Origin of the sequence: Streptomyces sp. NPDC051776 (assembly GCF_040681345.1) — a bacterium.
In the GTDB taxonomy this organism is placed as follows: Bacteria; Actinomycetota; Actinomycetes; order Streptomycetales; family Streptomycetaceae; genus Streptomyces.
In genome coordinates, this window is sequence record NZ_JBFAYQ010000039.1 from 1 (window position 1) to 57,671 (window position 57,671).

The window sequence follows — 57,671 nt, forward strand, 5'->3', positions numbered from 1 at the left end:
GACCTCAGAAGTCACGTGCTTCAGGCGATGAAAGTGCTCACCTGCTGGCGGCTACGGCACCGAGTTTCTACGACCCGGCAAGTCCCATTAGGCGGCTTGGATGAGTTCGGCTCGTCCGAACAGGAGGGCGTATCCGCTGGGGAGTTTTGTGAGGATGCGGGTGAGGAGTTCGTGGCCGGCGAGTTCGGCGACGAGGTTGAGGACGGTACCGGCGTCCCAGCGGCTGGTCGCTGGAGTGCCGCCGGTCCGGTCGGCGAGGTCTTTCACGAATTTCCAGCCGGCCAGGCGTTCGGTGGCCGGGACCTGCCGGGTGAAACACAGTGCGGCCTCGGTGGGGAGGCGGGCGGTCCAGGTCGACGCGCTCATCGCCCGCGAGCTGGCGCCCGAGGGCGGCCAGTACGGTGCTGACGGCCGTTTCGGCCTGCTCCCGGGTGGAGTACGCGCCGTCGTAGCGCACGCGCTCCAGCATCTGCTCGTAAGTCATGCCGGGGGCCGGACGGTCGAAATGGGGCTGGGCGCACATGGCACAAGGCCGCCTTTCTTCTCTCGCGTAGGAGTGGTTTCGCAGGCGTAGGACGCTTGGGCTCGATCAGGTGGCAGAGCGCCCGGCCGGGGCGTGCCGACGGTGCACGCACGACGATCGGTCGGTCGGCGTCAGGCGCCCAGGCGCCTGGGCCGGCTGTGCCTGGGCAGCTGTGCGCCTGGGCCGTCTGTGCGCCCGGGCCGGGTCTGCGCCTGGGCCGGCTGTGCGTCGGGGGCAGGGGTGAAGGGGAGGGACCCCCGCCCCCGGGCACATCCCGGCCGAGTGCTCTGCGCGGTGACCGAGCGGATCAGGTGGTGATCTGCTTCTGGTCGCTGTCCGCCGCGGTGACGGTGATCCTGCGGGGCTTGGCCCGCTCGGCGATCGGGATGCGCAGGGTCAGGACTCCTGCGTCGTAGTGGGCCCGGATGTTCTCGGTGTCCAGGCTGTCGCCCAGCATGACCTGGCGGGCGAACACGCCCAGAGGGCGCTCGGAGACATTGACCTGGGCGTCCTCGGCGTGCGCGAGGGGCCGGCGCTCGGCCTTGACGGTCAGGGTGTTCCGCTCGACGTCGATCTCGATCGCGTCGGCGGACACACCGGGCAGGTCCATGGCGATCACGTAGGTGTCGCCCTCGCGGTAGGCGTCCATCGGCATCGAGGACGGCCGTGACCAGGTCCCTGTCGTTCCCATGAACTGCTGGGCCAGACGGTCCAGTTCACGGAAGGGGTCAGTGCGCATCAACATCGGGGTCACACCTCCATCGGCTCGCTGAAAACTCAGCCAATGCGCTTCACTTGAAACGGTTGTATCATGTCATCGAAACGATGACAACTGTAAAGTCGCCTGTACGTTGACGATCCGGGAGGCCGCCGTGGACCAAGCCGAGCAAATTCCAGAGCGGGGCCGGGTCCAGGCTCTTCTCGCCACCCACCAGGCACTGATCGACATCGCCACAGCGGTACGCATCGCACATGCCGCCGAAGCGGGCGCGCCGAGCGAGGAGGACAGGGGCTCGGACGCGGAGCAGGCGCTCGCCTCCCTTGCACTGCTCCGTGACGTGCGCGAACGCCTGGCCGCCTGGGAGACAGGCCTGATCGAGGCGGCCCGCACTGCAGGGGCCAGCTGGGCCCAGCTGGCCCAGCCGCTCGGAGTCGCCAGCCGCCAGGCCGCCGAACGCCGCTATCTGCGTCTGCGCCCCGGCGCCGCAGGCAGCACCGGCGAACAGCGCATCCAGGCCACACGCGACCGCCGCGCCGCCGATCGCAGCGTCGATGTCTGGGCCCGCCGCAACGCAGCGGACCTGCGCCGCCTCGCCGGGCAGATCACCGCCCTCACCGACCTCCCCACCTCGGCACGTGCACCCATCGGGGACCTGGACCATGCACTGGCCGCCGACGACGCCGCAGGTCTGGTCGGTCCGCTCGCCGATACGCACTCGCACCTGCAGGACAGCCACCCCGACCTCGCGGCCCGCATCGAGGGCATCAACCGGCACACCGACCAGCTCCGCCGGGACAGCAACCACCAACGGCGCCTCACCTGACGCCACGCCCTTTGAGCAGCCGGCACCGCGACCACTTCCATCAACCCCTCGCCATGGTGTTGCTGCCAACCCCGGAAGGCGTAGCGGGGCGTGCCCGAATTTCGGCGCGAGCCCGTCAACAGCGCATGACCGGGAGCTTGCCCGCCTGTGTGCCGCAGAAGACCTGACGGAAGTGCCGGCCAGGTCGGCTCTCCGAGAGCGGGCGGCGATCAGCGTGGCCCGCGGAACGGCTTGCCGAACAACAGGTCGTAACCAGCTGGGAGTTGAAGGAGCAGCTGGTTGAGCAGATCGTCGCTGATGGTGTCGGCCACGACGCTCAGGACGGCGCTGACGTCCCAGGCCGCGGTTCCTTCGGTGGCACCTTCGATCCACGCCGCGGTGGCCCGTACGAACCGTTGCGGGGAGAGGGGTTCGTGTGCTTGCAGGGGGTTGAGCAGGATGAGCGCCAGGGTCTCGGGGAGCCGGGCGGCGAGCCGGGCCCGTACGTCTCCTACCAAGTGTGCTCCCAGCAGCGCCAGGACGACGCGGGCTGCGCGCTCGGCCTCGGCTCGGGTGGGGTACTGGCCCCGGTCATGGACCGCTGTCAGGAACGTCTCCCATGGGGTACGCATCGTCTCCCTCCGGTAGTCCGCACCCGCGCGAGGGGTGACCCGGTCAGGACGGCAGGGGCCGACGGCTGCTGTCGTGAGCCCCTGCCTGCCGTTGACGCGGGAGTCAGCCGCTCCTGATCTGCTTGCGTGACTCGGCGCCGCTTACGGCGATCTTGCGGGGCTTTGCCTGCTCGGCGACGGGGATGCGCAACCGCAGGACGCCGGCCTCGTAGGAGGCGTCGACGCGCTCGGTGTCCAGGGTCTCGCCCAGAAAGAGCTGACGGCTGAACATTCCCGCAGGGCGCTCGGTGACCACGAACTCGGCGTCCTCGGCGGCACTCGGGCGGCGCTCGGCCCTGACGGTCAGCACGTTTCGCTCGATGTCCAGGTCGATGCTCTCCGGGGCCACCCCGGGCAGATCCAGTTCGACAATGAAGGTGTCACCGTCCCGGAACGCATCCATCGGCATGGCCGCGGGCCGCGCAGCGGTCCCCAGCACATGCTCGGTCAGCCGGTCCAGCTCACGGAAGGGATCCGTTCGCATGAGCATCACAACCACACCTCTCTGCAGACTCAGATGCCCATATAGCGATAATTGGTTATATAACTCGCGGAATCGAATCTGACAAGCCAGGGGTTGGCACCCGGAGTTCTCGGACTGCTACTCGGCGTAGACAGCCCAGGACGTGTTCGTTGCGGTTCAGGAAGACTCAGGTGGCAGGAAGCCACAGTTTCGCTCCACCGGCCGTGTCCACACGGGAAAGCCCAGTCAGGGCCCAGCCATGGCCCGGGCTGGGCATTGCGGGAGTGGCCTGAAACTATCCGGGGGAGGAGGAGAGGGTCGGCGTTGATCAGGCCTGGCACAGCCACCTGGTCACACGGCGGGCAGAAGGCCCTCGTAGGCCGCCACGGTTGCGTTTGCCAGCCCGCGGGGCGGCGCCCGTGATTCCGGTCTTCTCGTTCTTGCCGAAGTGGTCGACCACCTCGGCAAGAGTGCGGAGCCGGAGGCCGGGCGCGATGGTGCAGCCCTGCTGTGCCAGGGGCGGCCGCACTTCACTGATCGCAGGCTTGATGGGTGGAGCGGTTGACGTCGAACCAGCAGGCCAGCACCTCATGGGTGGCGCCGTGGCGGAGATGGACCAGCGTGGTCAGGAGCCGACCGACAACGACGAGCTTGTGTCAGGCACCAGCACCGACAGTTCGCCGACGTGGTCGTGAGGCGAGTGCTGCCTGGTGCCGTTCGCGGCACAACGAGCCGATATCTGCTACGAGTTCGACGATCACCGCAGAGTCCAGCCCGGTGATCTCTGAACTGCAGATGATCGCTGCATGCGTCCGGTTCCGCATCACCCACCATGATCGACGATCAAGGTCTCGACGTGCCGCCGCCGACCATGCACGAGCTCGTTGGGGCAGCTGGACAAGGCCCTGTGCTGCGCGTCACCCGACACCGCTCCCGGCTGCTCTGCGCGCGGAGACGGTGATGAACAATCCCGTGCCGATGAGCCACAGAAGGCTGGGCCATGCAGACACTCGCTCGAAAACCCCTTGAACCCCGGGGTCCGGTCTGAGCGCCGTGAGCGTGGCGGCGATGATCGACATAACAGCGCAGGCGATGCCGATCGCGCCCCAGTAAGGCCGGTTCGCCCCCCGGAAGAGGCTCCCCAGAAACAGGACGCCCACCGCCCCGCTGAAGAAGCAGACCCCGGCGGACAGCAGATGCTCGGTAGGTCGTAGGTTGTATGGATTCATGCCAGTGGATACGAGGCCAAGTCCGCTCACGATCAGTGCACCGAACGCCAGATTCCTGACACGGCTTGGTGTAAAGATCGCCGCATTGTGTACAGCTCCCAGGCAGAGGGAGAGCCCCCCAACGATCCATGCGACGTCGGCGGCTTCATGCCAGGGCGAACAAAAGCGAAACCCTTCAATACGGCCACAATGTGTAACTCCGAGCGCCGAAATGATGTGGTCTTCCAGGTTCTGACTCGAAGCATGGGAAAGGACAATCGCATTTACCGCGAAGATCTGAATCAGCGACGTCCAGAGTAGGCCTCCGATCGTGAGTCTCCTCGAAGCAGTGACGTTTAGTTCGTGCATGTTCGATCTAATCAATTAGGTCTCAATTTCGTCGATAGCAGGGTGCTGGATGCGAGGCGATCACTGAAGCAGAGTGAGCCGCGATGCAACCGTATATGAATCAACAACAAAAACCCCTCTGAACGCACGCTTATCGCACCTTGGGCCCAACGCTCGACATCTTGGGCCTGTGCGTTCGTCGAGCTGAGGAGACCGGCGCTGGAAGCGCACGCACCTTCTGCCGGGTCGTGAATCTCCGCAGTGGCCTCAATATTTGCCCCACGCAGACCGAACCGTATATAGCTGACTACGCTCAACGTCGGTACCCCATTTCGCAGAGGCCCAAGCGGCGTCATCGTCTTCGAGCCCGGCGTCGCGCTTTGCAGCACTCGCGTCCGGATGTGGTGTAGCAGACAACCCCCGCCACGGCGGCAAGAGCAGCGCCCTCGCACGTGCGGTCGCTCCAGCCGGGGCCGCGTGTCGCCGAACAATTGCCCCGCGCGGTGCCTACCGTAGGCGAAGGTAGTGCCCCCGTCGGGGCAACGAATCCTGTCTGATCACGGTCTTCCCCAGGCCCACGCGCTGACTGCTCCCAGAGGAGGCTGACCACCGCTGGTGCCCCGGCTGAACCGGGAAGGGCGACCCACCGTAGGGGTGGGATCCTGCGACCCGACCCGGGCGCTTCGGTCAGTAATGCCTGACGTCCCGGCAATGCGCTGAAGTCGGCACCGGTGCCTAATCCAGCCTGAGTCATCAATTCCTGTTCCGATGGAGTAGCGACGCCTTGGTCTGTCCAGGTCGGGAGTCAGATGCGGAGCCTTGAGGAGAGAGGCTCAGTGCTATCTGAAGGCCCTCGACCCGAACCATTGCGATCCCGCTCGGTGGAGACCGAGAAGCGTCGTGGGGTATGAGATCGACGTCGGCGTCGCCTGCTGGGCAATGAACTGCGAGTGTGCCTCCGGGCTTTCGAACACTCATAGCCCCTAGCCTGGGGCTCGTTGGCCGCAAGGGATCTCCGGAAGGTTTGCGTTGAGGCGACTGCGCGTCAGGGAGGAGCACCACCGATGGTGGGTTATGGGCGCCATGATCGTGGCCAGAGCGATCATCGGGATCGATGCTCTGGCCGTTCTCGTCGCACTTCCTGCGATGCAACGGGAGTTCGACGCCTCGCCTACTGATCTGCAGTGGTTCGTCAACGCCTTTCTCCTCACCTACGCTGGATTGGTCGCCTTGGGCGGGCGGGCCGGAGACGCTGTCGGTCACTTGCTCGTCCTGCGTGTCGGTATGTTGCTTTTCGTTGCGGCCTCGGCTGCCGGCGGCCTGGCCCAGTCGACCGGTTGGCTGATCGCCTCGCGCGCTGCCCAAGGCGCGGGCGCGGCATTGATTCGGCCAAATTCCGAGACGATTCTCGCTTCCCAGTTCGGCCAGCAGGAGCGAGGTCGTGCAGTGGGGATCTCCGGCAGCGCGTCCACACTCTTCATGGGTATGGCGCCGTTGATCGGTGGACTACTGATCACGACGTTTTCCTGGCGAGCGATCTTTTACATCAACCTACCCCTCGGGCTGGCTTGCTTGGCTCTCGCTCGCATGCTTCTACCTGCCGGCAAGATGAGACACCGTCCTGTGCCTTGGGGAAGTGCACCATTGATCATGCTCGGTTTGGGGGGCCTGGTATTTGCTGTGATGACGTCCAGGGAGTGGGGATGGCTCTCGCCGACCTTCATCTCTCTATTGGCGGCCAGTGCACTCATCCTCGTGACCGTGATCAAACGGGAATCGCGTCTGGCTGATCCGTTGATCCAGGTCCGGTTGTTCGCCCTGCGCAACTTCAGTGCCGACGCCGGACTGCTCACAGCAATTCAGTTTTCAGTCTTGGGGTTCCAAGTCTTCTTTGTCATCTGGATGCAGGACGTTCTCGGTTTCTCAGCCATCAAGTCCGGCCTGTTTGCGCTGCCCATCATTTTGCCCGTGCTCCTCTGTGCTCCCTTGGGCGGTGCACTTTACGACCGCGTGGGTTCCCGTATGCCCGTGGGAGCAGGAGGAATGCTGCTGGCCGGCGGGCTCCTGTGTGCCGCGGTCACTCTTCACTATGAGTCATACTCGTGGCTGGTGGGATCCTCCCTTGCGGTTGGGACCGGGATCGGCATACTCATTGCCCCGCTATTTACTGACGCTTTCAACGTGACACCACCAGAACTGCGCGGCCAGGCACAAGGCGTTCTCGAAACGACTCGTGGGATGGGTGCCGCGCTTGGACTTGCAGTCATGGGCGCGGTCGTTACACACGTGCAGGGCTCAAGCCTCTCGGCCGTCCTCCAGCGCGACGGCCGTATCCCGATCAGCCATCTTCACGAAGTGGAGCGCTCGATCGGCAAGGCGGTAACGATACAGAACCAGGCAAAATTGCCCGCCGGTATCCCGGCGGACCTGCTTCCTGAACTGAAGGAGTCTGTGACCCTAGCCGTCTCTGCTTCCCTCTATCTCGGTTTCGGTGTCGTGTTCCTGGCAACGTTGGTGGCAACCTTGCTCCTGCCACGCAAGGTCCCGGGGGGAGAATTCGGAACCCGGTAGGGCTGAACCGCGATGAGGGGATGTCCACGGCGAATTGAGCTGACCGTCCCACCCGAACATGTCCCGATGCCTTGGCGAATCGTCCGCAAGCGCTCCCCCGCATACCTGTTGCCGGGGCGCCAACACCTGGAGCCTGGACCGCAGTTCGCGGCTGCCAAAGTGGTTGCGGTCGGCGTCCACGCACGCACTTCGTAAGTGACTCTGCATCAGCGCCAGGCTGGCTCTGTGGATGCCCGTCGCGTCCCGTGAGCCAGGAATTGTGGCGGCACGCCGAGACTGAAGACCGTAGCCACGCTGGACCGGCTTACCCGCCGCGTCGGCGAAGACGCAGCCTACGCCGCGGAGGCATAGAGCCTCCGGGGCTACGGCCGGCGGTGATTCATGGACGCACCGCCGCCCTGCCCGAGTGGGCCGAACGGACCCCTTGCGGTCCTCATGAGGAGGCTCCGGCGCGTCACTCGCACCGGAACGTCACCAACTGCTGCCAGTTCGGCCTGGCAGGACACTACGAGGCGTGTGTGAGACCCACACGTCCAGCATCGGCTCCGTTTTGCCGTCGCCCGCGATCTCTTCGCTGTGACCGCGCGGCACCGGCCGGTCCGCGCCATCCCTCTCCACCCACTGCGCAAGCGCCTCCACGCCCCGCTGGAACGGCTGCTGCGCCTTACTCGAGCCTTCGGCGCACGTGGCTGCCGGGGCGGGAGACGGCGCTTCGGCCGGCTGCACGCCCAGCGCGGACAGCCGCTCCTGCTGCTCGGCCGACGGGTGCGCCCAGGTGCCCGGAACCTTCTGCAGCTCCAGCCACTTGCCCAGGTCGTCGCCCTCGAACAGTACCCCGGGTTCGATGGCCGGCAGGGCACCGTCGGCGTCGACCAAATCCGCGAGGACGCGGTGGTCGCCGCCGCTCCCCGGGGCAGCCCCGCCGCACTGCTCCGTGGCCTGCCCCCCCGCAGGGCGAACGGCCCTGCGGCGATCCCTCGCCCGGCAGGTTCGGCTGTCGGCGGCCAGGGGTCCGGGCTGCTCGAGGGGCTACCCCTGGTGCGGGGCGTGCGGAGGCTACCGTCCGGTGTAGGTGAACTCGTCGTCCGGGCTGGTGGGAGAGGTGGCCTTGCCGACCGTCACGGTGATGTTCACCGTCTGTTGGACGTCGAGCTGACCGGGTGCTGTTGCGGTGATCTGGCCGGTGGAGACGAACTCGACCGAGTCGGATGCCTTGTCCTTGAAGTGCACGGTGGCGCCATTGGCGAAGCCCGAGCCGTTGATGGTGACCGGGGTGCCGACCTTTGCGCTGGTCGGACTGACCGAACTGACCACCACAGGTGCAGGACCGCCATAGGCGAACTGCCCCATGGCGACGGCCGGGGAGGTGCCGAGGGTGTTGGTGACGCGAACGTGGACGACGCCTGTTCCGTTGGGGACCTTGGTGGTGATCTTGAGGCCGGAGGGGTCGATGACGGTGTCATCGTCGGCGCAGGCGAAGTGGCCGAAGTCGACCTTGCTGTCCGGACTGAAATCATTGCCGTTGATGGTCACCGTGTCGCCTGCGGCGCCGAAGGTGGGGCTTACGTCGGTCACCACCGGCGGTGAAGGGACGGCAGGCGCCCCCACCAGGTCCAGGTAGGTGGAGTTGGCGTGCTGGAAGGCGACCTGGCCGAGGAAGTCCTGGGTGGTCTTGTTGACCAGGTTCTTGGCAAGGCTGGTGTACCTGGTGTTCATCGGGTAGAGCGTGCCGGGCTGGACGTAGACGTTGCCCTTGGTGCGCTTGGAGATCGTCCCGATGAGCAGCTTCACTTCGTTGGTCGCCTGCGGTCCCGGGTTCGGGTACCAGCCGGCGGTGGTGTCGAGATCGGCCCACGCGTGCGGTACCAGGTCGTAGGCATTGTTCTGGCGCTCGTTGATGATCCACGGCACTGAGTTGAAGTAGTCGACGAAGCTCTGCGTGCCGGCGGTGGGAGCGGCATAGGTGATCACCGCGAACCTCGGCTGTTTCGGGAGGGTCTGTGCCTGTAGGTACGGCGCGAGCATGGTGGCGATGCAACCACCCAGGCTGTGACCGGTCAGATAGACGGTCGGCTGCGGCGAGGAGGGCGCCGCCTTGAGGGCGACAGCGAGAGCCTGAGCGAGCGTGGCGTTCGGGGTGGGTGAGGCGATCGAGCGGGCTTTGGTAACCCGTTGGAACGCATCCATCGCCCCCTTGGAAACGGTGATGGACTTCGGCGATCCGCTTTCGGGGAACGGGACGACCGTGCCGACGTCGAGGTCCTCGAGGATGTCGGTCAGATCGGCGTCCGTTCCGCGAGCGACCACGGCGAACTCGTTCGAGCCGTTGGTGCTTCGTGCGAGGTAGGCCATATTGGCGTTGGCCTCGCTCAAGGCGAGCCACACCAGCTCCCACGCGCCCTGCGTCGCAAGGCTGCGATCGCTCAGTTGCGCGTTGATGCCGGTGATGATGCGTTTGGTTTGCTGCTCCAGGGTTTCCCCGGACGGACGCGGGGTGGCCCCGGTGGCTGCGAAGGCAGCCAGGCTCATGGTCACATGGGCGATAGTCGGATCGGGCGCCATCGTTGTTCCTGCTCCTCGGATGTTTTGCCGGTGCGGAGGCGGGACGGGTTTTCGGCAGCATCAGGACAGGGATCTGCCGAACTGGCCGTCAGATTGGGTCGCGCACAATCAGACCTGCCCTCTGTGATGTGGGGTGCCTTTCCGGGCTTCAGGCTGACGAGGTTCACCTTGTTGGCCCTTCGCCATGCATGTGGGCGGTTCGCCGAGCCACATGATGCTGAGGCTTTCCACGCCGCCTATCCGCGCGGGCTCTTGAGAAATTGGGCCAGCGCTGAGAAGCGGTCGGACGACCGGACGGTCCTCAACGGGTTCGTGTGGAAGTTCCGTACGGGCCACGCTGCACTCCCGCTTCGCCGACGGGCCAATGGCGGCACGTTCGAGCGGCTGTTCCAGGCGGCGCAGGCGAAGGCGGATGCGGCCGGAGACATCGACTGACTGTTGTCGGTCGACTCCACGGTCGTGCGGGCCCACCACCACGCCGCCGGAGCCCGAAACGGGGCGCCGGGCGCTTGGACGGTCGCGAGGCGGCCTGGCCAGCAAGATTCATCCGGCCTGCGATGCCTTCGGCCGCCCGTTCGCCCTGGTGGTCATCGGCGGCAACACCAACGACTGCACCCGGTTCACAACGATGATGTAAGCGATCCGAGTGCCCCGCACCGGCCCTGGTCGGCCCCGGACCAGGCCATCTCATGTCATCGGGGACAGACACGGACGGATCACATCGGCGCTTACCGGCGCGAGCATGCCGCAATGAACTGCGGGTCTGTTCTTCCGTTCGCCGCGGATGCTGAGCCGGGCGATGAGCTATTCGAACCACACGGTGAGCTGATCGTCGGCCGAGTCCAGGCACCGCCAATTTCCCGACACGATCCGCTGTTGGGGTCGTGCGGCCGTTCGGGGTTTGGGCGAGCGCCTCTCCCGGGCGATCTTGACTGGTCTCCCTGCGCGATCGACTCGGTGAACATGCGGGCGCTGAAAAGGAGGAGCTGACCGGTCCGAATCCTGTCGGCCGGGGCAAGTACGGCTCGAAGGTCCACAGTTGCTGACGTATGCGCTGGAGGTCATGCTCACTTCTGGATGGCCTCCCCGGCTTCATGACGAGAGTCATCTCCGGGCTGCCGAGGATCGGACGAGTGAAAGGTTGTCGATTATTGAGAGCAATCCGCCACTTGGCGGATGTTGGGGGTGCACCACAACTACAACGATGAGGCCCAAGAGGAGCCGATTCATTGACTCTCTCCATCTCACACAAAGACCGGCGCCTTCACTAGAAACTCGTGAAGGTGCGTCATTTCGTAGAGCCTCCACTTCGACCGTCCCATATTAAAGACCATGGGATTCCCATGGGCCGTCAGGAGAAGTAGAACTTGCCAGTCTTTGACACCCTGTCAACTAAAAATCGACGAAGATTCAGTCGCTCAATCGCACTACGAGCCCTACTCGGTGCTGTTGTCCTGGTCTTCGCTTTCCCTTCATCCGCGTTCGCCGCTGAGCCACCTCAAGCACTTCCGTCGGTATGGGAGTTCGACGAAGGCCAGTTCCAGCCAGCCACAGACTCCGATGGAGACGGATGCTACCCCACACCGGCTATCGGGCCTGACGGGCGAGTTGCTGAAGGGCTGAACAACTCCGGCGCGCTGAACGGCAACTGCCGGGACATATGGGATCTGGATAGTACCAACTCGTACTCTCGCAAGAAGTGCAACAACGGCTGGTGTGCCTTCATGTACGCCTACTACTTCGAGAAAGACCAAGTCGTCGCTGGCCTCGATGCCTTCGGTCACCGACACGATTGGGAACACATCCTCATTTGGGTAAAGGATGGCATTCCCCGGTATGTGTCCACTTCTGCGCACGGCGGCTACTCAACCCATCCTCGCAGTGAGGTCGCTTGGGAGGAAAGCCATGCGAAGGTCGTCTATCACAAGGATGGCGGAGGAACGCATGCGTTCCGTCGCGCAGCCTTCGATGAAACCCCGGAGAATCACTACGGGAAATGGCAATACCCGGCATTGGTGGGTTGGGACTACTACCCCGATGGCGTCCGGGATATCCTGACGCAGGCTGACTTCGGCGAAGCAAACTTCGGGCTCAAGGACAGCGCTTTCTCATCTGAGCTCATGAAGGCCAAGCCTGGTGGAATTCCATTCGATCCGTTCTCCTGAGGCCGTGGCGAGACCATCGGAAGGGTGGGTGAGCGCAACACTGACACCGGGGTTCTCTCAGTATTCATGATCGCCAAGTTTTGTTGAGGACAACGCTGGTTGCGTTTGGCCGGTCGGTGGTTCGTCAAGCCGGTGATGACGAAATAACGGGACCTCTGGTAGAGCACTGTGGTGTCGAGCCATGTGATCAAGTACCAGGGGTCCCGTTGCAGGAGTAGTCCGTCATCATGCGGTCGATCACGACAGCGGCGCGCCTCGGCCTGCCCGCCCCGATGCGCCCGGCTGCGTCGGTCTTCGGCCAGGACGCGACGCAGGGTCCGGACGGCCCGCTGCGCCGGCTGTTCGAAACCCTCCGGAGACACCCTGGAGTTCCCCCCTGTCTATGGCTGCTTGACGAGGTCGAGCGTGGCACCCGGCGCATCCTCGCCACCGCGTTCGTCACCCGAGACCTCGGGTGAAGGCGCCTACGCGCTGACAAGGGCTACGACTATCCCACCTGCGCCGATGGCTCCGCGAAGGGGGTATCACGCCTCGCATCGCACACCACGGCGTCGAGAACTCTTCGCGCTTGGCCGGCATCGCTGGGTCATCGAACGCATCATGTCCTGCCTGACCGGGTACCGCCGACTCAACCACCGATAGAACGCCATCCCCGCAACTACCTGGCCTTTCTCGGCCTCGCCGCCGCCCTCTGCTGCTACAAACGCTTCCGCAACCTCACCATGTAGGACACGGTCCAAGACCGCACACGCATCGGCTCGCCGTGGCACATCAGCCAATCAGGCAACGGTCGGTCCGAAGCCGAATGCGGTCAGGATAAGCACGCCCATGCCCACCGTCCCGGCCCAGACTCCCATTGAGGCTGCCCGGTACCGATCACGATAATTTCTGCCGGTGGGCTTGCTCGGTTCAGGTGGGGAAAGGCCCCTGTCTGCCACGAGTACCGCTTGGCTTTGCTGCCGACAGGCCTGGGGCTACGAGCCAGCTGTCACCCTGGCATCGCTTGTTATGCCCGGGGGAATCGTCACAGCCTCCAGGCAGCGTGCATCAGACACGACGACGCAGGCCCGTATTCGACAAGGATCTGCGATCTAAGATGATGTAGGCAAACGGGCCATATAGGCCTGGATTGGCGGGAGGCGATGGATGGGAGCAGCAGCGGAGCAGCAGCGTGACGCCTTGCCGCTTTCCCGTGCCGACAGCGCGCTGAGAACTCTGCACAGGACCATGCATTCTTGCCCGCATAGTCCTGGCAGACTCCTGACGGAGGGGGAGGGGTGGGTGACCTTTTGAGGATCGAAGATCTGAGCGTCTCCTTCGGAGGGCTGTCTGCACTCGAAGGCGTGTCGTTGTCGGTGGGAACCGATGACGTGCTCGGAATCATTGGGCCGAACGGAGCAGGTAAGACCACCGTGTTCAATGCCGTCTGTGGATTTGTCCGGCCGACCGGTGGCGCGCTGTTTTGGAAGGACCGCCGCCTTCCGTGGCCCCGGCCCCATCAGCTGGCCGGACTGGGCATCGCCCGGACCCTACAGGGTCTCGGGTTGTTCCCCGGTCTGACCGCACTGGAGAACGTGATGGCCGGCGCGACGACAGGCGCGCGGAGCGGCTTCCTTTCCGCCCTGCTTGGTCTTCCACGCTCCGACCGCGACGAACGCCATCTGGCAGACAGAGCGCGTACCACTCTGCACGACCTGGGCGTGGCCGACACAGAAGACCGGATGCCCACTGAACTGCCCCACGGAGTGCAGAAGCGGGTAGCACTGGCTCGCGCGCTGGTGAGTGAGCCCGAACTGCTGCTGCTGGATGAGCCCGCTGCCGCCCTGTCGCACACCGAAATGCGCGATCTCCAAGCGCTCATCACGGGGCTACATGAGCGGATGGCGATCGTCGTCGTGGAGCACCACATGGATCTCGTCATGAGCGTCTGCGAGAAGGTGCTTGTTCTGGACTCCGGAAGGGCTATCGCGCGCGGAACACCTGGTGAAGTACGGAGCAATCCCGAGGTCGTGGCGGCCTACCTCGGTGCCCCGGTTGGCACACCCCCACCGCCGGGGCACGAAATTCCATGATCGAAATTCGTGATCTCGTTGTCACTTATGGCAGGGCCACCGCGCTGGATGAGGTGTCCTTGACGGTGGGCAAGAAGTGCATCACTGCTGTGCTGGGTGCCAACGGCGCCGGCAAGACCACCCTGCTGCGCTGCATCCACGGCCTGGTGTCTCCCCGTGCTGGCCGGGTGGTACTGGAGGGGGTCGACATCACCGGGCTGCCGCCGGAGCACATCGTGCGACTCGGGCTCGCGCATGTTCCCGAACGGCGCGGGGTCATTGCCCAACTCAGCGTGCAGGACAACCTCTTGCTCGGCGGCCTGTGGAGGGGCTTCCGGGAACGAAGAGCCCACACAGCGGCCGGGTTTGATCAGGTGTTCGACCTCTTTCCCCCTCTGGCGCAGCGGCGGCGGCATCTCGCTGAAACCCTCTCGGGGGGAGAGCGGCAGATGCTTGCCATCGGCCGCGCACTGATGGCCCGCCCTCGGGTGCTGCTCCTCGATGAGCCGTCACTGGGACTCGCCCCACAGGTTGTCGCACAAATCTTCGCTGTCTTGAGAGAGCTGTCGCAACTGCAGGGCATCACGGTGCTCCTGGTGGAACAGAACGCGCACAGTGCCTTGTCCATTGCCGACCGCGGGGTGGTGTTGAACCTCGGACGGGTCGTTGTGACAGGCGCAGCCTCACGACTGGCCACCGCAGCCGAACTACGCCACGTCTACCTGGGGTTCTGATGTATTTCCTCAACCTGACCCTGAGCGGCGTGACCAGTGGATTCATCTACGCAGCCATGGCATTCGCTTTGGTGTTCATCTGGAGAGCAACCCGGATCCTGAACTTCGCTCAGGCCGGCATGCTGCTGATCAGTACCTCCATCGCACTGGAAGTGATCAATGAAACCGGATCGTACTGGGCCGGTTTCACCACCGCGGTGATCTCCGGCTTCCTCATCGGAGCGGTAGTCGAAATCGTGCTAATGCGGCGTGTGGAGCACACCGCTGCGCTGAACGCCCTCATCGTCACCCTCGGCCTGTTGCTGTTTCTCCAGGCTGTCACCGGCATGGTGTGGGGTGGAACACCCAGATCCTTCCCCTCAGCTCTCAGCGTCAGGGGACTCGCCATCGGACAGGCTCGCCTGCTGCTCTCACCGTCCGACTTGTTCACGATCACCACCGTCCTCGCCATCGTGGCACTCCTGGTCGTGCTCTTCCATGCCACGGCCGTGGGGCTTCGTATGCGCGCCACCGCTTTCGCGCCGGAGGTGGCCCGCATGTTCGGCGTCCGAATCGCAGGTGTCTCAACGCTCAGCTGGGCTCTTGCCGGAGCCCTCGGGGCAGTCGCCGGAGTCCTGGTAGCACCCTCGACCTTCGTCGGCCCCAACCAGTTCGACGCCGTGCTCGTGTTCGGGTTCGTCTCCGCCATCGTCGGAGGACTCGACAGCCTCTCCGGTGCCGTCGTGGGCGGACTGCTGGTCGGACTCACTCTCTCCTATGTATCGGGCTATCTGGGGTCGGAGACGGCCCTACTGGGAGCGCTGGTCCTGCTCATCGTGGTTCTGGCAGTCCGCCCCAGCGGCCTGTTCGGACGAACTTCCGCGCGACGGGTGTGACGCGGTGCCCACTTCCCCTCTTTCCTCCGCCACGACGATGACCCGCAACAGCGCCGCGCAGGTGCGGCGGGTTGTGGCAAGCCGGACCCTTGCCCGGCATCTTCTGCTGGGAGCGCTGGCAGCGCTCGCAACATGCTCCTGCGCGCTGGCGTTTGCTCCCTATCAGAACCTCCAGCTCGCCACAGGCGCCGGCTATCTGTGCGGCGTTGCAGGACTGACCGTCCTGACCGGTACCAGCGGACAGATCTCCCTGGGACACGGCGCACTGATGGCCGTCGGGGCCTATGCAACCGCCCTGTTGCTCACCGACCTGCACTGGCCCATGCCGACGGCGCTCGCCGGCGGCACTGCAGCGGCTGCACTGACCGGAGCGCTGGTGGGCACCGCGACGGCTCGCCTCCAGGGCCCTTACCTGGCCGGCGCCACCTTGACTCTCGCAGTGGGGCTGCCCGCACTGGCGAACTACCACCCCTTCCGGGACACCCTCGGCGGCGAAAATGGTCTGGTCGTCGCCCCACCCGTACCCCCAGCAGGCCTTGCATCCCAGATCCCGCTCGAACGCTGGCACGCATGGATCGCCGTAGCATGCGCCACCGCAGTGCTGATCCTGCTCGCCAACCTCAAACACAGCCGCACCGGACGCTCCTGGCGTGCCGCACGGGACGACGAGGTTTCTGCCTCCCTCTGCGGAATCCGTGTTGCCCGATTGAGAGTGCTCGCCTTCATCGTCAGCGCCGGATGCGCCGGCCTGGGAGGCAGCCTGCTCGCCATCATCACATCCGTCGCAGCCCCCGGTGCCTTCGCACTGGCCTTGTCGCTCTCCCTCCTCGCCGGCGCAGTGATCGGCGGTCTGGGAAGCCTGACCGGTGCCGTCTGCGGGGCAGCCGTTCTGGTTCTGCTGCCCCAATGGGCGAGCAACGTTGCCGAAGCCCTCCACCTCTCCCAGGGCTTCTACGACAACCTTCCGCTCGCACTCTACGGCCTGGCGCTCATGCTCTCGATCATCGTATTCCCGCAAGGGATCCACGGGGCAGTTGCACGCCTCACTCGAACCCTTCGCAGGCGCCCGTGAACGAGTGTCATACCGCAGCCGGCGCAAACCACCCAAGTCACCACCAGATTTTTGAGGAAGGCGACATGAAGAGAACTGGACGAAGCAGAGTGAAGCTGCGGGTCATCGCATCGCTCACCGGTTTGGTGTGCCTGCTCGGCGCCTGCGGTGACGGATCTGACAGTGGCGCCACGCAAGGTGTCACGGACGACACGATCGTCATCGGTAGCCACCAGCCGCTGACCGGCCCGGCGGCACCGGGGTACAGCAACATCTCCAAAGGCGCCAAGGCCTACTTCGACCACGTCAACGCCGAAGGAGGCATCAACGGCCGCAAGATCGAATATCGCTATCGTGACGATGCCTACAACCCCACACAGACGGTCACAGCCAGCAAAGAACTCGTCCTCGAAGACCGCATCTTCGCCATGATGGGAGGGCTGGGCACGCCCACACACACAAAGGTCATCGACTTCCTCAACGCACAGAAAGTCCCGGACCTGTTCGTCGGCTCAGGATGCGCCTGCTGGGACAACCCCCGCAAGTACTCGCGGACCTTCGGCTGGCAACCCGACTACATCATCGAAGGAAAAATCCTCGGCAACCACATCAAGCATCAGTACCCGGGCAAGAAGGTCGCGTACTTCTACCAAGATGACGACTTCGGCAATGAAGGGGTCGAGGGCCTCGACAAAGCTCTCCCCGCGGACTCGGTCGTCAGCCGCCAAAGCTATCAGCCCAAGGGCACGGACATCGCGCCACAGGTATCAGCCATCGCTGCAAGCAAGGCCGACGTTGTGGTGATCTTCGCTCTTCCCGCCTACACCGCACTCTTCAAACTGGTGTCGCTCAAGCTCAACTACAAGCCGACCACCGTAGTCAGCAGCGTCAGCGCGGACCCAACCAACTTGAACACACTTCTGAAAACGTACGCCAAACAGGTAGGCGGCAATGCAGGGTCAGGAGATCTCGCGGACGGCATCATCACTGCCTCGTATCTCCCGCCCAACACGGAAACCTCCAACAGCTGGATCAAGCTCTTCCGACGCATCCACAACCAGTACACCCCCAAGGCACCCTTCGATCTGAACATCGTCTACGGCATGTCCCAGGCCTACACCTTCGCTCAGGCTCTACAAGCTGCAGGCAAAGACCTCACTAGAGACTCCCTCGTCAAAGCCCTTGAAAAGGGAGGCTTCACAGGACCGGGCCTCGTACCCCTCGAATACAGCTCCACCTCGCACTCCGGTTACAAAGGTGAGCAGATCGGGACCATCAAGGGATCGAAGTTGGCACTTCAGGGGACACCACAGGTCACCGACAACGGCGATGGCCCCATCACCTCCTACACCACGGCGCAGCCGCAAGCACCAGCCAACGGAATTCCCTCCAAAGAATAAAGAGAACGCGGGCAGACTTCCCCGAGCAGCGCGAACTTGAACTCATCAGACCAGCAAGCTCACCAAGGCCGTTCCATATCCAGTCGGGCCGAAGACCACGAACCAGGCGTAATGGATCTTGGCCAGTGACACAAAAGCACTGGCTCACGCCATAGCCCGGGGCCTGGACCGAGACTGCGACGCCGTCATCGCCGCGCTCACGCTTCCGCACAGCAACGGCCCCACCGAGGGCGCCAACACCAAAATTCAAGCGGACCGCGCGCCGGATGCACGGACGAGCAGGCTTCACCCTTTTGCCGTCCCCTTCAGCGTATCCCAGGCTGCGGGGACTTGGATGTGGCGTGGATTCTGGGGGACTCAGGTGTTTGCAGGGTGTCTTTCAGGGCGCGTCGGCCGGTGACACCGAGTTTGCGGTAAATGCTCTGCAGATGGTTGTCGACTGTGCGTTTCGATATCATCAGGCGCTCGGCGACCTTGGCGCTGGGCAGCCCTTCAGCGACCAGGAGGGCGATTTCCTTTTCGCGGCGGGTCAAAGGGGTGACTGTAAATGCGTCGACCAGGCCAGGTGTCCGGGCTCCTTCGCACTGTGCGGCAAGGTCTGCTGCGCGGCTGCGGGCCGCGGCCGCTTCGCGGGGGAAGCCTCTGCGTTGCCAGGCCAGGGCTGTGGCTGTGGCAGCTTCTGCGGCCAGGAGGTTTGTTCCGTAGCTGCTGAACCTTCGGGTGCAGTCCTGTAGTTGTTCGGGATTGTCGTTCACGCATGCGGTCGCGTACTGGGCGCGTGCGTCGGTGAGCTTCCCGTCCCCTATGCCGGCGATCTCTGCGAGGCGGTCCGCGACAGCCGGGGCATCGCCGAGCCGTACCTGATCCATCAGTACACACGCCTCGCTGGTGAGAGAGGATTCGCGTGCCACGGTGGCGCCCTGGGCGAGGATGGACAGGGCGAGCGGGATGTCACCCTGGGCTGCCGCCAGCCATGCCTCCGCCCGCTCTTCTTCGGCCGCGAATGAGCTCCAAGGACGCAGCCCTTTTGCCTCATCGAGGGCGCGTTGGGCTGCTTCGACGTCGCCGAGGAGAGCCACTGCTTCGGCGAGCCGGGCCAGCGCCAGAAACAGGGGCCCGTTGAAGGAATATTGACGGGCCAATGCCGCACCTTGGGCGGCCCAGCGCCGGGCAGTGGCCGGCCGCCCTTGCATCAGTGCGACGCGAGACAGTGCGGTTGCGTTCCAGGTCTGTCCGACGAGTATGCGGTCGGCGGAGGCGTCCTCCCAGCTCTGCTGGCCGAGCGCGAACGCTTCCTCGAGGCGGCCTGCTTCCTGCAGGCCGAAGGTGATGGCAGTTATGTACTGCGATGGATGGGGCAGTGCTGCCGATTCGCTCAGCCGCAGACGCTGGGCGTAGCCGGTCTGCGCACTCTGCAGGCCTTCTTCGACCCGGCCGTTGGCGATGAGCGCGTACGCATGCGCGAACTGCGAAGGGCCTCGCAGGTTCGGGTGGTCGGCTGCGCCCTCCAGGCCTTCCAATACATCCAGTGCTTCCCGGACCTTGCCGGAGGTGCAGAGGATGTTTCCCCGTTCTGCGGCGAGCACGGCACGGCCCTCCGCGGACGTCACCTTCTCGGCTGCCTCTGTGGTGATCTCCAGGGCCTCTTCGGGGCGTTCCAGCCCCCACAGCATGTTGCGAATGCGTTGCATCGCGACGAGGATGTGCTCTTCCTCGCCTCTGGCCCGGTCTGCAGCCTGCTGGAGTACCTTCTCGGCTTCTTCAAGTTCCCCCAGTTCATAAAGGGCTTCGCCCAAAAGGAGGCGGGGCCAGCAGCCCTCGTCCACCCAGCACGCGGCGCTGGCAAGCTCCCGGACCTGGGGAAAGTCATGGGCGTAGCGGGCCAGTTTCGCCCCCCGCAGCAGAAACTGTGGCTCTGCTTGTCCAGTGGCAGTCAGCTCCCAGCTGGCTATGCGCAGGACATCCTCGCGTCGCCGCGCCCCGTGGGCGCGCGTTCGCTGGGCCTGTTCCAGGAGCAGGTTTCGCCGCCGCCATCCGGAGATCCCGGACTGGACGATCTCCCCGTACATCGGGTGAGTCAGGGTGAGTTGTTGCCGACGTTCCTGCAGCGTCATATCAACCAGTCCGGCTGCTGCGAGTTCGTCCACCGCCGCTTCCGGAACTTCTCCGACTCCCACCGGCTGGCACAGCGCGAGGAGCTCCAGCACCTCGTGTGCCGCCCTGCTCACATTCTCCTTGCGCTTCCTCAGCAGATCCCCCAGCAGATGCGTGCCGGCCAAGGGCCCGGTCAGCTGCCACATCTCACCGTCATGGAGAAGGGTGCCCGATTGCAGGGCACCCAGGATGAGTTCCCGCAAGAAGAGCATGTTGCCCTGACTGCCATCGAAGAGCAGACTCACCGACCGGGGTTCAACAGGCGCTTGGAGCACGGCCGTGAGCAGTTGCTCGGTTTTCTCCCGGCTCAGATCGAGCAGGTCGACACGCAAGGCCGCATCTCCCGACTGCAGCCCGGAAGCACTTTGATCCAGACGATCACCGGATCGCACCGTGGCGACCAAGAAAACCGACTGCGCGGCCAGCAGCTGGCCAATCAGTGTCGCCGACGTCTCATCCAGCAGATTCAGATCATCCACCAGAAGCACGTGACGCTTCCCCTCGCGGCCCGCCCCCCTCTCCAGAGCATCACGCGCGGAGCGGAAGGCCGGTGCAGGGTCGGAGGCATCAAAGGCCTCCGGTAGTAGATGCGCCAAAGCGCCCAGCGGAACACCCGCCGCTGCGTTCGTCACAGCACGACCGCACCGATGCCCCCGGACCCGGGCCAGGGAAAGGCACTCTTCCGCCAGCCGCGACTTGCCCACCCCAGCCGCCCCATGAATCACAAACGCCTGATAGTCACCATCGGAGAGGACCCTGGAGAAAGCCTGCAACTCCTCATCACGTCCAGTGAACGGCCACCTATGCGAAACGAGCCCGAACCGTGCAGCCACCCGCGGCATCACCATTCACCTCGGAACTCACTGGCATTGCACCACCAGGCCACCCCAGGCCTCGCAGTGTTCCCTCAACCAGTACACCAACCGCCACCACCCCACGCCAGCCGAAACGACAGCCGGCGCCTCCACCCCTACGGCCTGCGCAAACACAGTAGGGGCGAAGGCGCGGTGCCGACGCTCATGCAGCGCACAGTGGGATGCATGAGAGCGGGCCGGCTTGGCCAAAGCGTTCCCCGAGGCTGCTATGTCCTGTCAAGCCGCTTGAGCGAGTCCTTCGACATTGCCGAGTGGGTTGCGATCGGTGCACTCAACGGCCTTGAAGATCTGACGGCAGACCACCCGCTTGAGGCATCGCTGGGCAACACGGGGGGGCATCCCTTCTGCGACCTTGCGTGCCACATACGTCTCCGTCGTGGGGTCGAGACGCATCCGGATCAGGGTGATCGTGTAGATGGCCCGGTTGAGCTGCCGGTCTCCGCTGCGGTGAGCCGATGTCGGTTGGTCAGCCCGGACGAGGCAGGGATCGGCGAGACGCCAGCGAAGGAGGCAAAGGCGGCTTCCGAGCGGAATCTTCCCTCTCCTCAACACGCTCCTTCCCCCCTCCCGCACTCCGCCTCGGACGAGACACCCATGCTCTGAACCGCTCCCGGTGACGCAGACAGCACCAAGCCATCGCCCGCCACTGCCACTACCGAAGAAGCCGGCTCAGGCAACGATGTCTGACTAGAGTACCCAGGCCGTCACAGCACGAGTGATGATTGCTCGATGCTCGTGGGCGTTGTCGGAGGAGAGCACGGGGATTGGTCACTGTGCGGCGTCGTGCCTCGGATCGAGGAGACGGGCGAGTTGGGATCCGGCGTAGTCGAGGAACTCTGCCTTGATGTGTCCGTGTTCGTCTCGGATGGCGGGTCCCGCCAGACCCTCGAGAAGGATCCGAGTTCCCTGGAGGACGGTCTCCAGGAGCTCGGCCGAGGTCAGCCGCAGTCGGTCGGGGCGGACAGCGAGCCCGAACACGCCGTTCATCGATCCCCACAAGAACCGCGCGGTGGCCAATGGATCGACAGGCCGCAGGCTTTCGTCCACGACCGCCTGCTCGATCACGTCGGCGAGTTTCTTGGTCAGCTCATCGACCTGGTCGGCAAGTACGAGGGCGACCGGGTTGTCGGAGGTCGACCGGCCTTGACGGAGGTTGATCACCCTGAACAGGTGCGGGCTCTCCAAGTTGAACTGCAGGTATGCGGCAGCAGCGGCGGCCAAGCGGACCATCGGCGGGCCGTCTGAGTCGTAGGCCGCCAGCAGGTGGTGCTTGGCGGCGGCGACCGCACGCTCGACCACCGCCAGGTGTACGTCGTCGCGGCCGACGAAGTGCTGATAGACCGTCGCGACCGATACATCGGCAGCGTCGGCGATCCGCGCCACCGTCGCGGCCTCTGGATCGATGGCGAACAGCTCTTCCGCGGCGTCGACGATGCGTTTGCGCGTCGCCGCCTTGCGCCTGCTCTGCCGAGGTGACGACGAGGCCGGTGTGAGGCGGTCCGAGGAGGTCGATGTGGCCATGTCTCAACTCTAACACCTTGCCTCTAAAAGTATAGGGTGCCTATATTTCTAGAGGTTGCTTCTCAAAACGGGAAGCACGGAAGCCCGCGCTCGCCACAGAAAGCTGCATGATGTCCATTGACTTGACCACGGCCCTGACGCTGCCCAGCGGTGCCCGCCTGCCCAACCGGATCGCCAAGGTCGCCCTCAGCGAGGGACTCAGTGACCGGACCCAGGCACCGACGTACAAGCTGATCCGGCTCTACCGCCGCTGGGCGGACTCCGGCGCAGGACTGCTGATCACAGGAAATGTGATGATCGACCGCCGAGCGCTAAGTGAGCTCGGCAATGTCGCGGTCGAGGACGACCGCCACATCGAACTGCTCGCCGAGTGGGCCGCCGCGGCCACCGCGGGTGGCGGGCAAGCTTGGGTGCAGCTCTGCCACCCTGGCCGTCAGGCGCCACGCGCACTCAACGGCGGGTCCGTCGCGCCCTCTGAGATCACCGCTGGTTCGACCCTGGGCGTGTACGGCAAACCCCGCGCTCTGACCACGGCCGAGATCGACGATGTGATCCACCGTTTCGCCACCGCCGCGCGGACGGTCGTGGCGGCGGGCTTCACCGGCGTGCAGATCCATGCCGCCCACGGGTATCTGCTCAGCCAATTCCTGTCCCCGCTGACCAACCTCCGAACCGACGCCTGGGGCGGCACACCGGTCAAGCGGCGGCGGCTGCTGCTGGAGATCGTCCGCGCCGTGCGGGCCGAACTCGGCCCGCACACACCAGTATCCGTGAAGCTCAACTCCGCCGACTTCCAACGCGGAGGGATGGACGAAGACGAATCGACCGAGGTCGTCCTGGCCCTGGCACTGGAAGGCATCGACCTGCTGGAGATCTCCGGCGGCACCTTCGAGTCGGTCGCCTTCATGGGCGCTCCCGATGGCGCGATCCGCGCATCGACGCGTGCACGGGAAGCCTACTTCCTCGACTACGCGGAGCGGGTACGCACCACCATCACACACGCGGGCGCCGACCTGCCGCTCATGGTCACCGGCGGATTCCGCAGCACGTCGGTGATGACAGAAGCGATCACGAGCGGCGCGATCGACGTCGTGGGGCTCGGCCGCCCCCTGATCATGGAGCCCGACCTGCCGCAGCGCCTGCTCGCAGGAGGATCAGGAGCCCGCCCCATACGGCCCCGCAAGCTGGGCATCAAACAGTTCGAGGGCATGGGCGAACTGCTCTGGTACGGCGTACAGCTGCGCCGCCTCGGCAACGGCAAGAACCCCGATCCCAATCGCCACCCCGTGCGCAATCTGCCCCTCTACCTAATCAGGGCCGGAATGCTCGGCCGCCCCCAACGCCGTGGATTCGCCATCTGAGTCTGCGCCGATCTCCAATGACCGACGCTGTTCCCGCTTTCGCCGACCGGGTGGCCCAGACCGTAGTAGCCCAGCATTCGATGCGAAGGGTGGAGCCAGGCATGAGTCGTCCTGGACCGAGACTCCGCCTCTGCTGTTAACCGATGCCCAACGGGCCGCGTTGGAGGGCTGAGCGCGTCGTCGTGATGTGTCACGTGGAGGCCACTGACATCCATATCGTCGCCTCCGCTTGATCCGCACGCCAGCCGAACGTCACCGCGCCGATGGGACGTGGAGCACGCTGCATCTCCAGGTCGGTGCCGACCACGAGCAGATCGTGAGCGACGGCGGCCGCGTGCTCAGGGGACGGGCAGACATGCGCTGATGGTCGCAGGAGCTGCTGACAGTTGGCGCGCTGAACCGGCAACAGCCGCCACTCAACAGCGAATCGGCAATACATCGCCTACGCCTACGTCTCCGCCATAGGCATCGGCGTCTGAACGCGTATCTGAGTCAGAGCGGCGCCACGTCCGTCTCCGTATCCCTCGCGGGGACGGACGAGAGCGCGGTGCCCGGGCCGCACGAAACTGACGGACGCGCCCGGTGGGAACGCCTCAGCGCCGGCTACAAGTCCGCCCGGCGGTCCCGGCATCGCTACTGGGCTGATCGGGGGGTTGCCGGAGACTCCCGTGTCCCACGGATCGGAGAGCCGGATCGACGAAGGAGCCCGGGCGATGGTGATCCCAAGCGTGGATCGAGGTCGAGTTCGTGTGACGGCTTGGTGGTGCGCGCGGTGACGCGCTGCCAGGAGTACTGAACACTCTCGGCGCAAGGACCTCGATGGCTCCTTCCTCGACCCAGTTCGTTCACCACGCACGCCTGAACTGTCGTCGCCCGGCTGTGACGGAGGCCGCCGTGCCACCGGGCTGGAAGTGGAGTCCACCGTCGTCGAGTACATCAAGTCCGGCTGAAGTCGCCGTAGCCCCGGAGGCATCGAGCCTCCGGGTTACGGTCGGCGGCGGCTCAAGTGACGCAAGGCCGCTCTGGCGGAGTGGGCCAAGGGGAGGACCGAAGATCCGGTTGCCGGCCCTTTTGATGGGGCGGTGAAGCCGGTGGCGTTGTCCGGGCTGGGTGTAGTCGGCGGAGGGCTGGCGCCCGTTTGTGACCGGTTGGTCGGTATCCGGTGGAGCTTGATGAGCCGTGACTCGGCAGAAGTGGAGAATCGGTTAGGCATTTCATCAGACGTCTGATGTCTTCTCCGGCCTGTCCTGGATTGATCCCTGGGGCGTCCACCGCGCTCTGGGCGGGCCCGCCCATTTCGACGGGGACGGGATCCTCACTGACTACGTGATGTGGCCATGTCCGAGTGCCGCGGGGACTCGGTGTGGCCGTACGAGCAGCAGACGACACGGAGACATCATGCGCATTCGAGCCCTTACCGCCACCGCAGGCGCCGTCCTGCTGGCAACCCTGAGCCTGACCGCCTGCGAGGGGAACAAGGAAGAGCACCAGACCCCGCTGACGCGATCATCGCCCGCAGCGATCTGGACCGCTGTTGGCAGGTGATCCAAGGACCTCCAGCCCTTGATCGATCCGGTCGACCACCCCGACGGAGGTCCTCCGCCCCCCCCGAATGATGGAGTGGTCAGGGCTGCGTCGTGGCGACCTTCAGGCCGAACCCGATCAGGACGATGCCGGTGACGCGGTCCATGGCCCGGCGCACGGCAGGCTTCTGGAAGAAGACGCGGGCCTTGGCCAGCAGCATCACGTAGCCGCCGAGCCACACGGCGGTCAACGCAGCGTGGATGAGGACAAGTAGTGCCATACCGGTGTGGGGGGAAAGTCCGGACGGCGCCAGCGTCGGCAGCAGACCGGTGTAGAAGACGGCGATCTTGGGGTTGAAGACGTTGCTGACCAGGCCGGTTCGCCAGGCGGCGCCGGTAGGGGCGTCAGGGTGTGTGCCCACGGCCTTCGCCCGGAGGTGTCGGCTGTGGATCAGCGCCTGGATGCCGAGGAAGACCAGGTAGGCGGCCCCCGCCAGCTTGACCAGGGTGTACGAGGTGGCAGAGGCCGCCAGGACCGCGGCGAGGCCCGCGACCGTGAGAACCCCCCAGAGCAGCAGCCCCACGGTGATGCCGCCGACCGTCCGTAGCCCGTCCTGCCATCCGGAAGAGACAGCCCGCTTCGTCACGACGGCCATGTCCGGCCCGGGGATCATCGTCAGCACGGCGAGCATGCCGGCCGCAGTGAGGAACTGGAGGAGCATGCCTTCAGTCTCACATCCGGGGGCGCGCGGCGGGTCTTGGGGGCCGTGGGCGTACAGCAGGCTCTCAGCTCCCTCGTCGGTGCTGTCCGACCCGCGCAAGGGCGCAGGCCGCCTGGCAGGTCGGCAAGCTGGCAAGGACCGGCCGAGCATGTTGACGTGATGCTGCACGAACGGCCAGTGGCCAGTCACATGCTTCATGCGGGTGGGGAGCCCGTCGATGCGGGCGTCGCCGGTCCGTAGCGATCGGTCGTCCGTCGCCTGTCTCGCTGTCCGACGGGTCGCCGCTCGGTCACCGCCCAGGGGGCCGTTGGCCTGAGAAGTGACGTGTCGGGCCTGCGGGTGGAGCCGTCGAAGTCTTCAGTGGTTCTACGGTCCGATCGCGGAGCGCCGAACCTGGAACCGGGCAGCCGCGCCTGATAGGCCGCTCGTTACGTCGGCGCGCTCAGCCCGGCGCCCACGGTCCCCGGACGTGTCGCGCGGGTCGCAGAAGGCTGGGGAAGGGAGGCGCATGGATCGGCCGCATTCGCAGCGGCGGCGTCGGTGGGCGGTACTGGCCGTGATGACCGGGGCCTCGTCGATGATCGCCATCGATGCCTTGGTGGTTCTGGTGGCCCTTCCCAGCATTCAGCGCAGTCTGGACAGTTCGGCGACCGGCGTCCAGTGGATCGTTACCGCCTACCTTCTGGGCTTCGCCGGGGCCGGCGCGATCGGTGGGCGCGCGGGGGACGTGTTCGGTCATCCGCGCACGTTCCACTTCGGCACGATCCTGTTCGTCGTCGCCTCGATTGCCGCCGGACTCGCGCAAACGGAACCGTGGCTGATCATCGCTCGTGCGGCGCAGGGCGTGGGGGGCGCGATCCTGCGCCCGGCGTGCTACGCGATCATGGTGGAGGAGTTCGGGCAGAAGCAACGCGGCCGCGCGCTGGGCTTTTCGGCGAGTGCGTCCACGGCTTTCTACAGTCTGGCACCGCTCATCGGCGGAGCGATCACCACAGCGTTCTCCTGGCGCGCGATCTTCTTCATCAACCCTCCCCTGGGCATTGCCGCCGTGATCCTGACACGCCGCTTGGTCGCTTCGGTGCCACGACGTTCGGAACGAGTGGACTGGGCGAGTGCGCCCCTGCTGTTCGCGGGGCTGGTGGGCGTGGTCCTGGCCCTCATGCAGGCACGGTACTGGGGCTGGTTCTCCCCGGCCGTCCTCTCACTGATGCTCGTCGGTGCGGCCCTCCTCGTCCTTCTGTTCGTACGTGAACATCGACGGCCGGACCCCGTGCTCCGCTTCGAACTGTTCCGGCTCAAGGAATTCTCCGTGGGTACGGGTGTCGTCTCCGCTGCACGCTTCGCGTTCGTCGGGTTCTCGGTGTTCGGTGTGATCTGGCTGCAGGACGTCCTTGGTAAGACCGCCCTGGAGGCCAGCCTCTGGATCCTTCCCCTCACGCTGCCCACGGTCCTGTGCGCACCTCTGGGGGGCTGGCTCTACGACCGTCTCGGCCCGCGGGTGCCCTTGGGCATCGGAATGGGCCTGTGCACCGCAGCTCTGCTGTGGGCCGCTTCGGTGCTTCACGAGCAGAGCGTGGCCACGCTGGTGCCGTCCTACTGCGCGCTCGGCACCGGCATCGCGCTGGCCGTGGCGCCGGCCTGGACCACGGGCATGAACGGTGTCCCGAACGAAGTCCGCGCCGCGTCAGCGGGGGTGATCCAGACGTGCAGGGAGGTGAGCGCAGCGCTGGGTGTGGCGGTTCTGGGCGCCGTCGTGGCCCAGCAGCAGAGCGCGAGGCTCAGGCAGGCGCTGGATGGATACGCGGGCATTCCCACGTCCCAGTACGATCGGGTGGAACGGTCGATCGGCAAGGCGGTGGCCGCGTCCGAGCAGGGAACGGCGGCGCCGGCAGGAATCCCGGCGGAGTTGCTGCCCGCTCTGAAGCAGGCAACGACGACTGCCGTCTCAGCCGCCTACTACGTGGCAGGCGGGGTGTTGTTCCTGGCGGCCGCGGCCGTACCGCTCCTTCCGCGGAGAACGCAGCCCGCGGGGACGGACACCGATCGGAAAACCTCGGCTTGACGCTCCAAGGCGGCACACACCGTCTGCTCCCTGTGGCCACGAACGGCGAATACAGATGTGTATGTTGCCCGTGAGCGTGGACAGGAGTTGACGACCTACGCCGGGTGGTCCCGGTCTTCTTCGTGTTCGGGCCCTTGACCTGGGGGCGGTCCATGTGTTGCGGAAATCATCAGAGGCGAGTCGCCGCGGGAGAGTATCCATGCCCGAAACTCCCCGAGCGCACCAGCGGAGAATCGCGCGAGTTGACCGTCGGAGAATCGGCCGCGACGCGCGAACCGCGTGAGTTCCGGAGCGTCATTGCTCCACCGTGGGTCCCCGTTTGGCCTTTTCGGGTGGACGGGCGAAGGCGCACGGCTGAGTCGGGTCTCCTTTCGCGTGTTCCCCGCCCTCTCACGTTTCCGCGCCCTATCGTGAGGCCACCTCGAAACCGAACATGACTCATTGAGGCGGATATTGTGGGCACGGACGCGTCGGCCGACGACATGCTCGAACGGCTGAGACGGCGATTGGCGGAAGAGGAACGCCTGATCGTTGCTTTCTCGGGGGGTGTTGACTCCTGCCTCTTGGCCGCTGTAGCCGGCGACGTCCTCGGCGACCGGGCCGTCGCCGTGACCGCGGTCTCCGCCAGCCTCCCCGCTGCCGAGCGGGAGTTCGCGCGCTCCTTCGCCCGCCGTCACGGGCTGCGCCATCTCGAACTGTGCACGGACGAACAGGAACGTCCCGAGTACCGGGCCAACGGGGCGGACCGGTGCTACCACTGCAAGGACGCGCTCTTCCAGGCGATCGCCCCTCTCGCCGATCTGCTCGGGGCAGCCGTGGCCTTGGGAACCAATATCGAGGACCTCGGCGACCACCGGCCGGGGTTGCGGGCCGCCAAGGACTGGGCTGCCATCGCCCCGCTCGTGGAGGTCGGGCTCGACAAGGCATCCGTACGGCGGATGGCACGCTCTCTGGGCCTGGAAGCGGCCGACAAGCCCGCGGCGGCCTGTCTCGCGTCTCGCGTGGCGTACGGGGACACGGTCACCGAGGAGGTGCTCGGCCGCATCGAGAGGGCAGAAGTCGCCCTGAAGGACATGGGCTTCACCGAGTGCCGGGTGCGTTCACATGGCCAGGGGATCGTGGCCCGGCTGGAGGTGCCGGCGCGTGACATCGAGCGGGCAGCCGCCCTTCGCGAACGGGTCGACTCCGCGGTCCGCGGTGCCGGCTTCGCTTTCTGTGCCCTCGACCTCGCCGGTTTCAGCAGCGGCCGTATGAATGTCCTCCTCGGTATGCCCGCATCGGCCCCCGCCTCTGCCTGAAGTCCCCTCACGCGTCACGGCTGTTTGCCGGTGGCTCACCGTCCCCTTCCGAAAGGTGCACCCGTGTCCGGCCTCATCTCCCAGGACGGTCCGCCCTCCGGGATTCGACCGCGCCCGAGCGCCAATTCCAACGCCTCGCCCGGCTACGCCGACCTCGGCTTCGCACGCGTCGACACCGACCGCGAGGCACGGCAAGGCCTACCGGAGATCGTCTACGGACCGGGCAAGCGCGTCGATGAGATCGTCGCCATCGTCGCCCGGTTGCTGGAGCGCAATACAGGTCCGGTCCTCGTGACCCGCGTCGAGACATCTGTGGCCGACGCGGTCATCGAGCAGGTGCCGGGCGGACGTCACCATGCCGATGCCCGTCTGCTGGTCTGGCGTCCGGCACCGCGGACGAGGTTCACCACCGCGGTGGTCACGGCGGGTACCGCGGACGGTCCCGTCGCGGCCGAGGCCACGGAAGTCGCCCGAGCCATCGGGATGCGCGTCGTCACCCAACGCGATGTCGGCGTCGCGGGCATCCACCGGCTGCTGGCCGTCGCCGACGAGTTGCGGGCCGCGGACGCCGTCATTGTCATCGCCGGCATGGAGGGCGCTCTGGCGAGTGCCGTCGGCGGACTCGTGGCGTGCCCCGTGATCGCAGTACCGACCTCGACCGGCTATGGCGCTGCGCTCGAGGGTGTCACGGCCCTGCTGGCCATGCTCACATCGTGCGCCGCCGGCCTGACCGTGGTGAACATCGACTCCGGGTTCTCAGCCGCCATGGCCGCCCACCGAATGGTCCACACAGCAGGAGCACGGTAATGATTCTTTGGCTCAATCCGACCACGGGGCTGTCCGGGGACATGCTGCTCGGTGCACTCCTCGATCTCGGGGCACCGATCGACACGGTCCGGGCGGCGATCTCCTCGACCGGACTCACTGGCTGGCACCTGGAGACCGAGCGCGTAGGGAGTGCCCTGCGCGCACTGGTGACCGTGGACGACCCCGGTGTGGACGCACGCCGCGCTGTCGACATCATGCGGTTGGTGGGCAACGTCTCCTCCGAACCTGTCGCCACTCTGGCGACGCGCACTCTCGAGGCGATCACCGAAGCCAAGGGCACCATCGACAATCGGAGCCCGGAAGACGTCGAACTCTTCGAAATCGGCCAGATGGACACGGTAGTGGACATTGTGGGGACGGCCGCGGCACTCCATTCTCTCGGCATCACCCAGGTGCACTGCGGACCCGTGGGCGTGGGCTCCGGCCAGGTGGACACCCGCCAGGGGATTCTGTCCGTACCGACCCCGATGACCCTCGCTCTGCTGGCGGGGGCGCAGACACGCGGCATCGATGTCTCTGCCGAGACTGTGACCCCGACCGGAGCAGCGATGCTGGGTGCTATCGGCGTCCAGTACGGCCCGATGCCGTCGATGCGCATCGAGCGAACCGGCTACGGCGCGGGCGGCATGACCTTCCCGGGGCGGTCGAACGTCCTTCAGGCCGTACTGGGAACGAACGGACGTCCTGACGGCACGCGAGAGTTGACTCTGATGGAGACCAACCTCGATGACGTTACAGGGGAGTTGCTCGGTCGGCTGATCTCGCAGCTCCTGGACGAGGGAGCGCTGGATGCCTGGACTTCCGTGGCTGTGATGAAGAAGGGCCGACCCGCCCATGTCGTTCATGTGCTGTGCAAGCCGGAGGACGCCCATCGCCTCCAGGAGAAGCTCTTCGCGGAGAGCGGAACACTCGGGATCCGCACCAGCACGGTCACCCGCACGGCACTCCCTCGTACCACCGAGATCGTGGACGTCGGGGGGTATCCGGTACGCGTCAAGCGCGGGCCCTACGGTGCCAAGCCGGAGCACGACGACGTGCTCTCCGCCGCCCGTGCTTCGGGGCTTCCCCCCTGGGAGATCACGGCCAGGGCTCTGGAAGCTTGCCGCAAGGACTGACGCGCGCCAACACCCTGCGTCTTCCCGCGCGCGTACAGCCCGGAGGCACCGACGCCCTGCCCCGCTGGGGCCGCCCTCGAGGCAGGGTCCTGGTCGGTACGGTCGGAGAAGGACCGGCGGGTGCTCATCGTCCTGCCGGGCCGGAGTGCCCTCACCTCCCACCGGCCTCCCCGCGCGAGGCTTCGCAACGCCCGCCAGGGGGGCCCGTGCCGGATCGGACGGCTGATCACGCTGACCACCAATCGTCGGCCCGCACCGGCCGGCCATGTCCCGCACTGGTCACGATTGCGTCGAATGCTTCTGCTGACCTGGTATCTGACGGAGATGAGGTGCGACGCTGCGCAGTTTCTCGCAGGTCTCCTCGTACTCGCGGTCCGGGTCGGAACTGCCCATGACACCTGCTCCGGCGCGGAGCCACGTGCGGCCGTGGCGCCGCAGAATGGAGCGCAGTACCAGAGCCGCGTCCAGGCTGCCGCGGACGTCTGCAGTGAAGACCGCGCCACCGTAGAGGCCGCGAGTTCCCGGTTCGTGGCGGGCGAGGGCCGACAGCGCCGCTGCTTTGGGGGCTCCGGTGGCGGTGATGGCGGGGAAAAGGGTCGCGAACGCCGACCAGGGGCCGTGCTCGTCGCCCAGTCGGCCAACGACGCGTGACGCGAGGTGCTGGACGGAGCCCCGTTCTTTGATCGTCATGAATTCATCGACCGCGACGGAGCCCGGTCGGCAGACGGTCGAGAGTTCCTCGCAGGCCAGCCGTACGGAGATGGCGTGTTCGTGCACTTCCTTGGAGTCTTCGAGGAGTTCCGCACGCAGTCGGCGATTCTCGTCGGCGTCCTGGCCCAGGGCTCTCGTTCCCGCGAGGGGCTGGGTGACGACACGCCCGTCCTCGTCGACTTCGACGACGGTTTCCGGGCTGAATCCCGCTGCCTGCCAGCCGCCCAGGTCGAAGAGAAAGGATCGAGCCGGGTTGTTCGCCTGCCGTCCGGCGTAGTAGGAAGCGCCAAGATCGGTCTGTGATCCGTCGGGCAACGGCACGGCCCTGGACACAACGGCTTTGCTGATCTTCCCCGCACCGATGTCCTCGATCGTCCTCGCGACGGCTCGGCGGTACGCGATACGACCGGACGCGATGATGTCCTCGGCTCCGGGAAGCGGGCGCGGTGCCGGAGCGGCGGCGGTGTCCGGCATGGCGGTGAGTGCGTCGGCGATCATGGCCGTCCAGGAGCCGTCCACCGCCTGGACTTGCGCCCTTCCTGGGGTGAGGGCGACGTCCACGCGGGGCACCAGCAGATGAATGAGCGGCTCTTCATCCGCGGTCTGGCGAAGGGTGGTGTGCAGGACATGGGCCAGTTCGAAGGCTGCCCACCCGTACACGCGCCGGCTCTCGCCCGCCTCGTGTCCGAGCGCCGCGAGGGCCTCGGCGACCCGGTCGACGGGCCTGCCGTGCGTAGGCAGTGTCCAGATTCCGCCGGCGGCCCGGCAGGTGGCCTGGCGCGGGCTCACGGTCACCGTGGCCGCCGTTCCCGCGGCGAAGTGCCAGGTGCCCTCGCGCTCGTAGACCGCATGCTCTTCGCCCGGAATGGCCGCCGCCAGGTGGACCGCCGCGGCGGCAGGGTCCGCGGGAGCTTCGAGCATGGTGTGCTCACTGAACGCCGGTACGGCTCGGGCCCACTTCAGCGAAGCCTTGGGAAGCGTGCTGATCGTCATGGTGTTCGTTCCTTCTGTGCCTGCCGCCGGGCGGGCCGTTTCGTCGGGGGCGTCGCCGCCGGGTCGTTCATGGGGCTGCCGCCAGGCGCCAGCCCTCTGCGCTGGTGCGCTGCTGCCAGAACGCCGTGTAGGTGCCGCCGGCGGGGAGGAGTTGGTCGTGCGTACCGCGTTCGGTGATCCGGCCCTGTTCCAGCACGAGGATCTGATCGGCGGTCAGGACGGTCTGCAAGCGGTGGGCGATCACGAGGAGCGACTTCTCGCGGGCCAGGCCGGCGACGGTCGTCTGCAGTACGGCCTCGTTCTCGGGGTCGAGCGCGGCGGTGGCCTCGTCGAGGATGAGGATCGGCGCGTCCTTCAGCAGGGCGCGGGCAATGGCCACGCGCTGGCGCTGGCCACCGGAGAGCGCGGTCCCGCCTTCGCCGACAGGCGTCGCCCAGCCGTCGGGAAGCTCATCCACGAGCGTGTCGAGTCCGGCCAGTTCGGCTGCGCGCCGCAGCTGGGCGGCGGACGCCTCCGGTGCGCCGACCCGGACGTTCTCTTCGATGGTGCCCTCGAAGAGATAGACGTCCTGGGGGACGACCGAGACCATGGCGACCAGGTCGTCGCCCGCAACGTCCCGGACGTCGACGCCGCCGATGCGGACCGTTCCCTGGGTCGTGTCCCAGAAGCGGGCGATCAGCCGGGCAACGGTGGTCTTGCCCGAACCGGAGGGGCCCACCAGCGCGGTCAGACCGGTTTCGGGCATCCGGAAGGTCACGCCGTGCAGTGCCATGACGGCATTGGAGACGGCGGTGGCGTCCTGGTAGGCGAAGCTCACCCGGTCGAACTGCACGTCGGTGCGGGTCGGCCGTCGGGGCGTCGTCGGCTGTGGGAAAGGCCGTTCGTCGAGTACCGCGTTCAGCCGCTCGAGGCTATTGCGGGCAACCCGGAGGCCGGCGCCCAGCTCTGCGGCGGTGGAGAGGCTGTCGACCAGGCGGCCGGTGAGCACCAGCAGGGCGATCAGTGTGGGGACGGCGAGCGAACCGTCCAGAGCCCATGAGGTCCCGAGGAACAGGACCAGAACCAGAAGCATCCGGGTGGCGAAGGCGAAGGACACCAGGCCCGGGATACCGCGCACGATCAGTTCGCGGTCGGCTCGGGACTCGGTGAACAGGGCCTGGTCGAGAGCGGTGTAGCCGTCGACGGTGCGGCCGAAGGCCCGCAGCACGGGCTGATTCTGCGCGAACTCCAGTACCCGGTCGGCGGATTCGCTCATCGCTCCGTCGCGCTTGCGGTCGAGGCGGTTCACCATCGCGGTGCTCCACACGTGCACGGACAGCAGAACGGGCGCGCAGGCCAGGAGTACCAACCCGATCCGGGGCTCGAGGAAGAAGCTGGTGACGAGCATCGTGGCGGGCGCGACCAGGGAACTGGTCAGTGGCCGGAGCAGATGCGCGGGCACGTTCATCACCTGGATGACGTTCTGGCTGGTCAGACGGCCCAGTTCGGAGGCCCTGCCGGCGGTGAACCAGCCGGTCGGCAGAGCGAGTGCCCGGTCCGCCAAGCGCTGGTGCAACACCCGCGAGATGTCGGAACCGACGGTGAAGCCCATGCTCAGCACGGCCGCCTGGAATGCGGCGTAGCCGAGCGAGCACGCGATCAGGGCTGTCAGCCACGGCCACACCGGGTCGGGGCCGTCCCCCAGGAGCGTACGCAGCACGGGCACGACGAGGGCGAAGGCGACGCCCTGCAGGACGGCCGCACAGGTCATCAGGGCGAGCAGGCGCTTCAGTGGCCTTGAACCCTCGGGTCCAAGAGCACCGAGAAGGTGGCGGATCATCGGGTCGTGTCCTCCCGGTGGTCTTCGGATGAATCCGCACCAGGCAGCCCTTCGGCCGGTGGCGGAACAGCGGCCGCCTGCGTCACGGTTTGCTGGGACTGCCACATCCGTGCGTAGCGGCCCTTGGCCGCAAGGAGTTCCTCATGGCGGCCTCGCTCGACGATCCGCCCGTGCTCCAGGACGGCGATGAGGTCGGCGGAGCGAATGCTCGCCAACCGGTGCGCGATGACAAGCATGGTGCGCCCGGAAGTGAGGGCCGACAGCGCGTCCTGGAGCTGTGCCTCGGAATGCGGGTCGGCAAATGCCGTCGCCTCGTCCAGAACGAGGACGGGGGTGTCGGCGAGCAGCGCCCGGGCGATGGACAGGCGTTGGCCTTCTCCCGCGGACAGTTGCGCGTCAACACCGATGACCGTGTCGTAACCCTGGGGCAGGGTCGCGATCCGGTCGTGGATGCGTGCGGACCGTGCTGCCCGCACTACGTCCTCGTCGGTCGCCTCCGGGCGCCCGAGGCGGATGTTGTCGGCGACGGTGGCCCGCAGAAGCCGCACGTCCTGGAGGACGAAGCCGACCCGGCGGTAGAGGTCCGCGGCCCGGATGTCCCGCACATCGGCTCCGCCCACACTCACGCTGCCCGCCGTCACGTCGTGGAAGCGCGGCAGCAGGGCGGCCAGGGTGGATTTCCCGGACCCGGAGGGCCCTACGAGGGCCGTGACGGTGCCCGGCTCGAGATCGAGGTCGATGCCGGTGAGGGCGTCCGTGCGCCCGTCGTAGGAGAAGGACACCCCGCGCATGGATATCCGGGCACCGTCCGGTGTGGCGGGGGCGGTCGGCTCAGCCAGGACGGGAGCGTCGAGCAGGGCGCAGATACGCGCTGCTGCTGCGTGCCCGGCCTGGATTTGCTGGATGCGGGTGCCGACGACCCCCATGGGAGTACTGACCACCGGCCCGAGCAGGACGAACGGGACCAGGTCGGCAGCGGGCATGCTTCCACTGCCGACCAGGGCCGCCCCCACGACGACCAGCAGCACCACCACCGCGACCGGCGACACGACCAGGAGCGCAGCGGTGGAGGTGGCCAGCGTGGTGCGCACCCATCGGCGGAAGAATCCGGAGAACGCCTCGGCGGATGCGAGAAAGCGCGCGTGAGCGCTCCGCTCACGGCCGAAGGCCTTCACGACGGTGATACCGCAGGCGAACTCCACGGCTGCCGAGGAAATGCGGCTCAGGGCCGATCCGTACTCCTGCATCTGGGTCATGGCCCCGGACATCGCCCGGCCGAACAGGAACCCTCCGAGGAGGAGGGGGCCCACGCTGACCAGCGCCATACGCCAGTCGGCGGCGAAGAGGTAGGTCAGGGCGAGCACCGGAGCGGTGACCAGCGTCGTGACGTCCGGGACGGTATGCGCGACCAGTGCGTGCAGGGCACGTACGTCCTCTTTCACGGCACTCTTGATCCGGCTGGAGCCGTTGGCCGTGATGCGACCGAGGGGCAACCTGCCGGCCTGCTCTGCCAGTTCGCGGCGCAGCGCGAGTTGCATCCGGTTGTCGGCGAGGTGAGCGACCACTCCCGCGGCATATCCGCAGGCCAGCGATACGAGGGCGCCGAGGCTGGCAAGGACGACCAGCGGCCGCACGCGGTCGTCGCTCGGCGCGGCGTCGCCGGTGAGGCGCGCGGCGATCTCGGCCACGGCGATGAGGGGGACGATGCCGCATACCGTGGCGACCGCTTGGAGGCCGACGGCCAGGGCAAGCGGACGACGGACGCGTTGCAGGATGCGGCGCAGGGGAGGGGGTGCTGTGCCGCCGGTGCTCGCGCGGGGGGAACCGGCAGAGGGGTCGGCCGGTCGGCCGGAAACGTTTCCGCGCTTGTCGCTCCCCGCCGGGGGGGACTGCTCCGGGCTCTCAGCGCCTGCGAGTTCAACCCGGTGCACGGTGATGGACTCCGGTGCCTGGTGGGTCATGCGATGAGGACTCCGATCTCGGGGATGGCGTGGCCGCCGGCCTCGGTGATCCTGCGGCTGGTCATGCCGGACTCGCGGCCAAGCTGGGCGACGTCGAAGGTGTGCCAGTCGTAGCTGTCCTCGACCTCGCGGACGGTGCGGCCTTCGCGCAGCACGCGCCAGGTGGTGGTGAAGCGCATGGCGTCGCCGCCGGCGGGTTCACCGCCGATCCACCACTCGTAGGTCTGGCGGCCGATGGTTTCGCGCAGGGACATCACCGGCGGAATAGCGCGCGGAGCCGAGACGCCCATCAGCTCCACGACAATGGGTCCGCCGGCAGGCAGCCGTCGCGCCAGACGCCGCCACAGGGCGGTACGTTCAGGCTGGTCGAGGTGACCGGCCACGCCGAAGACGACCACAGCTGACAGGCGGTCGGGGAGCTTCAGGTCCTGTGCGGCGCCGTCCAGAACGGTGGTCCGGCGGCGCAGGTCGGCCTCCTTGGCGATCCGGGCGGTGAGCACGGCACGCATGGTGGGCGACGGCTCGGCGGCGAGGATCTCGGCATCGGGGAGCGTGGCGGCGATCACCTCGGTGATGCGGCCGGTACCCGCACCGATCTCCAGAACCGGGCCGTGGGAGGTGTCCAGGCCGGTCAGCACCCGGGCGAGGGGTGGACCGCTGCTCGCGGTGTGTCGTACGGCGACCATGTCGTAGAACTCGGCTGAGGGGGCGTAGTAGTCGATCACGGGGTGGTTCCTGGGGGTTCAGTGCTCCGTGCGAGCTAGGGCAGCGCCAGCGGCACGGCGGGCCGGGAGGGAAGCGGGGCGCTCACGGGGTGCTGGGCCACGGCCCGGCCGCGAGCGAGGGGTCCAGCGCCCGGAGCACCGCGGCCACCACCCGGTCTCGCTGGGGAACCAGATAGAAGTGGTCGCCCGAAAAGGTGTGGACCCTGGTCCGCGATGTGGTCAGCGCTGACCACCCGCCGGTGCGGTCGGGGAATGACCGGGTGTCGAATTCGGTGTCGGCGTCTCCGGTGAACACCGCAATGGGGGAGTCCAGTTGGGGACGGGCTCTCGGGCGATGGGTCTCGATCAGCCGGTAGTCGTTGCGGACGCAGCCGAGGACCGCGTCCCGCAGCTCCGGATCGGAGAGGACCTCCTGGTGGGTGCCGCCGAGCCGTCGCAGCTCGGTGCAGAGGGCATCGTCGTCACCGCGGTGGAGGGCTCCGGCCGGGGCCGCGCCGGGTGCCGCACGCCCCGAGACAAGGAGCCGCTTGGGGGCGGGCAGGCCCAGGGCTCGTAGATTGCCGGCGAGTTCCCAGGCGACGGCTGAGCCCATACTGTGGCCGAACAGGGCGTACGGGCGGTCGAGTATCGGCTCCAGTGCGTCGGTCGCGGCCGTCACCAGAGTCTCCATCCGGTCGATCATGGGCTCGCTGTAGCGCTCCTCCCGCCCGGGGTATTGCAGCGCGAGCAGTTCGACCTGCGGGGGCATGAGGGAGGCCCAGGGTCGGTAGAAGCCGGCGCTGCCCCCGGCGTGCGGCAGGCAGATGAGCCGGATTCCGGCACTGGGGCGGGGAGCCCAGCATCGAAGCCACGGCCCCAGGCGGCCCGGACGCGGGACTGCGGGGGCTGGGGGACGACCGGCGCTCACGTTCCCACCAGCCACGTGGCGGTTCCGTGCGGAGCGGTGTGCTTGGAGTCCGCCGCGGGCTCCGCGGGCGGTTCGGATTGCGCGTCGAGCTGCGCGGTTGCACTCATCAGTGGTCCTTGTCGGTCGCTCGGAATCGGGACGTCGTTGCGGGCGAGGACGTCCCCTGGGGGAAAGGGGTGAGGACGGCCATCGGTGGGGCGCCCGGCCGGGTGGCGAGGGGACTCACCCGCAAACCGGACTCCTCCTCGAGCCGTTGAAGGCCGAACGGGATCCATCGGTAGGAGTCGTGGACCTCGCGCACGGGCGGGCTCTGGGGCGGGGCGTCGGCCTGATGAATGCGCCACGTCGTGCGCAGACGCATCGCAACCTCGTCCGGGTAGGGGGAGCCCGAGAACCACCACTCGTATCGGTGCCGCCCGGCCTGGGCGGTGGCCATCTTCGTCTCAGGCATGGTCACCGGCGACGTGACGCCCATGAGTTCGACGACGACGCGACCGCGTGGCGAGAGCCTTTCCCCGAGCCGACGCCACAACCGACGGCGCTGCTGGGCGTCGAGATGGCCCAGCACCCCGCACAGCAGGACGGCGCTGATGCGGTCGGGGAGTTCCAGATCGGGTGCGGAGCCGTCGGTGACCGTCACGCGGGGACGCAGCCGTGGGTCGGCGAAGACCCGGCTGGTGAGCACGGCCCGCATGCCGGTGGACGGCTCGCAGGCCAGGAGTTCGGCATGCGGGAGCGCCAGTGCCACGGCCTCGGTGATCAGTCCGGTGCCTGCTCCGATGTCGACCACGGGACCGTCACCGGGGTCCACACCGGACAGCGCGCGGCACGCCGCGGCAGCGCTTCCCGTGGTGGTGTGCGGGCCCGCTATGAGGTCGAAAAACTCGGCGGAGGGCGTGTAAGGGGCCGGCCGTGCGGGCGGTGACGGGTCGGCGGCCTCCTTCTCGGTGGCCGGTCCGCCGTCCGCCCCCTCGGACGGGCTGTGCCGTGGCGTGGCGGCCGGGGCACCGTTCACCGGTACGGGCTGTGTCGTCGCGGCGGCTGCTTCCCGGCGGTCCGGGAAGAGTTCCCTGGCCGGCAACGGGCGCGGGGCGGTGCCGCGGATGATATCGGGCGGCCCCAACACCGCTGCCAGGTCGGACCAGATACGGCAGACCGTCAGGTCGTACTGGGCGGCCCGCAGCGGATTCCCGCCCGCGTCGATGGCGTCGGCCAGGCTGTCGAGTGCTCGTCCGATTGCCTGTGGCCATAGTTCCTCGAACATCCCCCGGAACGTTGAGGAGTGCTCGAAGACCGTGGTGATGGGCAGGTCCAGCTGCTCGGTGCCGGGCCCTTCGAGCACGAAGTGGCGGTCCGCGTCACGGTCGGCGTGCAGACGTGGACTCCAGAGCACCGGTCCATGGGTGTCGGCGAGGGCGAGGACGCCACCGTCCGTGCCGATGGTCACCCGGTGCCAGTGCAGGGCGTGGTTGTCCCGGTCTTCCGGGTCCAGTTGATGGTGCACTCGCAGTGTCAGCGGTACGCCGCCCACGACGCCCTGGAGGGTGCGGAACGGCTGCGGGCCACTCTGCGCGGGCAACGGAGCGGGATCGGCGAAACGCCACGGTCGCAGGGTGCCGAGAGCGCGACCGAGGATGTCCACCAGGGGGTGCATCAGGTGGATGGGGGTGGCCGCGTCCACGAACAGGGGCCTGCTTCGGGCCAGCAGGCGGCGCGCGGCCCCGGTGAAGGCGAGCACCGGCGCCACGTGCGAGTAGTGGGTGTTGAGCCGGTACTGAAGACCGTGCTGCCTCGCCAGTTTCAGGCAGGCCGTCAATTCGTCGAGATGCAGGGGGTGTTCCTGCAGTACGTGGATTCCTCGGGCGATCAGGGCTTGGGCGAGCTCGGTCCCCTCTCCACCGGAGACGGCCGAGCCGACGACGACACACGCCAGGTCGACCTCGCCCTGCGGCAGCTGGTCCACGGAGGTGTACAGCGGGACGGCCAGGCGTTCGGCCTGAGCCCGGGAGGCTGCCGAGCCACGGGCAAGCAGTCCGGCCAGGGCGTACCTCGGGCGGGCACGGACCGCCTCGAGGTAGAAGCGCCCGAAGTTGGTGCCGCAGACCAGGACACGCAGCGGCTCGGTCCGGGTCACAGCGAGCCCTCCTCTAGGGCAGCCTCCGCGTGGCCGGTCCCGCCGACCGGCAGGGGCGCCGGAAGTGAGCGTGCGAACCGGGAGACGGCGCCGCTGGTCACGAGGTACGTCGCGACGGTGGCCGGATCGAGAACGTCACAGGCGAAGTGGACGCCGGTCGGGACCGTGCCGCGCACCACGGCGTCGGCTGCCAGTGCCCCCACAACAGCGGTCAGCCGGTAGCTGCTCGTGGTGCGCATGCTCAAGCGGCGGTGGGCCCTGGCCCCGGCGACCGTGCCGGTCAGGGTGAAGTCCATGACGTAGTAGGGGCTGCGGCCCGCCAGGTCCAGGTCGGCGTCGCGCATCAGGCGGGCCGCGGGCCCGGGGCGGTCGACGCCCTGTGCCAACATGACGGGCAGAAGGTTCATTACGGCGCGGGACCGGGGCCCCGGGTGCACGTTGAACCAGTCCACTCGGTCCAGTCCGAGGGTGGTGGCGAGCCGCTCGGTCTCCGTGCTGAGGAAGGGTTGAAGGGCCACGCGGCCGGCAAAGCCCGGTGCCTCGGTGTTCTCGTCCGCACGCAGCGCCCTGGGCTGCCTGTGCCCGAAACGCCATGCGGCCAGCGGTTCGCCGTACGAGGCACCCTGGGCCCCGCCCGTGGTGAGCGAGAGCATGAGGTCCTCTGCCACGGTCGGCGTGCAGGGTTCCAACCCGCCGCAGTAGGCGGTGAGTTCGGCGACGGTGTCCAGCTCCTGTGCGGCGAGCCAGCGGGGCAGGATGCTGGAGAGGCCGGGCATCACCCCGGCGGACAGCACCACGGCCCGGCCGGCGTCTTCCGCCGCTCGCTCGCGCGTCAGCTCCTCCGCTGCCGGGTCGTCTCCCGCGACATCGACGCAAGGGGCTCCGGCCTCCAGTGCGGCCCGCGCCGCTGCGGCCTTCCACCGGTATGTGGGACCGGCACAGTTGAGAACTGTCGAGCAGCTCTCGGAGAAGGCCACAACGCTCCGGGCGTCCTCCAGGTCGGCTCGCATCGCCGTACCCGTGCCACCGAGCTCCTCCCGCAAGACCTGCTCGAGTGGATCCAGCCGCCGTCCGCCCAGGCGCAGTTCGGTGTAGCCGAGGTCTCGAAGCTCACACACGGCGGCCCGGCCCACGGCACCCGTGGCGCCCAGGATGCCGATCACGGGACGGTCGCTCATCGGGACACCTCCCCATCGGTCAGCTCTTCGAGGAGCTTCAGCACCGCGGGCGCATGGTCGACCGAGAGACAACTGAAGTGATCGCCTGCGATGTCGACGATGCTGAGCTCGCCCAGGGCGAGTTCCTCCCAGTACGTGGTGACGGCCGCCTTGCTGCCCGGAAACGGGTAGGCCCCGCTGTGCCGCAGGAACGTGATATCGCCCGCATAGGGTTCGGCGTCGTAGCGCGTGATGGCGAAGACGCTCTGCCGGAAGGCCAGGAACAGCCGTGTCATGTGGTCGGGTTCGAAGCTGCCCGCCGAGGCGGGCACCGCCTCGCACATCCGGGCTGTGCGCGTGGTGCGCGGTACGGAGGCGAGGTCGCGGAAGCACCGGGCGACATCGGCGTGCTCATCGGTAAGCGCCGCAATGCCCCCGTCGGGCAGTACGCCGGGGCTGCCCGCCAGTACGGCGTCGGCCGCGGCCGCCACCCCCATCCCGTCGGCCGGAAATCCGAGATCCGCGGGGTCGATGCCCATCATGACGGCGAAGGAGTACTCGGCCAGCAGCTCGTCGTCCAGACGGAAGCGCGGGCTGTGGCTGCTGATGACCGTCAGGCTTGCCACCTCGGCACCGGCCTCGGCGAGATGGCGGGCCACCTCGGTCGCTATCAGTCCGCCGAGGCAGTATCCGACCACGTGGAACCGGCTGCAGCCGTCTCCGAGCAGCGCTCGGGCGTAGTCCGCGGCGAGCTGTTCGATCAATCCCTCGGGCGGCGCCTCCAGATAGGCGTCGAGGTCGGGCACTTCGAGGCCCACCACGTTGGCGAGTCCTGGGCAGCGCCGTCGGATCTCGGTGATCAGGGCGCGGTAGGGCATGACGGTGCCGGTACCGGCGTGCACCAGCACGGTGGTGGGTTCCTCCGGCGGGCCGCCGCCATGCAGGTGCACCACGGGGGAGGGAGGTGTGTCGTGGCTCTGCTCCCTCGCCTGTGCTCCGGTCAGGTCACGCAGGAACTCGGCGAGTCCGGCGACGGTGGGCCGGCGGAGCATGTGCCGCAGCACGACCTCCCACTCGAGGTGGGCCGCCTGCGGTATGCGCTCGCGCAGCTGTCCGACCATGCGGGCGACCAGGAGGGAGTCGCCGCCCAGAGCGAAGAAGTCGTCGTCGCGGCCAATGGTCTCGACCGACATGAGTGAGGCCCACAACTCGGCCAGCCGGCTCTCCAGTTCGTCCATCGGAGCCGTTTCGGCCGGCCCCTGAGGCTGTGCGGCTTCGCTGGGGAGCCAGGCGAGAAGTTGTGCCCGGTCGGTCTTGCCATTGGCCGTGCGCGGCAGGGCGTCGACGACCTGCCAGTGCGAGGGCACCATGTATTCCGGCAGGCGGGTGGCGGCGTGCCTGGCCAACTCGCCCGTGGAGGTGTGGACACGGTCGGTCTTCAGCCGCGCCAGGAACAACTCCTGGCCGGTGGCAGCGAGCGCGTCATCGCGATCGGGCAGGACGCAGACGTCCGTGGCGCCGTAGCGGTCGAGCAGATCGAGCCACTGGGGGCGGGTGAGAAAGGACTGACAGCTGTCGGCTCGGAGGTCCGTCCAGGTGCGGCCGGCGACCTCGAGAAACTCCATCGACACCAGCAGGGGCGGGTGGACATCGCGGGTGTTCTCCACGAACACCAGGTGTCCTCCGGGCACCAGTAGTTCGCGCAGCCTGCCGAGCGCCGCTTCCGCGTCCGAGACAGCGTGCAGGGTGTTCGCGCAGATCACCACGTCGAAGGAGTGGGGTGCAAGCCCCTGGGATCGGATGTCCTCGTCCGCGTCGAACCGTTCGTAACGCAACCAGGGATGGTCGGCGAACCGTTCGCGGGCCTCGTTCAGGAAGAACGGCGAGGCGTCGGTGAACAGGTAGTCCACTCCGTGGTGGGCGAGTACCGGTACCAACTGGCCCGTGGTACCGCCCACACCGCCGCCGACCTCAAGGATCCGCAGCCGCTCCTCTCCCGTGTGCTGTGCGGCCATCGCGCTCACGGCGTTGACGATCGCGTGGTTGAGGTGGCGGATGGCCAGGTTGTCCCGGTAGGCGGCGTCGGCGGCCTCCAGACCGGCTCCGGGGAAGAGCAGGGCGCGGATGTCCACGTGCCCGGCGAGTAGCTCCGGCAGCCGGCCGGCGCAGGTGCGCATCACATCGAGCAGTACGGTGCTCCAGCCGACCCTGCCCTCCAGCTCGGTCGCGTGCTGCCAGGCGCGCTCGAGGTCGGATTTCGAGACAGGGCGGAGTGAGCCGTAGGTGCCGAGAGTTCCGGCGATCAGGCGGTCGCGGGAGGCCAGCGCCCGGAGCCAGCGACGCACGATGTGCCGGTGGGCGGGAGCGGCGCTCAGTGCTGCGATCACCTCGTCCTCCGACGTCGGGGTGGTGTCCTGGAAGAGGCCGGCCGCCTGGAGGACTCGGGTCATCTCCGCAAGCGCGACGTCGTCCAGGGCGTCGAGGAAGGCGGTCAGAGCGGTCGCGTCGAGGTCACCGGACGCATCCCGGATTGCCCGGGCCGCGGCGTCGTGGACATCGGCCACCCCGCGGGTTGCGTCACCGCCCCCGTCCCGCCGGGCGGGCTCGACAAATGCGGCCAGCCGCCTGCCTCCGGCGGGCGAGTCGTCGACGACGACCGCACCGGAACCGACCGCGGGGTGCGACTGCACGGCGGCCTCGACCTCGGCGAGTTCCACCCGGTAGCCACGGATCTTCACCTGCGCGTCCTCCCGTCCGAGGAACTCGATGTCCCCGCTCGGCAGATAGCGGCCGAGGTCACCGGTTCGGTAGATCCGTTCTCCGGTCTCCGGGTGCGTGAGGAAACGCTCCGCGGTGCGCTGCGGGTCGTTGAGATAGCCGAGAGCCACCCCCGCGCCCGCGATGTACAGCTCGCCGGGCACCCAGTCGGGGCACGGCCGCATCGCGTGGTCGAGGACATGGAAACCCTGGTTCGCCAGCGGGCGCCCGTAGGGGATGCTCGGGCGGGTGGTGTCGACCTCGGTCACGGGATGGGCGATGGACCAGATGGCGCCCTCGGTGGCTCCGCCGAGGGCCTCGATGTGCAGGCGGGGAAATGTCGTGCGCGCCTCGTCGGGAAGCGTGACAGGAATCCAGTCACCCGACAGCAGTGCCAGGCGCAGGGTGTTCTCATCCTGTGGGGGTGCCGAGCGCAGCCAGTCGCACAGCATGTGCAGCTGGCCAGGAACCGAGTTCCAGACCGTGATGCCGGATCGGGCGATGATGTCGGCCCAGTGCGAGGGGTCCCCGCGCCGGGCCGCTTCCGGGAGCACCAGCACGCCACCGGCTGACAGCGGACCGAACAGGTCGTAGACGGAGAGGTCGAATCCGAGTCCGGCGAGGCCGAGGGCCCGGTCCTCCGGCGTCATTCGGTGACGGCGGTTGATGTCCTGGATGGTGTTTCCTGCGGCCCGGTGACTGACCATCACACCCTTGGGTGTGCCGGTGGAGCCGGAGGTGTAGATGACGTACGCGAGGTCGTCGGGGTCGGCGCGGCGCTCGGCGGGGCCCACGGGATCCGTGCTCTCAGGCAGTTCGTCCACGGCCAGCATGGTGAGCGCGTCCGGAAGGTCGCCATGCTCCAGCAGCCAGGACTGGGAGAGCACGGTACGGGCCCCCGCGTCGGCGAGGATCGTGTCACGGCGTGCAGTCGGCTGAGCGGTGTCGACCGGGACATAGGCTCCGCCCGCGAGCAGGGTGCCGAGCACGGCCACCACCTGCTCCCACCCCTTGTCCATCCAGATTGCGACCGGTTCTGCCCGCCGGAGCCCGGATCCGACCAGCCTTTCGGACAGTTCCGCGGCACGCGCGACGAGTTGACGGTACGTCAGGGTGCGATCGGGGCTGTCCACCGCCACAGTGTCCGGGGTGGTCAGCGCGGAGGTGATGACGGGCTCGTGGAGCAATGTGTCCGGGAGCGGTCGGGAGGTGTCGTTCGCCCGGGTGCGTCGTTCGGCCTGCTCGCCCGGAAGTTCGACGCGTGCCGGCTGTTCCCAGGCCTCCTCGTCGGCCGCAAGATGCTCCACCAGAGCGACCCACCCGGTGAACATGGCCTCGGCCAGGCCGCTGGGCAGGACGCCGTCGCGTACGTCCCAGGACAGGGCGAGAGTGTCGCCCCGTCGCATCACCTGGCAGTCGATCCACACCTGCGGTGTCTGGGTGGCCGCGTACCGGACCTGCGGCGCGTTCCCGCCCGAAGGGCGCCCTGTGCCGAGGGCACTGGTGAAGACAACCGGCATCAGGACGGGTGCGCCTGCCCGGTGGGAGAGTTCGGCCAGAACCTCGGAACCGGTGAAGAGGGAGTGCTCCAGGTCCTTCAGCAGCTGGTCGCTGATGCGGCGGACCCGTTCGGCGAAGCAGACGGGCTCTGTGAGATCCACAGCCAGAAGCTCCATCGTCGTGAAATCGCCGACGATGTGCTCGATGTCCTGGTGCAGCGGAAGGCGTTCGACCGTTGGCACATTGAGGGTGAACCGCGGGACCCGGACCCAGCGGCCCACGGTCTCCGCATAGGCGACGAGCAGGACCGCGGAGGGCGTCAACCCGCGCTCTTGTGCCCGGTTGGTCAGGAGCTCCGCGGTCCGGGCGGGCAGCAGCCGCTCGAGGCGGTCGAAGCGCACCGGCGCGGTGCGGTCGGTGGGGTCCCCGACGTCCGTGGGGGCCGCCCACCCCTCGGCTGTGGGCAGTTCCGGAGCAGGCGGGAGGTCCTCGAGCCGGGACCTCCAGTAGGCGCGGTCGCGGTCGTAGCGGGGTGTCTCCATCAGGGCCCGGCGGGCCAGGACGTAGTCACGGAAGCCCACGGTCAGGGGCGGCAGGCCAGTGGCGGAACCGCTGTACAGCAGGTCGATTTCGGTGAGCAGGAGCCGGAGACTGGCGTGGTCCACGGTGAGCATGTCGAAGGAGAGGTGCAGGACCGCGCGTTCGGGAGCTCGGGTCAGGTGCACCGTGAACAGCGGCCACCGATCGGTGGGACCGGCGCGATGAGAGAGGCGGGCCCGGACGGCAAGGACGGCCGTGTCCAGGTCTTCCGCGGATGCTTCGGTGACCCCCACGTCGACCGCCGTAGCAGAGGTGTGAGGAAGAACTTCCTGGTAGCCGTCGGGGTGGACGACGGCGCGCAGCATGTCGTGCCGTTCCACCAAGGTGTTCCACACCTCGGTGACCCGTTGCGGGTCCAGTCCCGGACAGTTCAGCTCGACGTAGGCGTGGCAGGCGATTGCGCCGTAGTCGTAGGCGTCGGCCCGTCCGACCAGATAGGCGGCTTGGATGTCGGTCAAAGGGAAGGGCTCGTGGCGGTGGTCCGGATCGGGCCGCAGGGTCCGGTGCTCCTCGGCGTGTGCGAGGTGCTCCAGGACGGCTTGCTTGTGCCGGAGGAGTTCGGCGCGGCGTTCCTCGGTGAAATACCCCCTGGGAGCGCGGTAGCGCAGCTGTCCTTCCTCCGCCCACAGGTGGACGTCGTCTCGTTCGTACTGGGCGAGCAGTTCGGTCGTGTTCACAGCGCTCCGAATTCCGTGAGGTTCCGTGTGGTGGAGAGGGCTCCGTCGACCTCTGTCGCGAGGGCGGCGATGGTGGGAGCGGCAAGCAGGGCACGGACTGGCACACGGACCCCGAAGCGTCGCTCGATCGCTGAGGCGAGCCTGATCGCGGAGAGGCTGTCCCCGCCGACGGTGAAGAAGTTGGCGTGCCGGTCCCGTGTCGGGGCGTGCAGGAGGGCGTCCCACAGCTCGGCGATCGCGGTCTCCGTCCCCTCGCGGGGAGGCTCCGCCCCGGTTGGCGAAACGGTCGCGTCCTGGTCGGCCAGGCCTGCCAGGGCTCCACGGTCGACCTTGCCGTTGGCGGTCAGCGGAAGTTCGGGAAGCGCCATGGTCTGTGACGGCAACGCATAAGGGGCGAGCGTCTTGGCCAGCCACGGCCGCAGGTCTTCCTCCGGGAGCCGCGCCTCGCCGGGAGCGTGCTCGGCCGGAACCACGAAGGCCACCAGGCGGCGGGACGTGCGTTCTCCGGCGGCCACGACAGCAGCCCGGAGAACGCTCGGGTGCGCCTCGAGCGCGGCCTCGACCTCACCCGCCTCGATCCGGTGTCCGGCGATCTTGAGCTGGCTGTCCATCCTGCCGAGGAACTCCAGGAGCCCCCCTGACTGGTACCGGCCCAGGTCCCCGGTGCGGTACCAGCGCTTCCCCTCGTGCTGAACGAACTTGCCGGCCGTGCGCTCCGGATCCCCCAGGTACCCTCGCGCGACACCGGCTCCACCGATCCACAGCTCTCCGGTCACCCAGTCCGGGCAGTCCCGGCCGTCAGGGCCGACGACCCGGTAGCGCTGGCCGGTGAGCGGACGGCCGTACGGAATGGAGGCCCGCACGTCGTCGCCCTGCTCGACGGGGAAGGCGTTGGACCAGATCGATGCCTCGGTGGCGCCACCCAGGGCCACGAATCGGCAGGCGGGCCCGGCCTGTTCCCTCAGCCGCCCGGGGAGGTCCGGGCCGATCCAGTCGCCCGAGATCAGCGCGGTGCGCAGGCTCCGGAGCGAACCCCGGCCGGGCCCCTGCTCCTCGGCCTCCAGGAGGAGATCGAGCAACGCGGGAACCGTGTTCCACAGGGTGACGCCGTAGTGGTCCACCAGTTCGGGCCAAGCGGACGGCTCACGCCGCTGCTCCTCGGTGGGCAGCAGAAGGGAGCCCCCGGCCGCCAGGAGGCCGAAGATGTCGTAGACGGAGAGGTCGAAGTCGAGTGCGGACAGGGCGAGTCCGCGGTCATCGCGTCCGACGCCGTAACGGGCGTTGATGTCCGCCACGGTGTTCCAGGCTGCTGCGTGGGTGATTTCCACGCCCTTGGGATCGCCGGTGGAGCCCGAGGTGAATATGACGTAGGCGAGCGCGTCCGGCGGGACCGGGCACGGGCGGTCGGCGGGTGGGGTGGCGAGAGCCTCCCGCAGGGTGACCAACCCGGATGGGTCCGCCGGTCCGATGCCGCAATCACCGATGGTCAACCGTGCTCCGGCGGCCGCCAGGATCCGGTCGCGGCGGGCAGCCGGCTGCTCCACGCCTATCGGGACGAACGCCGCGCCCGCGGCGAGCACGCCCAGGACTGCGATGAGCTGCCCCGGCCCCTTGGGCAGGCTGACTGCCACGAAGTCGCCCTCGCCGACGCCGCGTTCTCGCAGTGCGGCCGCGGTGCGCAGCGCGGCTTCGGCAAGTTCGCCATAGCCGACCGTGATCCCGTCGGAGGTGAGCAGCGCGGTGCGCTCGGGACGTTCGGCCGACCGGACGAAGAAGGCTTCGTGCAGAAGTCCGGGCGGAACAGGCTCGGTGCCATTTGCCGACACGCGCTCCGCGCGCTGGTCTGCGGGCAGAAGGTCGGGAAGCCGGGCCGACCAGTCGCCCAGCGCCGCGTGGTCCAGCAGCCGGGCGTGCGCGGCGACCATGGCGTCCAGCACTCCGTCGTGGAACAGCTCCTCAACCGCGTCCCAGGTGACCACCAATGCGCCGTTCTCCTCGGTGACTTGGTGGTCCAGGCAGACCTGGGGCGACTGGGACACGCCCCACACGCGCGGGGGGAAGCCGGCGGCGGGGTCGGCCAGGGTGGCGTCACCCACGCCGAGGGCGCTGGTGAACACCACGGCCGCACCCGCGTCGGGTGTCCCTTCGCGCCGAGCCCTTTCGCGCAGTAGCCAGGAGGCCGGCACCGCCTGATGGTCCAAGTCCTCCGCCTGCCGACGCTGGAGGCTTTCGAGGGCGGGCAGCCATGACCTGTCGGCCCGGTCGTAGGCAGCGAGCGCGAGCGAGGTGAAGTCACCGAGGACGCGGTGGATGTGCGGATGGGTCTCCTGCCGGTTGAACAGCGTGAGGGTCACCGCGACGGCCCCGGTGCCGCTCCAGGCGCAGAGCACCTCGCCGTACGCGGCGAGCAGCACCGTTGAGGGGGTGAGACCGTGATCGGCCGCCCGGGACTTGACGGCACGCCAGGTCTGCGCGTCGATTCGCGTCTGCCGTCTGGTGAAGCGCGGCGCAGCCAACAGGGCGGGGTCCTGTCGGAAGGGCAGCGCCGGAGCCGGGGGCAGTTCGTCCAGCCGTCGTCCCCAGTGCTCGTGCGCTTGCCCGGCCCTCTCCGGGTCGTACGGAAGCCGGGAAAGGTACTCGCGGAAGGTGAGGTCCACCGGGGGGAGTTCGCTGTCCGGATCCGCGTAGAGGAGGTTCAGTTCCCGGTACAGCGTCATGATGGACAGTGCGTCCAGCACCAAGTAGTCGACACCGATGCCCACCCGGGTACGAGGAACACCGGACGCGTCCGGGTAGCGGACGGCACGGATGTCGAAGAGTGGCCAGCGGGCAGGGTCACGCACCTGGTGAGACATCGCCTCGCGCAATTCCGAGAGGGCGCGAACGGTGTCCCGGGGGCCCGCCTCCGTCACAGGGATGGACCACTCCGGCACCACCTCCAGCACCCGCTGCATATGGTCGACCACCACGGCGCGGAGCATGGGGTGCCGTTGGACCAGGGTGCGCCACGCGCACTCCAGCCTGCCGAGGTCGACATCGGGGCCGTCGAACTCGCTGTAGTGCCACGTGCCGACACCGCCGAGTGTGAAGTCGCGCTGCCGCCCCGTGAGGTACGCGGCTTGGACGTCGGTGAGCGCGAACGGTTCGTGTGCGTGCTCCGTGTCCGCAGACGCGGCGGTGGCGCCGGGGAGCCGCTCCTCGAGGGGACAGGAGGCCAGCAGTGCGGCGAAATCACGAAGCACCGGTGTGCTGAACAGCTCGGCTACCCCGGCCCCGGTCATCCCGTCGGCGCGGAGCCGGGCGATCATTCTGGTGGCGACCAGGGAGTCTCCGCCGAGTGCGAAGAAGTTGTCCTGACGGCCCACTTCGGGCCGGCCCAGTAGATCGGACCAGAGCCGGGCCACTGCCTCCTCCACGGGGCCCGAGGGCGCCTGGAGTTCGGTCCGCTCACGTGTGGCATCGTCCAGGAGCGTTGCGACGGCTGAGCGGTCGAGCTTGCCATGGGCGGTGAGCGGCATCGTGCCGCGGATCGTCACATGCTCGGGCAGCATGTAGGACGGCAGCCGTGCGGCGGCCCAGGCGCGCAGGGCGTCCGGGTTGAGGGCGTTGTCCGGGCAGAGGGCGTCCGGGGTTCCAGGTGAGACGACCGCCGCCAGCCTCCGAGCGGGAGTGCCGACCACGGCGGCGACCGCGTGCAGCACACCGGGGTGGGATTCCAGCGCTGCCTCGACCTCGCCGAGTTCGATCCGGTGCCCCCGGATCTTGACCTGGTGGTCGGCCCGCCCGAGGAATTCCAGGACTCCGTCCGGTCGGTAGCGGGCGAGGTCACCGGTGCGGTACCAGCGCTCTCCGTTGTACTCGGTGAAGCGGTCCCTGGTGCGCTCGGGGTCTCCGCGGTAGCCGGTCGCCACCCCGGGCCCACCGACCCACAGCTCACCTGGCACGTGGTCGGGACAGTCGCGGCCGCGCTCGTCCACCACACGGGCGCGCATGTTGCGCAGCGGCACGCCGTACGGGATCGACTGCCAGTCGCCCCCCACCTCGTCGACCTCGAAGACCGTGGAGTGGATGGCGGCCTCGGTCATTCCGCCCAGCGCGACGAAGCGGCAGCCCGGTACCAGGGAGCGCAGGCGCGAGGGCTGATCCAGGCCGACCCAGTCACCGCCCAGCATCACCAGGCGCAAGGACGGGCCGAGTCCGCCCCCAGCACCGTCGGCCGCCGTTGTCAGCATGTCGAGCAGTGCCGGCACACAACTGATCACCGTGATGCCGTGCTCGCGGACCAGCCGTGCCCAGTGATGGGCATCGCGGCGATGTTCCTCGCCCACCGCGATGACCCTTCCTCCGACCGAAAGGAAGGCGAACAGGTCGTACGTGGCGAGGTCGAAGTCGAGTGAGGACAGGGCGATTGTGCTGTCGTCGGGCCCGATGCCGAAGAGATCGCCCACCGCGTCGATGGTGTTGACCACAGCCCCATGCGGCACTTCGACGCCCTTGGGCAGTCCGGTGGACCCCGAAGTGAAGATCAGGTACGCCGGATCCTCCGGGCGGGCGAGCGCTACGGGGCCGGGTATCTCCTCCTGCGCGTCGGACAGGGGCAGTACGGTCGTCCCCGGAAGCTGCTCCGACAGGTGTGCGTGGGCCTTGTCGGTGAGCACGACCGTGGCACCGGCCACGCCGTGGATACGGGCTCTGCGGACGGCCGGTTGGTCGAGACCGACAGGAGCATAGGCGGCTCCCGCTGCCAGCACGCCGAGCACAGCGACGATCTGGTCGGCCCCCTTGGGCAGGGTGACGGCGACCGTGTCTCCAGGGCGTACGCCGTGGCGGCGGAGCAGCGCCGCCACGCGTCGGGCTTCGATTGCCAGGGCCCCGTAGCTCAAGCGCCGGCCGTCCTCACGGACCACGGCGACGTGGTCGGGCCGTTCCGTGGCAAGTCGGAAGAACCGAGAGTGCAGAGCGTGGCCGGGGGCCGGAGCCGGTGGCAGCGCCGCCCGCTCCCGCGCCGCGAGGCTGCCAGCAGGCAGCAGCGGCCCGACCGGGCGCGACCACGCCGCCTCGTCGTCCACGAGGGTGTCCACGAGGTGGCGGTAGGCGTCGAACGCCGCGTCGGGCACCCCGGGGACGAACACCCCCGCACGCAGGTCCCAGTTCAGAAGAAACCCGCCGTCGAGCTCGGTGACCTGTGCATCCAGGGCGACTTGGGGCCCCTGCGAGATGATCCACACAGGCTTGCCGAAGCACGTCTGAACGTTCTGCTCGAAGATCTCCCCCAGACCGATGGCGCTCGTGTAGACCACCGGTGCGAGTACCGGGCCGCCTTCGTGCCGGGCGAGGTCACGCAGAACCTCGACGCCCGTGTACGCGGCCCGCGCGACGCCCGATTGCATCCGTTCTTGGATGAGCCGGGCTTGTTCGGCGAAGGGCAGCTCCTGACGCAGGTCCGCGTCCAGTAGGATCGAGCTGCTGAAGTCCCCCACCAGCTGGGCGACGCCGGGTTGCAGCATCTCCCGGTCGAAGACCGGGAGATTGAGCAGGAAGCGCTGGCTGTCACTCCATACGGCGATGACCTCTGCGAACGCGGCCGCCAGAGCCGCGGACGTCGTGACGCCGTGGCTGCGCGCACGCTCGGCGAGTGCGGCACGGGCCTGCGGACCGATCCAGTGATGCAGGCGCCGGGTGCGGGTCAGTCCGGTGTCGGTGGCCGAGACCGGCTGCAGCAGATCCACGACGGTGGGCAGTTGCGGTGCGGGCGGGAGGCAGGGGACGCGTTCACGCCACCACGCGGCAGCCTCCTCGCGCAGGGACCCGCGACGCCTGGCGCGATCGGCCAGGTAGTCGGCGTAGCCGAGGCCCGGATCGGACAGTTGCAGGGCGGGGTCCTCGTACAGCAGGCGCAAGTCGGAGAGCAGGACGCGCAGGCTGAGTGCGTCGCCTGCGATCATGTCGAGATCGACCTGGAGTCGTGTCCGTCCACCGGGCAGCAGGCACAGGCCGACCCTGAGCACCTCTCCGGCACTCACGTCCATCCGGCAATGGGTGTTGTCCCGGCGGAACTCCTCCAGCAGGACGCTGGTCCGCTCCTCCGACTGCTCACGCAGGTCGTGAACGATGAGGCCGCCGGAAGCGGCCCCGATCCGCTGCCGTCCCTCGCTGTCGAACTGCACGCGCAGCATCCCGTGGCGCTGCACCAACGCCTCGAGTGCGCGGCTGAGGCGGTCGGGGTCCACGCCCTCGCCGTCCAACTCGGCATAGAAGTGCGCCGCGACACCTCCGAGCGGCTGGCCGTCCTGCCGGCCCACCCAGTAGGCGTGCTGCATGGTCGCCAGGGGAAAGGGCGTTCCCTCCGCGATGCCGTCCCTGGGGCGCGGGGTCGCCACCCGGCCGGTATCCACTGCCCCCCGCCCGTCGGCGTACTTCGTCAGGAGCGCCACCCACGAATCCACAAAGGGGGCTTCGACGAGATCCTGGAACGTGACCTCGGACCCGCGACCGCGCCAGGCCCCGACGAGGGTCATCAACGTGAGTGAGTCGAGGCCGAGTTCGAACAGGTCACGCTCGCTGTCGATCTCGTCCTGAGGTATCTCCAAAGCGCGCGCGACATCGGAACGGATGGCGTCCGGTGTCAGCACGGCCGAACCGGAATCCGTCGACGGGCACCGTGCCGCACCGGATCCCTTCCCTGCTTCCGTGTGGCGGCGGAACCGCTCCGGCTCGGCGGCGGAACACTCATCGCTCACAGATGGCCCCTTCCAACTTCCCGCCCTGACGGGGCTTCACATCGGGAGACTCGGCAGCGACGTGCCGGCGCCTCCGCGCATCACCAACGCTATGCGAAACGATTTTCATTTCGATTAGTATGCATCCTAGACACGCCGCTCGCGAACCCGCCACCCCCCAAGTGGCGAGTGGCGGCAAGAGAGGAGTCGCTATGACATCGACGCATCCGGGGTGGCCCGACGCCACGGCACGCCAGTACCGCCGGGCCGGATACTGGCGCGGACAGACCTTCGGCTCGTATCTGCGCCAGTGGGCGGCACTGCGGCCGCACCGCACCGCCCTCGTGGACGGCGACCGGCGATGGACCTACGCGCAACTCGACGACGGCGCCGACCGATTGGCATCCGGCCTGCGAGGCATCGGCATCAGCCGAGGCGACCGTGTGGTGATTCAGCTGCCCAACCAAGCCGAGTTCCCGCTGGTCTGGTTCGCCCTCCAGCGCCTCGGTGCGGTCCCCGTCCACGCCATGCCGGCACACCGCAGCTCCGAGATACGGCACCTGATACGCACCTCAGGCGCGGTCGCCTACGTCATCCCGGACCGGCATCTCCGTTGCGACTACCGGGAACTTGCGCGGGAGATGCTGCACGACCAGACGGGGGAGCCCGGCGAACGCACCTTGACCACGGTCGTCGTCGCAGGCGATCCCGGCTCCTTCGCCGGCTTCATCGCCCTGTCGGACCTGATGGACAGCCCGGAGCCCACCCCCGGTACCACGCAAGTGCACCGGGCCGCCACGACAGCAGGAGATCCCCACAACGGCGGGGCGGCGCCCTGCGACCTCGCCCTCCTGCTGGTCTCCGGCGGCACCACCGGACTGCCCAAGCTCATCCCGCGCACCCACGACGACTACGCCTACAACGCCAGGGCTGCGGCCGAAGCCGGCGGCCTGGGGGAAGACTCCGTCTACCTCGCCGTGCTGCCGATCGCCTTCAACTTCACCCTGGCCTGTCCCGGCATGCTCGGCACCTTCATGGCAGGCGGCACCGTCGTCCTGTCGACCGATCCCAGCCCGCAGACCGCGTTCCGGCTCATCGAACGCGAGGGGGTGACGCTCACCTCCATCACCCCGCCACTCGTGCCGCACTGGCTGCAGGAGCACCTCGACCAGGGAGGCCATGCCCTGACCACCCTGCGCGTGCTCCAGGTGGGAGGAGCAAGGCTCTCCGACCACAGGGCCCGCGCCCTCGGTCCTGCCCTCGGAACCCGGGTCCAGCAGGTCTTCGGCATGGCCGAAGGGCTGATCAACGTCACCGGTCTCGACGATCCCGAGGACCTGATCTGTTCGACTCAGGGTCGGCCCATTTCCCCAGCGGACGAGATCCGCGTCGTGGGTCCCGACGACCGGCCGGTCCCGGACGGTGAGCCGGGAGAACTGCTGACGCGCGGCCCGTACACGCTCCGCGGCTACTACCGCGCGGAGGAGTACAACGCGAAAGTCTTCACCGCCGACGGCTTTTTCCGCACCGGCGACATCGTCCGCCGCCTGCCCTCCGGCCACTTGGTGGTCGTCGGCCGGGTCAAGGACCAGATCAACCGAGGGGGCGAGAAGTTTGCTGCGACCGAAGTGGAAGATCATCTACTGACGCACCCGGCCATCACAGCCGTGGCATTGGTTGCCGCTCCGGACGCGGCGCGGGGAGAACGTTCGGTTGCCTTCGTGACCTGCCCGGACAAGGAGCCCAGCACCAGGGAACTGGCCTCCTTTCTCGGGCGGCGCGGTTTGGCGGCGTACAAATTTCCCGATCAGGTCGTCCGCGTGGATGCCTTTCCCATGACAGCGGTGGGAAAGATCGACAAGAAGCAACTCGTCGGACTGGCGCAAGGCGTATGAGGTCCGTGCCGCTGGGAAGCCCTCGCGAACGGAATCCACACCTACTCACGGCGGCAGTACCCAACCGCTGTGTCCTGCCGTCCCCTTCGACGAATCGGCGTCACGCAGCTACGAGTCCGCAACATGGCCAAGAGGTCTTCGACGCCCGGACCACGGGCGAGTACGACCCGGGGTCGCGATGGTGCACTTCGAGATCCCAGTGCCCCAGTGAACGCGAACGGCGGTCGTCCGGCCTCGGGCAATCGTCCGGGCGTGACCGTTCGCGGGTGGGTAGTGCACTCGCGCTCTCATCTTGACGGAACTCGGAATGAGAATCTGTGTCCGGCCCGGCGTACTGATGGTGGAGGTCAACGCACACACGAAGCCTTCCCTACCGGAGGTACCTCACCCGTGACCGCCACCGAGGCAGCTTCGGCTCGAACCGGACGCAGTGACGCGGAGGATCCGCAGGGCCGACGGTCCAGCTCCTCGCTCGTACTGACACTGTTGATGGTCTTGGTCGTAGGGCTGCAGGGGCCGATCCGCACGGTGCTGTCCGCGCCGGTGATGCAGAGCTGGATGACGGTGTTCGTCGCGGTGGTCGTGCAGGCCCTTCCCTTCCTGGTTCTCGGTGTGCTGCTGTCGGCCGTCATCGCGGTGTTCGTCCCGCCTTCATTCTTCGCCCGCGCGCTGCCGAAACGGCCCGCCCTGGCGATACCGGCCGCCGGGACGGCCGGGGCCCTCCTCCCCGGCTGCGAGTGTGCCTCCGTGCCTGTGGCCGGGGCGCTGATGCGCCGGGGCGTCACTCCCGCCGCGGCGCTGGCGTTCCTTCTGTCCGCCCCGGCGATCAACCCGATCGTGCTGACGGCCACCGCCGTCGCGTTTCCCCGCAATCCGCAGATCGTTCTGGCCCGGTTCGCGGCGGGTCTGCTCGTGGCGTGCGCGATGGGCTGGTTGTGGCAGCGGCTGGGCCGGACCGACTGGCTGCGCCCACCGGCCCACCCGGCGTCCGACGGCCTCGGTAAAGGAGCGGCCTTCTGGGGATCCGTCCGGCACGACGTTATGCACGCGGGCGGCTTCCTCGTCATCGGTGCGATGGCCGCGGCGATCCTCAAGGCCGTGGTACCGGCGAGCTGGCTGAACACCGCGGCCGACAACCCCGTCGTGTCGGTACTTGCGCTGGCGACCCTCGCGGTGCTGCTGTCGATCTGCTCCGAGGCGGACGCTTTCGTCGCCGCGTCCCTGTCCCAGTTCTCGCTCACGGCCCGGCTGGCGTTCCTCGTCGTCGGGCCGGTGATCGACTTGAAACTGTTCGCCATGCAGGCCGCCACGTTCGGCCGCGGGTTCGCGCTGCGGTTCGCCCCTGCCGCCTTCGTCCTCGCAGTCCTCTTTTCAGTCCTGGCTGGGACGGTGCTGTTGTGAATCGGGAAGCGCAGGCAGCCGTGCTGTTCCTCATCGGCGGGGCCTTGCTGCGTGCCGGCTTCACCGACCTCTACCTGCGCTACGTCAAGGCCGGGCTGCGCCCGCTGCTGC

The 57,671-nt window shown here is 67.7% G+C and carries 37 protein-coding genes and 6 pseudogenes (1 of these 43 running past the window's edge); 22 read left to right on the plus strand and 21 right to left on the minus strand.

The window, feature by feature from the left end; genetic code table 11:
- Positions 1-183 precede the first annotated feature (183 nt).
- A pseudogene (locus tag AB0M26_RS24700) lies at positions 184-523 on the minus strand (DUF2267 domain-containing protein); the annotation flags it as partial.
- 307 nt (positions 524-830) lie between these two features.
- Positions 831-1,268 (minus strand): Hsp20/alpha crystallin family protein, encoded by a 438-nt coding sequence (locus AB0M26_RS24705; RefSeq protein WP_365264014.1) that lies wholly within the window; start codon positions 1,266-1,268, stop codon positions 831-833.
- A gap of 202 nt (positions 1,269-1,470) precedes the next feature.
- Here AB0M26_RS24705 and AB0M26_RS24710 point away from each other — a divergent pair, with 202 nt between their 5' ends.
- Positions 1,471-2,067 (plus strand): type III effector protein, encoded by a 597-nt coding sequence (locus AB0M26_RS24710; RefSeq protein ID WP_365264049.1) that lies wholly within the window; start codon positions 1,471-1,473, stop codon positions 2,065-2,067.
- Positions 2,068-2,276: 209 nt separating this feature from the next.
- On the opposite strand, the gene AB0M26_RS24715 is transcribed toward AB0M26_RS24710, so the two are convergent.
- The 4 genes from AB0M26_RS24715 to AB0M26_RS24730 all read right to left on the minus strand — a co-directional run bounded on the left by AB0M26_RS24715 (position 2,277) and on the right by AB0M26_RS24730 (position 4,757).
- On the minus strand, positions 2,277-2,678 hold the full coding sequence (locus AB0M26_RS24715; RefSeq protein ID WP_365264015.1) for a DUF2267 domain-containing protein: 402 nt from the start codon (positions 2,676-2,678) through the stop codon (positions 2,277-2,279).
- Positions 2,679-2,781: 103 nt separating this feature from the next.
- Positions 2,782-3,207 (minus strand): Hsp20/alpha crystallin family protein, encoded by a 426-nt coding sequence (locus AB0M26_RS24720; RefSeq protein WP_365264016.1) that lies wholly within the window; start codon positions 3,205-3,207, stop codon positions 2,782-2,784.
- A 503-nt stretch (positions 3,208-3,710) separates the two neighbouring features.
- Positions 3,711-3,809 (minus strand): transposase family protein, encoded by a 99-nt coding sequence (locus AB0M26_RS24725; protein ID WP_365264050.1) that lies wholly within the window; start codon positions 3,807-3,809, stop codon positions 3,711-3,713.
- Between the two features lie 288 nt (positions 3,810-4,097).
- On the minus strand, positions 4,098-4,757 hold the full coding sequence (locus AB0M26_RS24730) for a hypothetical protein (RefSeq protein WP_365264017.1): 660 nt from the start codon (positions 4,755-4,757) through the stop codon (positions 4,098-4,100).
- Positions 4,758-5,810: 1,053 nt separating this feature from the next.
- Here AB0M26_RS24730 and AB0M26_RS24735 point away from each other — a divergent pair.
- Positions 5,811-7,307 carry an MFS transporter gene (locus AB0M26_RS24735; RefSeq protein WP_365264018.1) on the plus strand — a complete coding sequence of 499 codons (1,497 nt, stop codon included), beginning with the start codon at positions 5,811-5,813 and terminating at the stop codon, positions 7,305-7,307.
- 513 nt (positions 7,308-7,820) lie between these two features.
- On the opposite strand, the pseudogene AB0M26_RS24740 reads toward AB0M26_RS24735, so the two are convergent.
- Together AB0M26_RS24740 and AB0M26_RS24745 are read right to left on the minus strand one after the other, a co-directional pair.
- Positions 7,821-8,201, minus strand: a pseudogene (locus tag AB0M26_RS24740) (helicase associated domain-containing protein); the annotation flags it as partial.
- Positions 8,202-8,363: 162 nt separating this feature from the next.
- Complete coding sequence (locus AB0M26_RS24745) at positions 8,364-9,869, minus strand: IPT/TIG domain-containing protein (RefSeq protein ID WP_365264019.1); 1,506 nt, start codon at positions 9,867-9,869, stop codon at positions 8,364-8,366.
- Between the two features lie 252 nt (positions 9,870-10,121).
- On the opposite strand from AB0M26_RS24745, the gene AB0M26_RS24750 reads away from it, so the two are divergent.
- From AB0M26_RS24750 to AB0M26_RS24795, 10 genes and pseudogenes are all read left to right on the plus strand, one after another.
- Positions 10,122-10,304, plus strand: coding sequence for a hypothetical protein (locus AB0M26_RS24750; protein WP_365264020.1), 183 nt, complete (start codon positions 10,122-10,124; stop codon positions 10,302-10,304).
- A 3-nt stretch (positions 10,305-10,307) separates the two neighbouring features.
- Positions 10,308-10,455 (plus strand): annotated as a pseudogene (locus tag AB0M26_RS24755) (IS5/IS1182 family transposase); the annotation flags it as partial.
- Between the two features lie 835 nt (positions 10,456-11,290).
- Complete coding sequence (locus AB0M26_RS24760; RefSeq protein ID WP_365264051.1) at positions 11,291-12,034, plus strand: NPP1 family protein; 744 nt, start codon at positions 11,291-11,293, stop codon at positions 12,032-12,034.
- Between the two features lie 427 nt (positions 12,035-12,461).
- Positions 12,462-12,762: pseudogene (locus AB0M26_RS24765) on the plus strand (transposase); the annotation flags it as partial.
- A gap of 549 nt (positions 12,763-13,311) precedes the next feature.
- Complete coding sequence (locus AB0M26_RS24770; protein WP_365264021.1) at positions 13,312-14,106, plus strand: ABC transporter ATP-binding protein; 795 nt, start codon at positions 13,312-13,314, stop codon at positions 14,104-14,106.
- On the plus strand, positions 14,103-14,819 hold the full coding sequence (locus AB0M26_RS24775) for an ABC transporter ATP-binding protein (RefSeq protein WP_365264022.1): 717 nt from the start codon (positions 14,103-14,105) through the stop codon (positions 14,817-14,819). Before AB0M26_RS24770 ends, AB0M26_RS24775 begins: the two co-directional genes overlap by 4 nt.
- A gap of 29 nt (positions 14,820-14,848) precedes the next feature.
- Positions 14,849-15,694 carry a branched-chain amino acid ABC transporter permease gene (locus tag AB0M26_RS24780; RefSeq protein ID WP_365264023.1) on the plus strand — a complete coding sequence of 282 codons (846 nt, stop codon included), beginning with the start codon at positions 14,849-14,851 and terminating at the stop codon, positions 15,692-15,694.
- 37 nt (positions 15,695-15,731) lie between these two features.
- On the plus strand, positions 15,732-16,766 hold the full coding sequence (locus tag AB0M26_RS24785; protein ID WP_365264024.1) for a branched-chain amino acid ABC transporter permease: 1,035 nt from the start codon (positions 15,732-15,734) through the stop codon (positions 16,764-16,766).
- Between the two features lie 65 nt (positions 16,767-16,831).
- Complete coding sequence (locus AB0M26_RS24790) at positions 16,832-18,145, plus strand: ABC transporter substrate-binding protein (protein ID WP_365264025.1); 1,314 nt, start codon at positions 16,832-16,834, stop codon at positions 18,143-18,145.
- Between the two features lie 121 nt (positions 18,146-18,266).
- Positions 18,267-18,441 (plus strand): annotated as a pseudogene (locus tag AB0M26_RS24795) (transposase); the annotation flags it as partial.
- Positions 18,442-18,450: 9 nt separating this feature from the next.
- Here AB0M26_RS24795 and AB0M26_RS24800 read toward each other — a convergent pair.
- The 3 genes and pseudogenes from AB0M26_RS24800 to AB0M26_RS24810 all read right to left on the minus strand — a co-directional run bounded on the left by AB0M26_RS24800 (position 18,451) and on the right by AB0M26_RS24810 (position 22,695).
- Positions 18,451-21,147, minus strand: coding sequence for a LuxR C-terminal-related transcriptional regulator (locus AB0M26_RS24800; RefSeq protein ID WP_365264026.1), 2,697 nt, complete (start codon positions 21,145-21,147; stop codon positions 18,451-18,453).
- A gap of 425 nt (positions 21,148-21,572) precedes the next feature.
- A pseudogene (locus tag AB0M26_RS24805) lies at positions 21,573-21,668 on the minus strand (hypothetical protein); the annotation flags it as partial.
- A gap of 274 nt (positions 21,669-21,942) precedes the next feature.
- Complete coding sequence (locus AB0M26_RS24810; protein ID WP_365264027.1) at positions 21,943-22,695, minus strand: TetR/AcrR family transcriptional regulator; 753 nt, start codon at positions 22,693-22,695, stop codon at positions 21,943-21,945.
- A gap of 107 nt (positions 22,696-22,802) precedes the next feature.
- Between AB0M26_RS24810 and AB0M26_RS24815 the strand changes: the two genes are divergently transcribed.
- The 3 genes from AB0M26_RS24815 (at position 22,803) to AB0M26_RS24825 (ending at position 25,601) form a co-directional block, all read left to right on the plus strand.
- Positions 22,803-24,056: an NADH:flavin oxidoreductase/NADH oxidase family protein gene (locus tag AB0M26_RS24815; protein ID WP_365264028.1), complete on the plus strand. Its 1,254-nt coding sequence runs from the start codon at positions 22,803-22,805 to the stop codon at positions 24,054-24,056.
- Positions 24,057-24,285: 229 nt separating this feature from the next.
- Positions 24,286-24,420: a hypothetical protein gene (locus AB0M26_RS24820; RefSeq protein WP_365264029.1), complete on the plus strand. Its 135-nt coding sequence runs from the start codon at positions 24,286-24,288 to the stop codon at positions 24,418-24,420.
- A gap of 1,034 nt (positions 24,421-25,454) precedes the next feature.
- Complete coding sequence (locus tag AB0M26_RS24825) at positions 25,455-25,601, plus strand: hypothetical protein (RefSeq protein WP_365264030.1); 147 nt, start codon at positions 25,455-25,457, stop codon at positions 25,599-25,601.
- A gap of 79 nt (positions 25,602-25,680) precedes the next feature.
- On the opposite strand, the gene AB0M26_RS24830 is transcribed toward AB0M26_RS24825, so the two are convergent.
- On the minus strand, positions 25,681-26,301 hold the full coding sequence (locus AB0M26_RS24830; protein WP_365264031.1) for a LysE family translocator: 621 nt from the start codon (positions 26,299-26,301) through the stop codon (positions 25,681-25,683).
- A 508-nt stretch (positions 26,302-26,809) separates the two neighbouring features.
- Here AB0M26_RS24830 and AB0M26_RS24835 point away from each other — a divergent pair.
- From AB0M26_RS24835 to AB0M26_RS24850, 4 genes are all read left to right on the plus strand, one after another.
- Positions 26,810-28,363, plus strand: coding sequence for an MFS transporter (locus tag AB0M26_RS24835; protein WP_365264032.1), 1,554 nt, complete (start codon positions 26,810-26,812; stop codon positions 28,361-28,363).
- Positions 28,364-28,845: 482 nt separating this feature from the next.
- On the plus strand, positions 28,846-29,661 hold the full coding sequence (gene larE, locus AB0M26_RS24840) for an ATP-dependent sacrificial sulfur transferase LarE (RefSeq protein ID WP_365264052.1): 816 nt from the start codon (positions 28,846-28,848) through the stop codon (positions 29,659-29,661).
- A 63-nt stretch (positions 29,662-29,724) separates the two neighbouring features.
- Positions 29,725-30,468, plus strand: a complete 744-nt coding sequence (gene larB / locus AB0M26_RS24845; RefSeq protein ID WP_365264033.1) for a nickel pincer cofactor biosynthesis protein LarB — start codon at positions 29,725-29,727, stop codon at positions 30,466-30,468.
- Positions 30,468-31,604, plus strand: a complete 1,137-nt coding sequence (locus tag AB0M26_RS24850) for a LarC family nickel insertion protein (RefSeq protein ID WP_365264034.1) — start codon at positions 30,468-30,470, stop codon at positions 31,602-31,604. Before larB ends, AB0M26_RS24850 begins: the two co-directional genes overlap by 1 nt.
- Positions 31,605-31,883: 279 nt before the next feature.
- Here the strand turns inward: AB0M26_RS24850 and AB0M26_RS24855 are convergent, their stop codons facing one another.
- The 9 genes from AB0M26_RS24855 to AB0M26_RS24895 all read right to left on the minus strand — a co-directional run bounded on the left by AB0M26_RS24855 (position 31,884) and on the right by AB0M26_RS24895 (position 54,159).
- Positions 31,884-33,308: a salicylate synthase gene (locus AB0M26_RS24855; RefSeq protein WP_365264035.1), complete on the minus strand. Its 1,425-nt coding sequence runs from the start codon at positions 33,306-33,308 to the stop codon at positions 31,884-31,886.
- Positions 33,309-33,375: 67 nt separating this feature from the next.
- Complete coding sequence (locus AB0M26_RS24860; protein WP_365264036.1) at positions 33,376-35,127, minus strand: ABC transporter ATP-binding protein; 1,752 nt, start codon at positions 35,125-35,127, stop codon at positions 33,376-33,378.
- Positions 35,124-37,088: an ABC transporter ATP-binding protein gene (locus tag AB0M26_RS24865; RefSeq protein ID WP_365264037.1), complete on the minus strand. Its 1,965-nt coding sequence runs from the start codon at positions 37,086-37,088 to the stop codon at positions 35,124-35,126. The genes AB0M26_RS24860 and AB0M26_RS24865 overlap by 4 nt, the downstream gene beginning before the upstream one ends.
- Positions 37,085-37,813: a class I SAM-dependent methyltransferase gene (locus tag AB0M26_RS24870; protein ID WP_365264038.1), complete on the minus strand. Its 729-nt coding sequence runs from the start codon at positions 37,811-37,813 to the stop codon at positions 37,085-37,087. The genes AB0M26_RS24865 and AB0M26_RS24870 overlap by 4 nt, the downstream gene beginning before the upstream one ends.
- 82 nt (positions 37,814-37,895) lie before the next feature.
- Positions 37,896-38,735, minus strand: coding sequence for an alpha/beta fold hydrolase (locus AB0M26_RS24875; RefSeq protein WP_365264039.1), 840 nt, complete (start codon positions 38,733-38,735; stop codon positions 37,896-37,898).
- A gap of 91 nt (positions 38,736-38,826) precedes the next feature.
- The gene (locus AB0M26_RS24880; protein ID WP_365264040.1) at positions 38,827-40,854 is read right to left on the minus strand and encodes a Gfo/Idh/MocA family oxidoreductase; all 2,028 of its coding nucleotides are present in this window, start codon (positions 40,852-40,854) and stop codon (positions 38,827-38,829) included.
- Entirely contained in the window at positions 40,851-42,032 is a 1,182-nt protein-coding gene (locus AB0M26_RS24885; RefSeq protein ID WP_365264041.1) for a saccharopine dehydrogenase NADP-binding domain-containing protein, read from the minus strand. Before AB0M26_RS24885 ends, AB0M26_RS24880 begins: the two co-directional genes overlap by 4 nt.
- Positions 42,029-47,545 carry an amino acid adenylation domain-containing protein gene (locus tag AB0M26_RS24890; RefSeq protein WP_365264042.1) on the minus strand — a complete coding sequence of 1,839 codons (5,517 nt, stop codon included), beginning with the start codon at positions 47,543-47,545 and terminating at the stop codon, positions 42,029-42,031. Before AB0M26_RS24890 ends, AB0M26_RS24885 begins: the two co-directional genes overlap by 4 nt.
- On the minus strand, positions 47,542-54,159 hold the full coding sequence (locus tag AB0M26_RS24895; RefSeq protein ID WP_365264053.1) for an amino acid adenylation domain-containing protein: 6,618 nt from the start codon (positions 54,157-54,159) through the stop codon (positions 47,542-47,544). Before AB0M26_RS24895 ends, AB0M26_RS24890 begins: the two co-directional genes overlap by 4 nt.
- 317 nt (positions 54,160-54,476) lie before the next feature.
- On the opposite strand from AB0M26_RS24895, the gene AB0M26_RS24900 reads away from it, so the two are divergent.
- The 3 genes from AB0M26_RS24900 to AB0M26_RS24910 all read left to right on the plus strand — a co-directional run.
- Positions 54,477-56,159, plus strand: a complete 1,683-nt coding sequence (locus tag AB0M26_RS24900) for a (2,3-dihydroxybenzoyl)adenylate synthase (RefSeq protein ID WP_365264043.1) — start codon at positions 54,477-54,479, stop codon at positions 56,157-56,159.
- A 390-nt stretch (positions 56,160-56,549) separates the two neighbouring features.
- Entirely contained in the window at positions 56,550-57,560 is a 1,011-nt protein-coding gene (locus tag AB0M26_RS24905; RefSeq protein ID WP_365264044.1) for a permease, read from the plus strand.
- Positions 57,557-57,671, plus strand: partial view of a TIGR03943 family protein gene (locus tag AB0M26_RS24910; protein WP_365264045.1) — the start only. It continues 617 nt past the right edge of the window; 115 of the gene's 732 nt are visible here — the first part of the coding sequence; it begins with the start codon at positions 57,557-57,559; the stop codon falls past the right edge of the window. The genes AB0M26_RS24905 and AB0M26_RS24910 overlap by 4 nt, the downstream gene beginning before the upstream one ends.

Bases quoted from the DNA above. Each gene is read 5' to 3' on its own strand.
- AB0M26_RS24705 (WP_365264014.1), bottom strand. From the start codon at position 1,268: ATGTTGATGCGCACTGACCCCTTCCGTGAACTGGACCGTCTGGCCCAG.
- AB0M26_RS24715 (WP_365264015.1), bottom strand. From the start codon at position 2,678: ATGCGTACCCCATGGGAGACGTTCCTGACAGCGGTCCATGACCGGGGC.
- AB0M26_RS24720 (WP_365264016.1), bottom strand. From the start codon at position 3,207: ATGCTCATGCGAACGGATCCCTTCCGTGAGCTGGACCGGCTGACCGAG.
- AB0M26_RS24730 (WP_365264017.1), bottom strand. From the start codon at position 4,757: ATGCACGAACTAAACGTCACTGCTTCGAGGAGACTCACGATCGGAGGC.
- AB0M26_RS24735 (WP_365264018.1), top strand. From the start codon at position 5,811: ATGGGCGCCATGATCGTGGCCAGAGCGATCATCGGGATCGATGCTCTG.
- AB0M26_RS24745 (WP_365264019.1), bottom strand. From the start codon at position 9,869: ATGGCGCCCGATCCGACTATCGCCCATGTGACCATGAGCCTGGCTGCC.
- AB0M26_RS24775 (WP_365264022.1), top strand. From the start codon at position 14,103: ATGATCGAAATTCGTGATCTCGTTGTCACTTATGGCAGGGCCACCGCG.
- AB0M26_RS24785 (WP_365264024.1), top strand. From the start codon at position 15,732: ATGACCCGCAACAGCGCCGCGCAGGTGCGGCGGGTTGTGGCAAGCCGG.
- AB0M26_RS24790 (WP_365264025.1), top strand. From the start codon at position 16,832: ATGAAGAGAACTGGACGAAGCAGAGTGAAGCTGCGGGTCATCGCATCG.
- AB0M26_RS24800 (WP_365264026.1), bottom strand. From the start codon at position 21,147: ATGGTGATGCCGCGGGTGGCTGCACGGTTCGGGCTCGTTTCGCATAGG.
- AB0M26_RS24810 (WP_365264027.1), bottom strand. From the start codon at position 22,695: ATGGCCACATCGACCTCCTCGGACCGCCTCACACCGGCCTCGTCGTCA.
- AB0M26_RS24815 (WP_365264028.1), top strand. From the start codon at position 22,803: ATGATGTCCATTGACTTGACCACGGCCCTGACGCTGCCCAGCGGTGCC.
- AB0M26_RS24825 (WP_365264030.1), top strand. From the start codon at position 25,455: ATGCGCATTCGAGCCCTTACCGCCACCGCAGGCGCCGTCCTGCTGGCA.
- AB0M26_RS24830 (WP_365264031.1), bottom strand. From the start codon at position 26,301: ATGCTCCTCCAGTTCCTCACTGCGGCCGGCATGCTCGCCGTGCTGACG.
- AB0M26_RS24835 (WP_365264032.1), top strand. From the start codon at position 26,810: ATGGATCGGCCGCATTCGCAGCGGCGGCGTCGGTGGGCGGTACTGGCC.
- larE (WP_365264052.1), top strand. From the start codon at position 28,846: ATGCTCGAACGGCTGAGACGGCGATTGGCGGAAGAGGAACGCCTGATC.
- AB0M26_RS24850 (WP_365264034.1), top strand. From the start codon at position 30,468: ATGATTCTTTGGCTCAATCCGACCACGGGGCTGTCCGGGGACATGCTG.
- AB0M26_RS24855 (WP_365264035.1), bottom strand. From the start codon at position 33,308: ATGACGATCAGCACGCTTCCCAAGGCTTCGCTGAAGTGGGCCCGAGCC.
- AB0M26_RS24860 (WP_365264036.1), bottom strand. From the start codon at position 35,127: ATGATCCGCCACCTTCTCGGTGCTCTTGGACCCGAGGGTTCAAGGCCA.
- AB0M26_RS24865 (WP_365264037.1), bottom strand. From the start codon at position 37,088: ATGACCCACCAGGCACCGGAGTCCATCACCGTGCACCGGGTTGAACTC.
- AB0M26_RS24885 (WP_365264041.1), bottom strand. From the start codon at position 42,032: ATGAGCGACCGTCCCGTGATCGGCATCCTGGGCGCCACGGGTGCCGTG.
- AB0M26_RS24900 (WP_365264043.1), top strand. From the start codon at position 54,477: ATGACATCGACGCATCCGGGGTGGCCCGACGCCACGGCACGCCAGTAC.